General features: G+C 73.9%; 49 protein-coding genes (2 of these 49 running past the window's edge). 26 read left to right on the top strand and 23 right to left on the bottom strand.

The window, feature by feature from the left end:
* On the top strand, nt 1-261 hold the end of the coding sequence (locus tag AB0K43_RS16285; protein ID WP_363640089.1) for an alpha/beta hydrolase. It extends 495 nt beyond the left edge of the window; 261 of the gene's 756 nt are visible here — the last part of the coding sequence; its start codon lies beyond the left edge, outside the window; it ends in the stop codon at nt 259-261.
* A gap of 54 nt (nt 262-315) precedes the next feature.
* Here the strand turns inward: AB0K43_RS16285 and AB0K43_RS16290 are convergent, their stop codons facing one another.
* The 3 genes from AB0K43_RS16290 to AB0K43_RS16300 are packed head-to-tail and all read right to left on the bottom strand — an operon-like array spanning nt 316 to nt 5,094.
* Nucleotides 316-1,611: an SUKH-4 family immunity protein gene (locus tag AB0K43_RS16290; RefSeq protein WP_363640091.1), complete on the bottom strand. Its 1,296-nt coding sequence runs from the start codon at nt 1,609-1,611 to the stop codon at nt 316-318.
* Complete coding sequence (locus tag AB0K43_RS16295) at nt 1,608-4,697, bottom strand: toxin glutamine deamidase domain-containing protein (RefSeq protein WP_363640093.1); 3,090 nt, start codon at nt 4,695-4,697, stop codon at nt 1,608-1,610. The genes AB0K43_RS16290 and AB0K43_RS16295 overlap by 4 nt, the downstream gene beginning before the upstream one ends.
* Nucleotides 4,698-4,749: 52 nt before the next feature.
* On the bottom strand, nt 4,750-5,094 hold the full coding sequence (locus AB0K43_RS16300; protein ID WP_363640095.1) for a hypothetical protein: 345 nt from the start codon (nt 5,092-5,094) through the stop codon (nt 4,750-4,752).
* A gap of 232 nt (nt 5,095-5,326) precedes the next feature.
* Between AB0K43_RS16300 and AB0K43_RS16305 the strand changes: the two genes are divergently transcribed.
* Nucleotides 5,327-6,220, top strand: coding sequence for a hypothetical protein (locus tag AB0K43_RS16305; protein ID WP_363640097.1), 894 nt, complete (start codon nt 5,327-5,329; stop codon nt 6,218-6,220).
* 135 nt (nt 6,221-6,355) lie between these two features.
* Here the strand turns inward: AB0K43_RS16305 and AB0K43_RS16310 are convergent, their stop codons facing one another.
* Entirely contained in the window at nt 6,356-7,519 is a 1,164-nt protein-coding gene (locus AB0K43_RS16310; protein ID WP_363640099.1) for an NADH-quinone oxidoreductase subunit D, read from the bottom strand.
* Nucleotides 7,516-8,520 carry an SAM-dependent methyltransferase gene (locus AB0K43_RS16315; RefSeq protein ID WP_363640101.1) on the bottom strand — a complete coding sequence of 335 codons (1,005 nt, stop codon included), beginning with the start codon at nt 8,518-8,520 and terminating at the stop codon, nt 7,516-7,518. The genes AB0K43_RS16310 and AB0K43_RS16315 overlap by 4 nt, the downstream gene beginning before the upstream one ends.
* A gap of 105 nt (nt 8,521-8,625) precedes the next feature.
* On the opposite strand from AB0K43_RS16315, the gene AB0K43_RS16320 reads away from it, so the two are divergent.
* The 8 genes from AB0K43_RS16320 (at nt 8,626) to AB0K43_RS16355 (ending at nt 16,729) form a co-directional block, all read left to right on the top strand.
* Nucleotides 8,626-9,831 (top strand): sensor histidine kinase, encoded by a 1,206-nt coding sequence (locus AB0K43_RS16320; protein WP_363640103.1) that lies wholly within the window; start codon nt 8,626-8,628, stop codon nt 9,829-9,831.
* 12 nt (nt 9,832-9,843) lie between these two features.
* A complete protein-coding gene (locus AB0K43_RS16325) occupies nt 9,844-10,533 on the top strand; it encodes a response regulator transcription factor (RefSeq protein WP_363640105.1) in 690 nt (229 codons plus the stop codon).
* A gap of 126 nt (nt 10,534-10,659) precedes the next feature.
* Nucleotides 10,660-11,592 (top strand): DUF2520 domain-containing protein, encoded by a 933-nt coding sequence (locus AB0K43_RS16330; RefSeq protein ID WP_363640107.1) that lies wholly within the window; start codon nt 10,660-10,662, stop codon nt 11,590-11,592.
* Nucleotides 11,592-12,494 carry a pantoate--beta-alanine ligase gene (panC, locus tag AB0K43_RS16335; RefSeq protein ID WP_363640109.1) on the top strand — a complete coding sequence of 301 codons (903 nt, stop codon included), beginning with the start codon at nt 11,592-11,594 and terminating at the stop codon, nt 12,492-12,494. The genes AB0K43_RS16330 and panC overlap by 1 nt, the downstream gene beginning before the upstream one ends.
* Before the next feature lie 131 nt (nt 12,495-12,625).
* Nucleotides 12,626-13,102, top strand: a complete 477-nt coding sequence (panD, locus tag AB0K43_RS16340) for an aspartate 1-decarboxylase (protein WP_363640111.1) — start codon at nt 12,626-12,628, stop codon at nt 13,100-13,102.
* Between the two features lie 16 nt (nt 13,103-13,118).
* Entirely contained in the window at nt 13,119-14,777 is a 1,659-nt protein-coding gene (locus AB0K43_RS16345; RefSeq protein ID WP_363640113.1) for an L-aspartate oxidase, read from the top strand.
* 115 nt (nt 14,778-14,892) lie between these two features.
* Nucleotides 14,893-15,873 (top strand): carboxylating nicotinate-nucleotide diphosphorylase, encoded by a 981-nt coding sequence (gene nadC / locus AB0K43_RS16350; protein WP_363640115.1) that lies wholly within the window; start codon nt 14,893-14,895, stop codon nt 15,871-15,873.
* Nucleotides 15,874-15,931: 58 nt separating this feature from the next.
* Nucleotides 15,932-16,729 carry a type III pantothenate kinase gene (locus AB0K43_RS16355; RefSeq protein ID WP_363640117.1) on the top strand — a complete coding sequence of 266 codons (798 nt, stop codon included), beginning with the start codon at nt 15,932-15,934 and terminating at the stop codon, nt 16,727-16,729.
* Nucleotides 16,730-16,734: 5 nt separating this feature from the next.
* Here AB0K43_RS16355 and AB0K43_RS16360 read toward each other — a convergent pair whose 3' ends face one another.
* Nucleotides 16,735-17,616: a hypothetical protein gene (locus AB0K43_RS16360; protein ID WP_363640119.1), complete on the bottom strand. Its 882-nt coding sequence runs from the start codon at nt 17,614-17,616 to the stop codon at nt 16,735-16,737.
* A gap of 97 nt (nt 17,617-17,713) precedes the next feature.
* Nucleotides 17,714-18,253 carry a SigE family RNA polymerase sigma factor gene (locus AB0K43_RS16365; RefSeq protein ID WP_363640121.1) on the bottom strand — a complete coding sequence of 180 codons (540 nt, stop codon included), beginning with the start codon at nt 18,251-18,253 and terminating at the stop codon, nt 17,714-17,716.
* 167 nt (nt 18,254-18,420) lie between these two features.
* Between AB0K43_RS16365 and AB0K43_RS16370 the strand changes: the two genes are divergently transcribed.
* The 7 genes from AB0K43_RS16370 (at nt 18,421) to AB0K43_RS16400 (ending at nt 23,075) form a co-directional block, all read left to right on the top strand.
* Nucleotides 18,421-19,164, top strand: coding sequence for a hypothetical protein (locus tag AB0K43_RS16370; protein WP_363640123.1), 744 nt, complete (start codon nt 18,421-18,423; stop codon nt 19,162-19,164).
* Between the two features lie 351 nt (nt 19,165-19,515).
* Nucleotides 19,516-19,668, top strand: a complete 153-nt coding sequence (locus tag AB0K43_RS16375; protein WP_363640125.1) for a hypothetical protein — start codon at nt 19,516-19,518, stop codon at nt 19,666-19,668.
* 90 nt (nt 19,669-19,758) lie between these two features.
* Entirely contained in the window at nt 19,759-21,306 is a 1,548-nt protein-coding gene (lysX, locus tag AB0K43_RS16380; RefSeq protein ID WP_363640127.1) for a bifunctional lysylphosphatidylglycerol synthetase/lysine--tRNA ligase LysX, read from the top strand.
* A 4-nt stretch (nt 21,307-21,310) separates the two neighbouring features.
* Entirely contained in the window at nt 21,311-21,466 is a 156-nt protein-coding gene (locus AB0K43_RS16385) for a hypothetical protein (protein WP_363640129.1), read from the top strand.
* Between the two features lie 103 nt (nt 21,467-21,569).
* Nucleotides 21,570-22,052: a BlaI/MecI/CopY family transcriptional regulator gene (locus tag AB0K43_RS16390; RefSeq protein WP_363640131.1), complete on the top strand. Its 483-nt coding sequence runs from the start codon at nt 21,570-21,572 to the stop codon at nt 22,050-22,052.
* Between the two features lie 9 nt (nt 22,053-22,061).
* Nucleotides 22,062-22,592: an amino-acid N-acetyltransferase gene (locus AB0K43_RS16395; protein ID WP_363640133.1), complete on the top strand. Its 531-nt coding sequence runs from the start codon at nt 22,062-22,064 to the stop codon at nt 22,590-22,592.
* A 132-nt stretch (nt 22,593-22,724) separates the two neighbouring features.
* Nucleotides 22,725-23,075: an Lsr2 family protein gene (locus tag AB0K43_RS16400; protein WP_363640135.1), complete on the top strand. Its 351-nt coding sequence runs from the start codon at nt 22,725-22,727 to the stop codon at nt 23,073-23,075.
* A gap of 16 nt (nt 23,076-23,091) precedes the next feature.
* On the opposite strand, the gene AB0K43_RS16405 is transcribed toward AB0K43_RS16400, so the two are convergent.
* Nucleotides 23,092-23,553, bottom strand: a complete 462-nt coding sequence (locus tag AB0K43_RS16405) for a hypothetical protein (protein ID WP_363640137.1) — start codon at nt 23,551-23,553, stop codon at nt 23,092-23,094.
* A 570-nt stretch (nt 23,554-24,123) separates the two neighbouring features.
* Between AB0K43_RS16405 and AB0K43_RS16410 the strand changes: the two genes are divergently transcribed.
* Both AB0K43_RS16410 and AB0K43_RS16415 read left to right on the top strand, forming a co-directional pair.
* Complete coding sequence (locus AB0K43_RS16410) at nt 24,124-26,637, top strand: ATP-dependent Clp protease ATP-binding subunit (protein WP_363640139.1); 2,514 nt, start codon at nt 24,124-24,126, stop codon at nt 26,635-26,637.
* 416 nt (nt 26,638-27,053) lie between these two features.
* On the top strand, nt 27,054-29,339 hold the full coding sequence (locus tag AB0K43_RS16415) for an immune inhibitor A domain-containing protein (RefSeq protein WP_363640268.1): 2,286 nt from the start codon (nt 27,054-27,056) through the stop codon (nt 29,337-29,339).
* A gap of 157 nt (nt 29,340-29,496) precedes the next feature.
* Here AB0K43_RS16415 and AB0K43_RS16420 read toward each other — a convergent pair whose 3' ends face one another.
* The gene (locus tag AB0K43_RS16420; RefSeq protein WP_363640141.1) at nt 29,497-30,639 is read right to left on the bottom strand and encodes a beta-eliminating lyase-related protein; all 1,143 of its coding nucleotides are present in this window, start codon (nt 30,637-30,639) and stop codon (nt 29,497-29,499) included.
* Nucleotides 30,640-31,080: 441 nt separating this feature from the next.
* Between AB0K43_RS16420 and AB0K43_RS16425 the strand changes: the two genes are divergently transcribed.
* Nucleotides 31,081-32,010: a M23 family metallopeptidase gene (locus tag AB0K43_RS16425; protein ID WP_363640143.1), complete on the top strand. Its 930-nt coding sequence runs from the start codon at nt 31,081-31,083 to the stop codon at nt 32,008-32,010.
* Nucleotides 32,011-32,056: 46 nt separating this feature from the next.
* Here AB0K43_RS16425 and AB0K43_RS16430 read toward each other — a convergent pair whose 3' ends face one another.
* Nucleotides 32,057-32,674, bottom strand: coding sequence for a helix-turn-helix domain-containing protein (locus tag AB0K43_RS16430; protein ID WP_363640145.1), 618 nt, complete (start codon nt 32,672-32,674; stop codon nt 32,057-32,059).
* A gap of 218 nt (nt 32,675-32,892) precedes the next feature.
* Between AB0K43_RS16430 and AB0K43_RS16435 the strand changes: the two genes are divergently transcribed.
* Nucleotides 32,893-34,473 carry an MDR family MFS transporter gene (locus AB0K43_RS16435; protein WP_363640147.1) on the top strand — a complete coding sequence of 527 codons (1,581 nt, stop codon included), beginning with the start codon at nt 32,893-32,895 and terminating at the stop codon, nt 34,471-34,473.
* Between the two features lie 93 nt (nt 34,474-34,566).
* Here the strand turns inward: AB0K43_RS16435 and AB0K43_RS16440 are convergent, their stop codons facing one another.
* Both AB0K43_RS16440 and AB0K43_RS16445 read right to left on the bottom strand, forming a co-directional pair.
* A complete protein-coding gene (locus AB0K43_RS16440) occupies nt 34,567-35,463 on the bottom strand; it encodes an A/G-specific adenine glycosylase (RefSeq protein WP_363640148.1) in 897 nt (298 codons plus the stop codon).
* Between the two features lie 92 nt (nt 35,464-35,555).
* Nucleotides 35,556-36,269, bottom strand: coding sequence for a rhomboid family intramembrane serine protease (locus AB0K43_RS16445; RefSeq protein WP_363640150.1), 714 nt, complete (start codon nt 36,267-36,269; stop codon nt 35,556-35,558).
* A gap of 179 nt (nt 36,270-36,448) precedes the next feature.
* Here AB0K43_RS16445 and AB0K43_RS16450 point away from each other — a divergent pair, with 179 nt between their 5' ends.
* Nucleotides 36,449-37,324, top strand: a complete 876-nt coding sequence (locus AB0K43_RS16450) for a hypothetical protein (RefSeq protein ID WP_363640152.1) — start codon at nt 36,449-36,451, stop codon at nt 37,322-37,324.
* A gap of 121 nt (nt 37,325-37,445) precedes the next feature.
* On the opposite strand, the gene AB0K43_RS16455 is transcribed toward AB0K43_RS16450, so the two are convergent.
* Nucleotides 37,446-37,985 (bottom strand): NADP-dependent oxidoreductase, encoded by a 540-nt coding sequence (locus AB0K43_RS16455; RefSeq protein WP_363640154.1) that lies wholly within the window; start codon nt 37,983-37,985, stop codon nt 37,446-37,448.
* Between the two features lie 165 nt (nt 37,986-38,150).
* Entirely contained in the window at nt 38,151-39,410 is a 1,260-nt protein-coding gene (locus AB0K43_RS16460; protein ID WP_363640156.1) for an MFS transporter, read from the bottom strand.
* A gap of 118 nt (nt 39,411-39,528) precedes the next feature.
* On the opposite strand from AB0K43_RS16460, the gene AB0K43_RS16465 reads away from it, so the two are divergent.
* Nucleotides 39,529-40,146 carry a helix-turn-helix domain-containing protein gene (locus tag AB0K43_RS16465; protein WP_363640158.1) on the top strand — a complete coding sequence of 206 codons (618 nt, stop codon included), beginning with the start codon at nt 39,529-39,531 and terminating at the stop codon, nt 40,144-40,146.
* A 119-nt stretch (nt 40,147-40,265) separates the two neighbouring features.
* Here AB0K43_RS16465 and disA read toward each other — a convergent pair whose 3' ends face one another.
* Together disA and radA are read right to left on the bottom strand one after the other, a co-directional pair.
* A complete protein-coding gene (disA, locus tag AB0K43_RS16470) occupies nt 40,266-41,324 on the bottom strand; it encodes a DNA integrity scanning diadenylate cyclase DisA (RefSeq protein ID WP_363640270.1) in 1,059 nt (352 codons plus the stop codon).
* Nucleotides 41,325-41,547: 223 nt separating this feature from the next.
* A complete protein-coding gene (radA, locus tag AB0K43_RS16475) occupies nt 41,548-43,119 on the bottom strand; it encodes a DNA repair protein RadA (RefSeq protein ID WP_363640160.1) in 1,572 nt (523 codons plus the stop codon).
* Nucleotides 43,120-43,392: 273 nt separating this feature from the next.
* Here radA and AB0K43_RS16480 point away from each other — a divergent pair, with 273 nt between their 5' ends.
* The gene (locus tag AB0K43_RS16480; RefSeq protein ID WP_363640162.1) at nt 43,393-45,180 is read left to right on the top strand and encodes a sigma-70 family RNA polymerase sigma factor; all 1,788 of its coding nucleotides are present in this window, start codon (nt 43,393-43,395) and stop codon (nt 45,178-45,180) included.
* Between the two features lie 59 nt (nt 45,181-45,239).
* On the opposite strand, the gene AB0K43_RS16485 is transcribed toward AB0K43_RS16480, so the two are convergent.
* The 5 genes from AB0K43_RS16485 to AB0K43_RS16505 form a co-directional block, all read right to left on the bottom strand.
* Complete coding sequence (locus AB0K43_RS16485; RefSeq protein WP_363640164.1) at nt 45,240-46,571, bottom strand: hypothetical protein; 1,332 nt, start codon at nt 46,569-46,571, stop codon at nt 45,240-45,242.
* 87 nt (nt 46,572-46,658) lie between these two features.
* Nucleotides 46,659-47,201, bottom strand: a complete 543-nt coding sequence (locus AB0K43_RS16490; protein WP_363640166.1) for a SigE family RNA polymerase sigma factor — start codon at nt 47,199-47,201, stop codon at nt 46,659-46,661.
* 155 nt (nt 47,202-47,356) lie between these two features.
* Nucleotides 47,357-48,028 carry a GAP family protein gene (locus tag AB0K43_RS16495; RefSeq protein ID WP_363640168.1) on the bottom strand — a complete coding sequence of 224 codons (672 nt, stop codon included), beginning with the start codon at nt 48,026-48,028 and terminating at the stop codon, nt 47,357-47,359.
* Between the two features lie 160 nt (nt 48,029-48,188).
* Complete coding sequence (locus AB0K43_RS16500; RefSeq protein WP_363640170.1) at nt 48,189-49,523, bottom strand: DUF1254 domain-containing protein; 1,335 nt, start codon at nt 49,521-49,523, stop codon at nt 48,189-48,191.
* Between the two features lie 102 nt (nt 49,524-49,625).
* Nucleotides 49,626-50,972, bottom strand: coding sequence for a DUF1254 domain-containing protein (locus AB0K43_RS16505; protein WP_363640172.1), 1,347 nt, complete (start codon nt 50,970-50,972; stop codon nt 49,626-49,628).
* A gap of 214 nt (nt 50,973-51,186) precedes the next feature.
* On the opposite strand from AB0K43_RS16505, the gene AB0K43_RS16510 reads away from it, so the two are divergent.
* Nucleotides 51,187-52,191, top strand: coding sequence for an NAD-dependent epimerase/dehydratase family protein (locus AB0K43_RS16510; protein ID WP_363640174.1), 1,005 nt, complete (start codon nt 51,187-51,189; stop codon nt 52,189-52,191).
* A gap of 162 nt (nt 52,192-52,353) precedes the next feature.
* Here AB0K43_RS16510 and AB0K43_RS16515 read toward each other — a convergent pair whose 3' ends face one another.
* Both AB0K43_RS16515 and AB0K43_RS16520 read right to left on the bottom strand, forming a co-directional pair.
* Nucleotides 52,354-53,406, bottom strand: a complete 1,053-nt coding sequence (locus tag AB0K43_RS16515) for a family 2 encapsulin nanocompartment cargo protein polyprenyl transferase (protein ID WP_363640176.1) — start codon at nt 53,404-53,406, stop codon at nt 52,354-52,356.
* A gap of 294 nt (nt 53,407-53,700) precedes the next feature.
* Nucleotides 53,701-55,128: a family 2B encapsulin nanocompartment shell protein gene (locus AB0K43_RS16520; protein ID WP_363640178.1), complete on the bottom strand. Its 1,428-nt coding sequence runs from the start codon at nt 55,126-55,128 to the stop codon at nt 53,701-53,703.
* A 568-nt stretch (nt 55,129-55,696) separates the two neighbouring features.
* On the opposite strand from AB0K43_RS16520, the gene AB0K43_RS16525 reads away from it, so the two are divergent.
* A protein-coding gene (locus AB0K43_RS16525) for an ATP-grasp domain-containing protein (protein ID WP_363640180.1) crosses the window boundary here: on the top strand, nt 55,697-56,421 show its 5' portion. Its footprint extends 367 nt past the window's final position; the window shows 725 of its 1,092 coding nt (coding positions 1-725); the start codon lies at nt 55,697-55,699; the stop codon falls past the right edge of the window.

Below are 56,421 nucleotides of genomic sequence, written 5' to 3' on the forward strand. Positions count from 1 at the left end.
TCCCGCCCGGAGGCCTTCCGGAGCTACCTGAACGACTGGACCACCCAGGACTTCGCCGCCAAGATCGCCGGCAGCCGGCTGCCGGTGCGGGTCTTCATCGGCGAGCACGACCTGGCCCTCACCGAGCCGGTGATGCGGGCCACCTGGCTGACCCACTACCCCGAGGCGACCCTGGAGATCCTCGCCAACTCCGGCCACTACCCGATGCACGAGCTTCCGGTCGCCTTCACCACCGCGCTGGAGGACTTCCTGCGGGGCTGACGCCGATCCGGCCCGGGCACCGCCCCGGGGCCGACTGCCCCGGGGCCGGCCGGGTCAGAGCTGGCCGTGCCAGAGCTGCTCGACGACGACGGCCCACCAGTTCTCCGGGTCGTCGAAGACCGTGCGGTCCAGGGTGGCCAGCGCCCACTGGAACTCGGCGACGGCCGGGCCGGCGGTCTGCGGGTCGAGGCCGCGCAGCCGGGGCAGCCGGTCGGCGAGCAGGGCCAGGCAGCGGGTGAAGGCGGTCAGATCCGCGTTGCAGTAGCGGGCGCCGGCGTGGTCGGGGTCGATCGCGCGGACCCGGCCCCGGGCGGTGTCGACGGTGAGCAGCGACCAGCCGTCCGTGCCGAGCAGCACCTGGCCGAGCAGGGCCTGCCGGGCGGCCGCGGTGGCCCCCTCGCCCCGGCCGGCGGCGGCCAGGTGGGCGGTCAGCTCGGGCAGCACGGGGGCGGTCGGGGCGCCGTCCAGGACGCCGTCCGGCTCGGGGTGGTGGAGGGTGAAGAAGCCCTCGACCACCCGGGGCAGGCCGACCTCGCGCAGCGGGCGGGCCACCGCCTCCGGCAGGTCGGCGGCGAGCACCGCCTCGGGGTCGAAGCGGCGCACGCCGTCCGGGCCGAACAGGGCGGCCAGCCGGGCCGCCAGGTCCGGCGCGGACTCCGGCTGGGCGGGCGGGACGGCGACCGGGAAGGGCACCCGGTTCAGCCTGGCCTCCCCCGGCCGGGCCCGGCCCGCCGAGACCTGGCGGGCGCCCTCGGCACGGTGGTCGAACCAGGGCCCGTTGGCGTGGTCGTACCCGATCGGGGTGTCCGGCAGCACGGCCCGCAGGACGTACGCCCAGTAGCCGCCCGGGAGCATGCCGGGCCGCAGGTCGGCGTGGAGCGAGACCAGGTCGGCCGGCTGCACGCCCTGCTGCCTCAGCTGCTGCCAACCGCGCAGCAGCGGGTGCGGCAGCCCGTGGGCGGAGTCCACCACCAGGGTCCGCGGCTCGCCCTCGGCGTCGCGGTGGACCAGGGTGGCCCGCACCCCGGGGCCGGTGCACGGCGGCAGCGCGGGGTCGTAGCTGCCCGCGCCCAGCTTGTCCCGGTAGCGCCGGACCACCGCCGGCACGGGCACGGACGGCCACACGGTCAGCTCGCCGGTGACCCGGTCGACCACCGCGCAGGCGGCGCCGATCTCCTCGGGGGCGCGGCGGGCACCGGTGAGCGGATCCACCTGGACCGGCGACGGCTCCGGCCAGACCACCCAGCCGAGCTCGAACTCGTGCGAGCGCACGGCCCGGGCGGCCTCCTGCGGGAGCTCGCCGTTGATCCAGCGGTGGGCCGTGTCGACGGCCTGCTCACGGGTGATCATCGGCGGGTGCTCCTCGGGCCTGCGGCGGGGCTGTGGTGGGCGGTGAGCCGCGAGCGCGGCGGGGCGGGCTGCTCCGGCGCGGCGGACTGCGGCGGGGCGGCGGGCTGCGGGACGCCGGGCTGCGGGACGGCGGACTGCGGGGCGGCGGACTGCGGGACGGGCACGGTGGCCGCGGCCGGGGCGTCGGCCAGGTCGATCGGCCGGCAGTCCGCGTCCAGGGCGATCGCCCACAGGCCGTGCTCGACCGGGTGCAGCGGCTGCGCCGAGCGGCGGGCCTCCTGGTGGTCGAGGTAGTGCACCGCGCTGCCGTCGCTGACCGCGTTCCAGGTGTGCGAGCGGCCGAACCCGTCCAGGGTCAGCAGCACCGCCTGGGCGCCGGGGCCGGAGCGCAGCAGGCTCCCGGCCAGCCTGGCCAGGGCGTGGGGCCCGTCGCCGAGGTCGTGGAAGCGGGTGCCGAGCTCGCGCTCCGCGCGGTCCCGGCCACCGCGCTCGCCGGCCGGCCCGTCCGGCAGCCGGGGCGCGGCGCAGGAGGCGTGGCCGAGGTAGGTGTCGACCGCCGAGAGCGCCACGTCCACGCAGTTGTTGGCCCGGCCCGGCTCGCGCGGGCCGCCGCCGTTCAGCGCCTCGGTCCAGTCGTCGCGCAGGTCGAGCGAGCCGCCCTCGGGCACGGCGGTGCGCCGGAGCACCTCGGCCTGGTGCGCCGGGTCGACCGGGCCGAGCCCGCCGGAGAGTCCGTACGGACGGCTGTCCGCGATGGTCCGCACCTGGGCCGGGCGGGCCTGCGGGCCCTCCGGTGCCGGGCGCCCGGCGTACCGGGCGAGCAGGTAGACGGCGCCCACCCCCGGGGCCAGGGCGACCACCGGTGCGCCGGCCGCCGGCGCGGGCTCCGGGTTCTCGGTACGCCTGCGGAGCTCGTACCCGCCCTCGGGGCCGATCCGCACCGGCGCCGAGCCGCCGACCGGGCCGGTCACCCCGGCGCCGGAGGCCGAGCCGCTGCCGAGCGCCGCACCGGGGAGCGGGGCGCCCATGGCCGACCTCGCCCCGGCGCCGCCCGGCACCGGTCCGCCGCCGACCACGGCGGCGGCCGCACCGGGCTGGCCCGCGGCGCCCGTGGCACCGGGCTGGCCCGCCACCGGCGCACCCGCGCCGGCCGCACCCGCGCCGGCCCCGCCGGGCACCGCCCCGCCACCACCGACCACACCGCCCACACCGCCCACGGGCGCGCCGGTGGCTCCACCCACCGGACCGACGCCCACCGGACCGGCGCCCACCGGGGCCGGGGCCCCGGTGCCCAGCACCGGCGCGGACCCGGCGGATCCGCCACCGACCGGGCCGAGCTGGAACCCGCCGCCGGACGGGGCGCCGCCGCCCGCGGGCGAGCCACCGCCGCCGGCCACCGGGGGCTCGGCGGAGCGGTAGCCGCCCCCGCCGGAGACCGGGCCCGGCCCGTCGCCACCGGCCGAGGCCGTGACCACCTGCGGGTCGAGGACGACCGAGTCGGTGTGCACCGACGGCGCCGCGTGGTGCACCGGCGCCACCGGGGGCAGGTCGTAGCCGTCGGGCTGGGTGAGGGGCGCACTGTACGTCTGATGGCGCGGAGCGCCGCCGCCCGCGGCCCGCAGGGTCACCGGCTCCTCGTCGCGAGAAGGTCCGGCGCCGTCCGTCCCGAACCCGCCGGCGGCCGCGGTGACCGCCACCGGCCCGGTGCCGGACAGCGGGTCGGCGTCCACCGTCAGCAGCGGCCTGCCGCCATGCTCTGGCGTGAGGCCCTGGTCGTCCACGGTGAGCAGCGGCCGGCCGTCCTTGCCGGTCCGGCCGCCGGGGCCGGCATCCGGGTCGTCCGGGTCGCCGAGACCGTCGAGGCCCTCGTGCGCGCCGTCGTGCGGGCCGCCGGGCCGGTCCTGGCCGAGCGCCACCGGGCCGCCGTCGCGGCCGGTCAGCAGCCGGCCGTCGCGGTCGGTGGCCAGCGCGTCGACCGGCTTGCCGTCCGGGCCGGTGACCACGGGCTTGCCGTCGGCGTCCAGCACGGGCTTGCCGTCCGCGCCCACGGCCAGGCTCAGACCGCCGGCACCGAGCCGGCCGTCGGCGGCCACGGTGAGCGGGTGGCCCTCGGAGTCGGTCAGCGGCCGGCCGTCCGCCCCGGTGGCCACGCCGGTGACCGGCGTGCCCTGGGCGTCCAGCAGCACCGGATTGCCGTCCTCGCCGAGCACCGGACGGCCCTGCTCGTCCACTGCCACCGACAGGCCCTGGACGCCGGTGACCGGCTTGCCCTCGGCGTCCAGCAGCACCGGATTGCCGGCCTTGTCGGTGAGCACCCGGCCGTCGGGGCCGACCGCCGCGGAGAGCGCGCGCACCCCGGCCACCGCCGCCGCACCACCGGCCGCACCACCCACGGCGCCGCTGAACTGCCCCGAGTCACGGGCCGCGCTCTTCGCCCGGAGTTCCCCGTGCAGGCCGCGGCCGTCCGCCTGGGCGATCCGCTCCAGCGCGACGACGGCGGGCTCCCGCAGCGCGGCCCGCAGGCCGTCGCGCATCTGCCGGCCGAGGTCCTCCAGCAGCCCGGCGATCCGCAGCGCGGCACCCTCCACGGCCGCCTCCTCGCCGGCCTCGGCGATCGCGCCCCGGACAGCGCCGACCACCTTGCCGACCATCCCGCCCAGACCCGGTCCGGCCTGGGCGACCTCCTCGGCGGCCTTCGCCTCGGTGGCGTCGGCCTGCTCGATCTGCTCGGCCAGCTCGGTGAGCACGGAGATCAGTTCGGCCTTGCAGTGTTCGGCCGCGCCGGCCGCCCGGTCGAGCGCGCCGGCCAGTGCCTCGGCGGCGGCGTGCGCATCGTCCAGGTGGCCCCGGCCACCGCCGCTGAAGCCGCGCCAGTGCTCGGCGAAGGCGTCCACCGCCCGGCCCTCGTTCTCCCCGGTGACCCGGTGCGCGGAGTCGGCGCCGCGGCGCGAGAGCCGCTCGGACTCGGCGCCGAACTCCCGCCACAGGCCCGCCGCGCGGCGCAGCCCGTCCTCGTCGGTCTCGGGCCACTGGTGCCCGGTCCTCGCCAGCGCCGGGGCGAGTTCCTCCGGCAGCTTCCTGGACACGCGGGTCCCCCTCTGCGGTCGTGTCTCTACGGGTCTTCGGTGGCTGGGCTGTTCAGGCTCGGACCGCTCCCGGGCCCGCCGCGGTTCCCGGGCCGGTGAAGTCCGCACGCACGTCGGCCTCGTTGCCCTCCGCGTTCTCGGCCATGGTGTGCAGCCCGCCGCCGATCCGGCCGAGCCGGTCCGCGAGGCCCTGCAGCCCGGCCAGCACACCCTCGCGCGCCTCGCCGTACGCGGTGCCGAAGCCGCTGCCGGGCTCGTCCTGGCCCCACGGGGTGCCCAGGCCCGCCAACGCGCTCTCCAGCTCCGCCGCGGCCTGTCCGAACTCCTGCGAGATCGCCTCGAACTCGCGTCCCTCGCCGTGGACTTCCCACGGCTTGATCAGCACCCTGTCCGCCATTCGACCCTCCCCCGTCCCCGTCGGCCCGGCCCCCGCCGGCGCCCCCTGCGCCGTACCCCGGCGGCCGCCATCCTAGGCCCCGGATCAGGGACGGCCGCAGGGCCGCCGCTCCGTTTTCACAGCCGCTTCACGACCACGCGCCGGCCGGAGTGCCGGACCGGGCACCGGAAAACCGACCGGCCGCGGCCCTGGACCGGCCGGTCGGCGCTGTTCGAGGGCCTACCCTTGCGGGGTGGCAGCAGAGACCGTGAAGAGCGCGAAGACCGACAAGAAGGCGAAGAAGGCCAAGGAGAAGGACAAGGCCAAGGCCGTGGCCGGCCCCGTCCTGGTCGACCTGGCCCCGCCGACGGTCCGGCCCGAGGTTCCGCTCGACTTCGCCCGCGCCTGGGTGGAGTTCGCCGACCCCGCCGACGAGGAGCAGGTCTTCCGCTGCGACCTCACCTGGCTGACCTCGCGCTGGGGCTGCATCTTCGGCAAGGGCTGCCACGGCATCCGGCCCGGCCGCGGGGCCTCCGACGGCTGCTGCACGCTCGGCGCGCACTACTCGGACGAGGACGACGAGCAGCGGGTGATCGGCCACGCCGCCCGGCTGTCCCCCGAGACCTGGGAGAACTTCGACCGGGGCACCGACGCCAAGGGCCGGCTCAAGGTCGACGGCGGCATCACCATGTTCGACGAGGACGGTGACCGGCAGACCAGCCGGGTCAACGGCGCCTGCATCTTCCTCAACAGCCCCGGTTTCGCGGGCGGCGCCGGCTGCGCCCTGCACACGCTGGCCCTCAAGGAGGGCAAGGAGCCGCTGGAGACCAAGCCGGACGTCTGCTGGCAGCTGCCGGTCCGCCGCACCTACGACTGGATCGACCGCCCGGACGACACCCGCTACCTCCAGGTCACCATCAGCGAGTACGACCGCCGCGGCTGGGGCCCGGGCGGCCACGACCTGCACTGGTGGTGCACCGGCAGCCCCGAGGCGCACAACGCCCCCGACCCGGTGTACGTCAGCTACCGCCCCGAGCTCACCGAACTGATGGGGCCGGCCGGCTACGCCGTACTGGCCGGGCTCTGCGAGCAGCGGATCGCCTCCGGCGGCGCCCGCAGCTTCGCTCCGCACCCGGCCGACGAGTAACCCCTCCCGGGGGGCACGTCGAGGGGCTCCGGGGCCTTCCGCTCAGCCCGGCAGCGCAGCGCCGTACCTGCCGCCTCGCGCAGTTCTCCCCCAGCGCCCCTCTTCGCCGCCCACGGGCGTGCGGGTGGGGCCGGGTTACTTGTCGATGTCGCCGACGACGAAGAACATCGAGCCCAGGATGGCCACCATGTCGGCCACCAGGGTGCCCGGCAGCAGTTCGGTCAGGGCCTGGATGTTGTTGTAGGAGGCGGAGCGCAGCTTCAGCCGCCAGGGGGTCTTGTCGCCGCGGGAGACCAGGTAGTAGCCGTTGATGCCGAGCGGGTTCTCGGTCCACGCGTAGGTCTCGCCCTCGGGGGCCTTGAGGACCTTGGGCAGCCGCAGGTTGACCGGCCCCGGCGGGAGCCCGCCGAGGCGGTCCAGGCAGGCGTCCGCGAGGTCGAGCGAGTTGGCGGTCTGCTCCAGCAGGCACTCGAACCGGGCCAGGCAGTCGCCCTCCTCCCGGGTGACCACGGTGAGCACGTCCTGCAGCTGGCCGTAGGCCAGGTAGGGCTCGTCCCGGCGCAGGTCGAAGTCGACGCCGCTGCCCCGGGCGATCGGGCCGCTGACCCCGTACGCGTGCACGTGCTCGGCGGAGAGCACGCCGACGCCGGCGGTGCGGCCGCGGAAGATCTCGTTGCCCAGCACCAGGTCCTCGAAGACCGGCAGCTGCGAGCGGACGGTGGCGACGGCGGCCCGGACCCGGCCGAGCCAGCCGGCCGGGATGTCCTCCTTGAGGCCGCCGACCCGGTTGAACATGTAGTGCATCCGGCCGCCGGAGGCCTCCTCCAGCACGTGCTGGAGTTCCTCGCGGCCGTGGAAGGCGTGGAAGACCGGGGTGATCCCGCCCAGCTCCAGGGGGTACGAGCCGAGGAACATCAGGTGGTTGAGCACCCGGTTGAGCTCGGCCAGCATGGTGCGGATCCAGACCGCGCGCTCGGGCACCTCCATGCCGAGCATCCGCTCGACGGCGAGCACCACACCCAGCTCGTTGGCGAAGGCGGAGAGCCAGTCGTGCCGGTTGGCCAGCATGATGATCTGCCGGTAGTCCCGGGCCTCGAAGAGCTTCTCCGCGCCGCGGTGCATGTACCCGATCACCGGCTCGGCGGCGACGATCCGCTCGCCGTCCAGGACCAGCTTCAGCCGCAGGACACCGTGCGTGGACGGGTGCTGCGGGCCGATGTTGAGCACCATGTCGCTGGTGCCCAGCTCGCTGGTGAGCGTCTCTGCGCCTGCGCCGATGCCGACCGTGGTCTCCCTCATGGGGTCAGAGTCTGCCATCCCGGCAGCCCCGCCAGGCTCTGCGGTACCGGCATCCGGACGGCCTGGGCCAGCCAGCCGAAGCCGCCCAGACCGGCGGGGTCGGTCAGTTCGGCGGCCTCGCCCGCGCCGGACAGGGCGCGCAGGTACCCGGCCGGATCGCTGGAGGCCAGTGCGAGCGGGGGGCGCGCGCCGTGCACGCCGAGCGCGTGCAGCGCTTCCCGTTGGGTTGTCCACAGGCTGTGGACACCCGGGACGGTCGCCGAGTCCAGCGCGACGTGCGCGGTGACGTCGCAGCTGCCGTCCGGCACGGGGCGCACCTCACGGCCGGCCCGGAAACCCGCCAGGGTGCCGAACGGCGGCCGGTCCCGGCGACGGTGCGCGTAGTCGACGGCGACCGCCAGCCCGCTGTCCAGCGCACCCACCGCCCCGGCCCAGGCGGCGTCCCGCGGCCCGCCGAGTTCCACCCGGTCGCCGTCCGGCCACCAGCGGGCGGCCCACCGGGCGTCCTCCTCGTCCAGCTCCGCGCCGAGCCGCTCCTCGCCCGCCGGCGAGACCTCGACGTAGCGCAGCACCCCGGCCTCGTCCCGCTCGGCGACGTCCAGCGGCACGTTGTCCAGCCACTCGTTGGCGAACAGCAGCCCGCGCACGCCCGCGGGCACCCGGTCCGTCCACACCACCGCGTCCGGCAGCCCCGCCGGCCGGGCGGCCAGCTCCACCGCGTACGGGCGCAGCCGGGGCGCCAGCTCGGGGCCGGCCGCGGCCAGTACCGCGGCGGTCAGCTCACCGCGCCCGGCGCCGACGTCGACGAAGGCCAGCTGCTCGGGGTGGCCGAGCGCCAGGTCCACCCCCGACAGCAGCCGGAGCACCGCCAGGGCGTACCGGGGCGATGCGTGCACGGAGGTCCTGAAGTGGGCCGCCGGGCCCTCCGGCCTGCGGTAGAAGCCGCCGTCCGCCCCGTACAGGGCCTGTTCCATGGCGGGCCGCCACCGCATCCACTCCATGGCGGCGACGTTATCGAAGTCGGGGGGCGTCTCCACCCTGCGGAGTAGGGCGGATCGCCCTCCCGGCGGACCTGGAGCGGCTCGGCGACTCCCTAGGCTGGAGTCGTGCATCGACTCAACGCCTGGTTCCGCAGACACCCGATGGTGGTGGACTCCGCCTGGGCGCTGCTGCTGCTCTTCTTCGGGGTGCTGGCCGCGGTCGAGCAGGACGACCAGTGGCAGGTCCTGGGCGGGCTCACGGTCGCTGTGGCGATCCCGGTCCTGATGGTCTTCCGGCGGCGCTACCCGGACACCGTCTCGGCCTTCGCCGTGCTGCTCGGGCTGGCGCAGATCGCGCTCAATGTGAGCCCGAACCTGTCCAGCATCGGCTACCTGGTCTTCGCCTACACCGGCGCCGCGTTCGGCGCGCCCTGGACCTCCCGGCTGGTGCTGGGCGCCGGGGTGCTGGCCGGCCCGATGACGGTGTGGCGGTTCCAGTCCGGCCCGGAGCACAACGACCCGGCGCTCGGCTTCCTGCAGCTGGCCTTCCTGTCCGCGCTGATGACCAGCCCGTTCATCCTGTGCTGGGCCTGGGGCCGGCTGACCAGGGTGCGCCGGGCGTACCTGATCGAGCTGGAGGACCGGGCCGCCCGGCTGGAGCGCGAGCGCGACGCCCAGGCCAAGGTGGCGGTCGCCGCGGAGCGCGCCCGGATCGCCCGTGAGCTGCACGACGTGGTCGCGCACAACGTCTCGGTGATGATCGTTCAGGCCGACGGCGCTGCCTACGTGCTGGACAACTCCCCGCAGCAGGCCAAGGAGGCGCTGGGCGCGATCGCCGCCACCGGCCGCCAGGCGCTGGTCGAGATGCGCCGCCTGCTGGGCGTGCTGCGGACGGCCGCCACCGCCGAGGACTACGTGCCGCAGCCCGGTGTGGAGGAGCTGCCCGAGCTGCTGGAGCAGGTCCGGGTGGCCGGGCTGCCGGTGGACTTCGCCACCTCCGGCGATCCCCGGGAGCTGCCGCGCGGGCTGGAGCTGACGGTCTACCGGATCGTCCAGGAGGCGCTCACCAACGTCCGCAAGCACGGCGGGCCGGGGGCCCGGGCCAGGGTGGCGGTCGACTTCCGCGACCAGGACCTGGAGGTGCTGGTCGAGGACGACGGCCGCGGCTCCACCGCGGAGCAGCTGGTCGACGGTGGTACGGACGGCCTCGGGCATGGTCTGATCGGCATGCGCGAGCGGGTCGGCATGGTCAGCGGCAGCCTCGACATCGGCCCCCGGCCCGGCGGCGGTTTCCGGATCCGCGCGGTGCTCCCCCTCAGGACAGCGAAGTAGAAGGAGTCTCACGTGACGATCCGGGTGATGCTGGTCGACGATCAGGAGCTGCTGCGCACGGGCTTCCGGATGGTCCTCCAGTCGCAGGGTGACATCGAGATCGCCGCCGAGGCGGGCGACGGGGCGCAGGCCCTCGAAGTGCTGCGGACGGCCGAGGTCGACGTGATCCTGATGGACGTCCGGATGCCCCGGCTGGACGGCGTCCAGGCCACCCGCCGGATCTGCCTCGGCGAGGACGGCGCGCCCATTCCGGGCGCCCCGCACGTGCTCATCCTGACCACCTTCGACCTGGACGAGTACGCCTTCGCCGCGCTCAAGGCCGGGGCCAGCGGCTTCCTGCTCAAGGACGTGCCGCCGACCGAGCTGGTGGCCGCCATCCGCTCGGTGCACGCCGGCGACGCGGTGGTCGCCCCGACCACCACCCGCCGCATGATCGACCGCTTCGCCGAGGTGCTCCCGACCTCCTCCGCCACCCCCGGCCCGACCACCCTCGGCCCGCTCACCGAGCGCGAGCGCGAGGTCTTCCTGCTGGTCGCCCAGGGCCTGTCGAACGGCGAGATCGCCGCCCGTCTGGTGCTCTCCGAAGCCACCGTCAAGACCCATGTCGGCCGGATCCTCGCCAAGCTCGGCCTGCGCGACCGCGTCCAGGCCGTGGTGCTGGCCTACGAGGCCGGTCTCATCCGGGCGGGCGCGGGAGACTGAGCGCAGCCGCGCGGCCCGGGGAACCGGTCGCAGCCGCGCGGGCGGGTGCCGGGGCGGCCGTAGAATGACGCGGTACGTCCGGTACCTGCAGAGGACCGGAACGGAAGTGAGGACGAAGGCCGAGCCGTGAGCACGTCCGACCGCACAGACTTCGACTTCGGCGATCCTTCGGATCCGGGCAACCGGCCGGCCCGGCTGGCCGTGGGGGTGGTCGGGACGGGCCGGGTCGGCCCCGCGCTCGGCGCCGCCCTCCAACTGGCCGGCCACCGGGTGGTGGCCGCCTCGGGGGTGTCGGCGGTCTCCCGGCGCCGGGCCGAGGCACTGCTGCCGGGCGTCCGGCTGGTCTCCCCGCCGCAGGTGCTGGCCGCCGCCGACCTGGTGCTGCTGACGGTGCCGGACGACGCGCTGGCCGACCTGGTGGCCGGGCTGGCCTCGACCGGCGCGGTCCGGCCGGGGCAGTTGCTCGCGCACACCTCGGGCGCGCACGGCGTCGCCGTACTGGAACCCGCCGCGCGGGCCGGTGCGCTGCCGCTGGCACTGCACCCGGCGATGACCTTCACCGGCACCTCGGTGGACGTGGCCCGGCTGGCCGGCTGCCCGTTCGGGGTGACGGCGCCCGAGGAGCTGCGGCCGGTGGCCGAGGCCCTGGTGGTGGAGATGGGCGGCGAGCCGGAGTGGGTGCCGGAGGACGTCCGGGTGCTCTACCACACGGCGCTGGCGCACGGGGCGAACCACCTGGTCACCCTGGTCGCGCAGGCGATGGAACTGCTGCGAACGGCCGGGGTGGCCGAGCCGGGGCAGCTGCTGGGCCCGCTGCTCGGCGCGGCCCTGGACAACACCCTGCGCGCCGGCGACGCCGCGCTGACCGGCCCGGTCGCCCGCGGTGACGTGGGCACGGTGCGCAGGCACCTGGACCGGCTCGCTACGGTTGCCCCGGACATCGGGCAGGCCTACCGCGCGATGGCCCGGGCCACCGCGCAGCGGGCGGTCCGGGGTGGATCGCTCGGAGCAGAGCCGGCGGCGGCCCTGCTGGACGTACTGAACGAGGAGAAGCACTGATGGCGGGCAAGAACCAGCGCGGCGGCAAGCCGGCGCCCAAGGCGCACAAGGCCGAGCTCACCCACACCGTGGCCGACTTCGAGGCGGCGTTCTGGCCGGACGAGCAGCCGGTGGACAACGCGGTGGTGATGACCATGGGCGCGCTGCACGAGGGTCACGCCGCGCTGATCCGGGCCGCCCGCAAGCAGGTCGGCCGGGACGGCCGGCTGGCCGTGACGGTGTTCGTCAACCCGCTCCAGTTCGGCGCCGGCGAGGACCTGGAGCGCTACCCGCGTGCCCTGGCCGCCGACCTGCGGCTGGCCGAGGAGGCGGGGGCGGACGTGGTGTTCGCGCCGACCACCGAGGAGATGTATCCGAACGGCGAGCCGCTGGTGCGCCTGGGCGCGGGCCCGATGGGCGCGCAGTTCGAGGGCGCCGCCCGTCCGGGCCACTTCGACGGCATGCTCACCGTGGTCGCCAAGCTGCTCCACATCACCGACCCGGACTTCGCCTTCTTCGGCGAGAAGGACGCCCAGCAGCTGGCGATCGTCCAGCGGATGGTGGCCGACCTGGACTTCGACGTGGAGATCGTCGGCGTGCCGACCGTCCGCGAGGAGGGCGGGCTGGCGCTGTCCTCGCGCAACCGCTTCCTCTCCGAGCAGGAGCGCGAGCAGGCGCTGGCGCTGTCCCGCGCGCTGTTCGCCGGCCGGGACGCAGGGGCGCAGGGGCCGAAGGCCGTCCGCGAGGCCGCCGCCGCCGTCCTGGCGGACGCCGACGGCGTCCTTCCCGACTACCTCGCCCTGATCGACCCGGACACCTTCACCGAGGCGCCGGACGACTTCCAGGGCGAGGCGGTGCTGGCCGTGGCCGCGAAGGTGGGCTCCACCCGCCTGATCGACAACGTCCGCATCATCGTCCGCTAGCCCGGACCGAACCCGAGCGGCACCGACCCGAGCGGCACCCACCCGAGCGGCACCGACCCGAGCAGTACCCACCCAGCAGCACCCACCCAAGCCGAAGTTAGGCATGCACTCAGCACAGGAGGCGTGACCAGATGCTCCGCACCATGCTCAAGTCCAAGATCCACCGGGCCACCGTGACCCAGGCCGACCTGCACTACGTCGGCTCGGTCACGGTGGACGAGGACCTGCTCGACGCGGCCGACCTGCTGCCCGGCGAGCTGGTCCACATCGTCGACATAGACAACGGCGCCCGGCTGGAGACCTACACCATCGCCGGGCCCCGCGGTACCGGCGTGATCGGCATCAACGGCGCCGCCGCCCGCCTGGTCCACCCCGGTGACCTGGTGATCCTGATCGCCTACGGGCAGATGGAGACCGCCGAGGCGAAGGCGTACCTGCCGAAGGTGGTCTTCGTGGACGGCGACAACCGGATCACCTCGATCGGCCCGGACGCCGCCGACGCCCCCGAGGGCAGCGGCCTGGTCCGCGGCGACCTGGGGGCACCCGCGCCGAGGGCGGCGGGAGCGTACCGTGATGCCGACGGCGCGGCCCCGACCGCCGCGCACTGAAGGAGCAACTGAAGCCATGTCGTCGTACCGCCTGACCGCTCCCGCCCCCGGCTGGACCACGACCACCGACGTCGTCGTGGTCGGCTCCGGGGTGGCCGGCCTCACCGTCGCGCTCAACGCCCGCAAGGCCGGCCTGCGGGCCATCGTGGTCACCAAGGCGATGCTGGACGACGGCTCCACCCGCTGGGCCCAGGGCGGCATCGCCGCCGCCCTGGGGCCCGGCGACACCCCGGAGCAGCACCTGGCCGACACCCTGGTCGCGGGCGCCGGGCTGTGCGACGAGGAGGCCGTGCGCACCCTGGTCACCGAGGGCCCGGACGCGGTGCGGCACCTGATCGCGACCGGCGCCGCCTTCGACCAGGACGCCGACGGCGAGATCCTGCTGACCCGCGAGGGCGGCCACCACCGCCGCCGGATCGCGCACGCGGGCGGCGACGCCACCGGTGCGGAGATATCGCGGGCGCTGGTGGAGGCGGTGCGCTCCGACCCGGGGATCGAGCTGATCGAGCACGCGCTGGTGCTCGACCTGCTCACCGACGCCGAGGGCCACACCGCCGGCCTGACCCTGCACGTGATGGGCGAGGGCCAGCGGGACGGCGTCGGCGCGATCCGCTCCCGCGCCGTGGTGCTGGCCACCGGTGGCATGGGCCAGGTCTTCTCCGCCACCACCAACCCGGCCGTCTCCACCGGCGACGGTGTGGCACTGGCGCTGCGCGCCGGAGCCGAGGTGACGGACCTGGAGTTCGTCCAGTTCCACCCCACCGTGCTGTGGCTGGGCCCGGACGCCGAGGGCCAGCAGCCGCTGGTCTCGGAGGCCGTCCGCGGCGAGGGCGCCTACCTGGTGGACGCCGACGGCGTGCGCTTCATGGTCGGGCAGCACGAGCTGAACGAGCTGGCGCCCCGGGACATCGTCGCCAAGGCGATCACCCGGCGGATGGAGCTCACCGGCGCCGAGCACATGTACCTGGACGGCCGGCACTTCGGCGCCGAGATGTGGGCCGAGCGCTTCCCGACCATCCTGGCCTCCTGCCGCTCGCACGGCATCGACCCGGTCACCGAGCTGATCCCGGTCGCGCCCGCCGCGCACTACGCCTCCGGCGGCGTGCGCACCGACCTGACCGGCCGCACCACCGTGCCGGGCCTGTACGCCTGTGGCGAGGTGGCCTGCACCGGGGTGCACGGCGCCAACCGGCTGGCCTCCAACTCGCTGCTGGAGGGGCTGGTGTTCGCCGAGCGGATCGCCGCCGACCTGGCCGCCCGGCACCGGGCCGGCGAGCTGCCCGAGCGCACCGTGGACGTGGCCGGCGCCCGCGCCGCCCACCCGGTGCCGCTGCTCGCCCCCGAGGCCCGGGCCGACATCCAGCGGCTGATGACGCGCGGCGCCGGCGTGCTGCGCTCGGCCGACTCGATGGCCGCCACCGCCGCCGGGCTGGCGCTGCTGGCCGAGGCCGCCCACGCGCACACCGCCGAGCAGAAGCCGGCCGACCCCCGGGTGGAGACCTGGGAGGCCACCAACCTGCACCTGGTCGCCACCGCGCTGGTGGCCGCCGCCACGCTGCGCGCGGAGACCCGGGGCTGCCACTGGCGGGAGGACTTCCCGGAGCGCGACGACGAGCACTGGCAGCGCCACCTGGCCACCACGCTGGCCGCGGACGGCGCCCCGGTGGCCCGGTGAGCACCCCGGCCGGCTGACCGGTGACCCGCCCGCACCCCGTACCTCCCCCCTCCGAGCGCACTTCCCCGCGCCCCCGCCGGGGCACACCCCCGCACCGCCCCCGAAGGAGCATCCGATGACGCACGACCACGACCACGACCACGACGAACTCCCGCTGGCCGACCAGGCGGGCTGCGGCGACGGCTGCGCCTGCGGTGACGGCGAGGCGTACGAGAGCGGCCTGGACCCGGCGCTGGCCGAGCTGCTGGAGCAGGCCGGCCTGGACCCGGTCGAGGTCGAGGACATCGCCTCGCTCGCGCTGGCCGAGGACCTGGCCGGCGGCGAGGACGTCACCTCGGTCGCCACCGTCCCGGCCGACGCGGTGGCCACCGCGGACTTCACCGCCCGCCAGGCCGGTGTGGTCGCGGGCCTGCGGATCGCCGAGGCCGTGGTCTCGCTGGTCTGCGAGGAGGAGTTCGAGGTCGAGCGGCACGTCGAGGACGGCGCCCGGGTCGAGGCCGGCCAAGTGCTGCTCTCGGTGCGCAGCCGCACCCGGGACCTGCTGACCGCCGAGCGCTCGGCGCTCAACCTGCTCTGCCACCTGTCCGGCATCGCCACCGCGACCCGGGCCTGGGCCGATGCCCTGGAGGGCACCGCCGCGGTGGTCCGCGACACCCGCAAGACCACCCCGGGCCTGCGCGCCCTGGAGAAGTACGCCGTGCGCTGCGGCGGCGGTGCCAACCACCGGATGGCGCTGTCCGACGCCGCCCTGGTGAAGGACAACCACGTGGTGGCGGCGGGTGGGGTGGCCGAGGCCTTCAAGGCCGTCAAGGCGCTCTACCCCGAGCTGCCGGTCGAGGTCGAGGTCGACACCGTCGAGCAGATCCAGCCGGTGCTGGACGCCGGGGCGGACCTGATCCTGCTGGACAACTTCACCGTCGCGCAGCTGCGGGAGGCCGTCGAGCTGGTGGCCGGCAAGGCCCGGCTGGAGGCTTCCGGCGGCCTGACCCTGGCCACCGCGCGCGAGGTCGCCGACACTGGTGTCGACTACCTCGCCGTCGGTGCCCTGACCCACTCCTCGCCGATCCTGGACATCGGCCTGGACCTGCGCGCCTGATCCGTCCGCCGTGCCCGCCAGCGAGCAGGCGGGGCCCACCTCAGCCAGAAAGCACCCCATGCTCCTCACGATCGACGTCGGCAACACCCAGACCACGCTCGGCCTGTTCGACGGCGAGGAGATCGTCGAGCACTGGCGGATCTCCACCGATCCGCGCCGCACGGCGGACGAACTGGCGGTGCTGCTCCAGGGTCTGATGGGCTCCCACCCGGTGGTCTCGGCCGAGGACCGGGTGGCCGGGCTGGCGATCTGCTCCTCGGTGCCCGCCGTGCTCCACGAACTCCGCGAGGTGACCCGCCGGTACTACGGCGACGTCCCCGCGGTGATCGTGGAGCCGGGGGTGAAGACCGGGGTGCACGTGCTGATGGACAACCCCAAGGAGGTCGGCGCCGACCGGATCGTGAACGCGCTGGCCGCCAACCACCTCTACGGCGGCCCGTGCATCGTGGTCGACTTCGGCACCGCCACCACCTTCGACGCCGTCAACGAGCGCGGCGACTACGTGGGCGGGGCGATCGCCCCGGGCATCGAGATCTCGGTCGAGGCGCTCGGCATGCGCGGCGCCCAGCTGCGCAAGATCGAGCTGGCCCGCCCGCGGAACGTGATCGGGAAGAACACCGTCGAGGGGATGCAGTCGGGCATCCTCTACGGCTTCGCCGGACAGGTCGACGGCCTGGTCAACCGGATGGCCAAGGAGCTCGCCAAGGATCCGGACGACGTCCAGGTGATCGCCACCGGCGGGCTGGCCCCGCTGGTCCTCGGCGAGGCCGAGACCATCGACGTGCACGAGCCCTGGCTCACCCTGATCGGGCTGCGGCTGATCTTCGAGCGCAACCGGCCGGCCACCGCCGCCTGAGCGGCTCACGGCCGGGCGGGGGGTGTGCCCGGGCCCCCGGCGGCGGTGCCCGCGTCGGGGACCCGCTCGATCTCGATCGGGTCGCCGCCCGACCCACCGCGCGGGTCGCCCAGGTCGCCGTCCCCGCCGGCGGCGAACGGGTCCACCGGTCCGACGGCTGCCGCCACCTTGTCCCAACTCGGGTCCGTGACCAGGGCGGTGAGCTGGGCCTCGGTCAGCGGCGGGTCGAGGCGGGTGACCGCCTCACCGCGCTCCAGCGGCCTGCGGTTCCACTCCTGCAGCATCATCACCCGGCCGTCCGGGCGGTACAGCTTCGCCGACCAGGTCTTCGCGCCGGCCGGCTCGTCGCTCCTGGTGGCGGCCTGGTAGATCACCACCGTCGAGCCGTCCGCCCGGGTCGCGGCGGTGCACCGGTCCCCCGCCGGCTGCACCGGATCGGGGCAGCCGGGCCGCTCGGCGACCAGCCCGGTGGTGATCCAGAACAGCACCTGGGCGGGCCCGTGGCCGTCGTCCAGGACCAACCGGACCTGCGGGGTGCCGCTCGCGGTCCCGCGCGCCTCGGCCACCTGCGTGCCGCCCGGCGGCAGCAGCGCGACGAGCGTCGCCAGCACCTCCTTCCCGGTCAGCGGGCGGGCGGCGGCGGGGTGCGCCGCGGTGGCGCCGCCGTGGCCCGCCGCCTGGCCCAGCACGGCGCCGGTCAGCAGCCCCAGGGCCGCGCCCGCGGTCACCAGGCCCGCCCGGCGGCGCCGGCGCAGGGTGCGGCCCCTGGCCCGGGCGCCCTCGATCAGCGGGTGGTGGTCCGTGCCGAAGCGGCCACCGGCGGCGGACATCGCGGTGGCGAAGTCCCGCTCGAAGCGCGCGGTGTCCTGGTCCGGGTCGACCGACATGCGTGATCACCGTCTCTCGTTGGGTCGATGGTGCGGAATTCCGAAGGGTGGGCAGGAAGCACTCAGGTCTGAGGTCTCAGGCCTCAGGCCTCAGGCCTCAGGCCTCGGCGAGCAGGGCGAGGTCGTCCCCGATCAGCTCGCGGATCCGGCCGAGCGCCCGGAGGCTGCGGACCCGGACCGCTCCCGGGCTGACCCGCAGCACCTCCGCGGTCTCCTGGACGCTGCGGTCCTCCCAGTACCGCAGCACCAGCACCGCCCGGTCGCCCGGCGACAGCCGGCCGAGCGCCTCGACCAGCGCGATCCGCAGCAGCGGGTCCGCCGGCCTGGCCTCGTGGTCGGGCAGCACCTCGGTCGGCTGCTCCGCGCTGCTGCGCCGGCGCCGGTGCGACAGGAAGGTCCTGACCAGGACGGTCTGCGCGTACCCGGCCGGATTGTCGATCCGGCCCCGCGGGGCGAGCCAGGAGGTGCGCTGCCACTGGGCGTAGACCCGGCCGAGCGCCTCCTGCACCAGGTCCTCGGCGAGGTGGACGTCGCCGCCGGCGAGCAGGCAGGCGGTCCGGTAGAGCTGTCCGGTGCGGGCCGCAGCGAACTCCAGGAAGCCTTCCTCGGTGGCGCGCCCCACGCCGTCTCGTGCCATCTGCTGAGCTCCCCCGAGTCGAATTCCCCTGACATCTGGTTGACGCCCGCCCCGGTGGGCGCGTTACACCGGGTACGGAGCAGGGCGGTGACCGGGCGTCGGGCCAAACGTGGGGTCTTCACGCGATGTTCCCGACAAATCGGATATTCCTCACGTAGTGTCAGCGCATGCCTACGCCACACGGATCGCGCGGCGGCATGGCCTTCAGCGCCGACGAAGTCCGCGTGCTGCGCCGCGCCCTCGCCCAAGCCCTCCACCCGGCCGTGTCCGACCGGCTCCTACCGCCCGGGCCGGAGCCCGAACTCTGGGCCGAGGACGTCCAGGAGGCCCTGCGCCTCACCGAGGCGATCGAGGAGGCCGTCGCGGAGGGCGGCCGGCTGCGGGTCTTCCTGCTGGCCGACCTGGCCCGCTACCGGGCCGCCCTGCCCGGCAGTGCGGCGGGCTACCTGGAACGCCTGGAGGAGGCCGTGGCGGACGGCTACCTGCCGACCGCCGAGGACCTCGCGGCGCTGCGCTCCCTCACCCGGCGGCCCTGCGGCCCCGTCGAGCGCTCCCGCCGCTCCCGGCTGGCCGGGCGCTGCCACGCGCTGGCCGAGGCCGAGGTCCGCGCGCGCCTCTCGCTCAACTCCGCGCCGCGGCACCTGGCCGCGGTGCCCGACCCGGCCGCCGAGCCCACCTTCACCGCGGCAACGAACGCCGCGGACCACCCAGTTGGAGGACGGATCCCGATGAGCAGCAACTCCGCCGGCACGCCCAAGCCCGCCGCCGCCCCGGCCCCCCGCCCCCAGCCCCGCCGGATGCCCACCCCCGCCGAACTCTTCGGCCGCCGCCCCCGGTCCGCCCCGGCCCCCCAGCTGGCCCCCCAGCCGGCCGCCGAGAAGGAGACCGAACTGGCCACCGGCACCGGCTGACCGCGCACGCAGCGAAGGGGAGGCCACCCCCGGCCTCCCCTTCGGCCTGTGCGGGTACGCCACCCTGCGTAGTCGCACAGGGAGTTGAGTTCCATTCTGACAACGGCCGGGGCGGTGTTCGGGTCGCCTCGGGTGCTTTGCCGGGAAATGACCGCACCAGTCCCCGGGCGTGACCGGCCGGCGGCCCGTTGACGTCTGCGCCTGCATCACCGCGTACACACATCGACGGGGGAACGCATGCGAATCAGGCACACCCGAGCACTTCTGGCCCCACTCGCCGCGGCGGTCCCGGCGACCGCGGCCGGGGCACGCTCACCGTCGGTCTGCACAGCCGCCGGACTCCGGGCCCGGGTGGCCGCCCACCACGAGGCCGGCGAGCAGGACGGCCACCCGGTCACCTCGATGCCCTGGGACCACGACCCGGCGAACGACTCGGTGACCCTGCGCCTCGACGCCAGGGCGCACGGCTGGGTGCCGGCCGCCACGGCCGCCGACCCGGCCTGACGGCGCGCCCCGCCGGAGTGTCGCGCCCTCCGGCGGGGCGCCCGGTCATCCCGTGGCGGCCCGGCCCGTTCGGCTGGCTACCCTTGTGGGGTGAGCGATCAGAGCACTGTCACCGCGACCGACGACCTCCCCGAGCAGATGCGCGTCCGGCGCGAGAAGCTGGACCGGCTCCGGGCGGCCGGCGTCGACCCGTACCCGGTCGGCTTCCCCCGCACCACCACCATCGCCGACCTGCGCGCCAAGCACCCCGACCTGGAGCCGGACACCGCGACCGGCGAGCGGGCCGGCGTCACCGGCCGGGTGATCCTGGCCCGTACCGGCGGCAAGCTCTGCTTCGCCACCCTGCGCGACGGCTCCGGCGACCTCCAGGTGATGTTCTCCCTGGACAAGCTCGGCCCGGAGCGGCTGGCGGCCTGGAAGTCCGACATCGACCTGGGCGACCAGGTGGGCGTCGAGGGCGAGGTGATCACCTCCAAGCGCGGCGAGCTGTCCGTGATGGTCGACCGCTGGGAGCTCACCGCCAAGTGCCTGCGGCCGCTGCCGGACAAGCACAAGGGCCTGACCGACCCGGAGGCCCGGGTCCGCCAGCGGTACGTGGACCTGATCGTCAACCCCGAGGCGCGCGAGATCCTCCACCTGCGCAGCAAGGTGGTCCGCTCGATCCGCCGCACCTACGAGGACCGCGGCTACATCGAGGTGGAGACCCCGATGCTGCAGCCGGTGCACGGCGGCGCCAACGCCCGCCCGTTCACCACCCACATCAACGCCTACGACATCGACCTCTACCTGCGGATCGCCCCCGAGCTCTACCTCAAGCGGCTGGTGGTCGGCGGCGCGGAGAAGGTCTTCGAGATCAACCGCAACTTCCGCAACGAGGGCGCCGACTCCACCCACAACCCGGAGTTCACCTCGCTGGAGTCGTACGAGGCCTACGGCGACTACGACACCCAGGCCGAGCTGATCCGGGCCACCATCGTGAACGCGGCCCGGGACGCGCTGGGCACCACCGTGGTCCGCGGCATCGGCCCGGACGGCGCGGAGCACGAGATCGACCTGGCCGAGCCCTGGGCCGAGGTCAGCGTCTACCCCGGCATCTCGGCCCACCTGGGCACCGAGATCACCCCCGCGACCTCGGTCGAGGAGCTGCGCAAGCTCGCCGACGAGGCCGGTGTGCCCTACGAGAAGGAGTGGGGCCACGGCCAGATCGTGCTGGAGATGATCGAGCGGCTGCTGGAGCACAACGCGATCAAGCCGACCTTCATCCGGGACTACCCGACCGAGGTCTCCCCGCTGACCCGCCAGCACCGCTCGGTGGCGGGCGTGGCCGAGAAGTGGGACCTGGTGATCTTCGGCACCGAGATCGGCACCGCCTACTCGGAGCTGGTCGACCCGGTCGAGCAGCGCGCCCGGCTGACCGCCCAGTCGCTGCTGGCGGCCGGCGGCGACGTCGAGGCGATGCAGGTGGACGAGGACTTCCTGCGGGCCCTGGAGTACGCGATGCCGCCCACCGGCGGGCTCGGTCTCGGCGTGGACCGCCTGATCATGCTGCTCACCGGGAAGAACATCCGCGAGACGGTGCTCTTCCCGATCGTCAAGCCGGAAGCCAAGCAGGCGGCCGCGGCCGCCGAGGAGGAGTGACCTGATGGACTACGTCAGCGCGATCGTGCCGCCGCTCGTCATGGCGATCGGCTTCGGCTTCCTGGTGCGGGCGATCATCCGCAGCCAGGGCGGGGCCCAGCGCTCCAAGGAGGACGCGGCCGCCGACGCACTGGCGGCCCGGTCCACCACCGGCGAATAGCAAGGCAGAGGCCGGCGCGCCGTCACCCCACCGGGTGGCGGCGCGCCGGTGCGTTTCCGGTCTGGCCGATTCTGTCCGGAATCGGCCCTATCCTGGCCGGACTATGGTGCGGCAACTCGGAGAACTAGAGAACGACATCATGACCAGGGTGTGGCAGTGGAACCGCCCGGTCACGGTTCGCGAGGTTCTGCTGGATCTGCAGGCGGAACGCGAAATCGCGTACACGACGGTGATGACGGTGCTCGACAAGCTGTACCGAAAGGGCTGGCTGCGCCGGGAGCAGGCGGGCCGGGCCTATCGATATGAGCCGGTCTCCTCGCGCGAGGCATACACCGCCGCGCTGATGAACGACGCTTGGGCGACCAGCGACAATCCGGCCGCCGCGCTGGTGCACTTCTTCGGCCTGATGTCGCCGGAGCAGCGGGACGCGCTTCGCGACGCGCTCCGGGTGGCCGGCCCGTTCACGGCCGAGTCCGAACCGTCCCCGCCGGATACGCCGGAGGCCGAAACCCGGCTCACCGATACCGGCCGTACCGATACCCCGGCCTCCGGTGCGGGGGAGACCGGGGAGCCGTCCGCACGATAACGTCCGGCCATGGAGGTCACCATCCGCCGGGCGCGGACCACCGATGTGCGGGCCGTGCGAGGGCTCATCGACGCGTACTCGCGCAACGGGATTCTGCTGGACAAGCCCACTGTCACATTGTTCGAATCGGTGCAGGAGTTCTGGGTCGCCGAACGGGACGACACCGGTGCGGTGGTCGCCTGCGGCGCCCTGCACGTGATGTGGGAGGACCTGGCCGAGGTCCGTACCCTCGCGGTGGACCCGGCCTGCAAGGGCCACGGCCTGGGCCACCTGGTGCTGGACAAGCTGCTGCAGACCGCGCGCTGGCTGGGGGTCCGTCGGATTTTCTGCTTGACGTTCGAGGTCGACTTCTTCGCGAAACACGGTTTCGTCGAGATCGGCGAAACCGACGATCGTACGTCAGACCCGACCGCCGTCGCCACGGAAGTCTATGAAGAACTCCTGCGCTCGTACGATGAAGGTGTCGCGGAGTTCCTGGACCTGGAGCGGGTGAAGCCGAACACCCTGGGCAACTCCCGGATGCTGCTGCGACTCTACTGAGTCCGGGCGCGCACCGCGGCGCCTTCCCGGCGCATGTCGCACACCCCCGGAGCGGCCGGGGGTTTGTGTTTTCCGGGAAAAGGCGGTTTCCTTTCCCCAGGCAATGAGTCGTTAACACGGAAAGGGAAGCCCGTGGCACAGAGGGTTCAGGTCATTCTGGAAGACGATCTCGACGGCGGCTCGGCGGACGAGACGGTCACGTTCGCGCTGGACGGTGTTGCCTACGAGATCGACCTCAAGAGCGACAACGCCGAGAAGCTGCGCGGCCTGCTCGCGCCGTACGTCGAGAAGGGTCGCAAGCAGAGCGGCCGGCTCAGCGCTCCGCGCCGCAGCAGCGGCCGGGCGGCGGGCCGCGCCTCGGCCGGCCAGCCGGACACCGCGAAGATCCGGAACTGGGCGAAGGAGAACGGCTACCAGGTCAACGACCGCGGCCGGGTGCCCAGCAACGTCCGCGAGGACTACGAGAAGGCCCACGCCTCCTGACCCGAGCGGGTCGGATTCAGGGCGCCGGCGCCAGGCCCATCAGGTCGCGCGCGCAGGCGTCCGCCAGGCAGTCGAGCAGGCGCAGCAGATCGGGCGAGCCCAGGTTCAGGGCCGGGCCGCCCGCCCCGGGGCGCAGCCAGACCGCCGGGCGGCGCGGCCGCCGCTCGGGGTGCGGGGTGTTCCACTCCGTGCCCCGCGGCAGCGGTACCCGCACCGCCCCCACCGGGCGCAGGCCGAGCCCGAGCTCCTCGCCCCAGCCGAGCCAGCGGAGCAGCGCGGGGACGAGTTCGGCGGTGCCGGGCGCCAGCAGGAAGGCGGCCGAGCCGCCGTGGCGTACCACGGCCCCGTAGCGCAGCCCGAGGCGGTCCAGCCGGCCGAGGGCGGCCCGGGCGGGCGGCAGCGGGAGTTCCACCCGGTCCGAGTCCAGCAGGGCGGCGGCCGGTGCCGCCGGGGTGTCCACGAGCGGCGGGACGGTCATGGGCTGTGCAACGCTGGAGGGACGAAGCGGTCACGCGGCGGGCACCTGATCGGGTGTCGCCGTACGGGCGCCCCGGCCCCCGCTGCGGGTCGGGAGCGGCTCGGGGCCCGGTCGAGCCGCCGTCAACCGGGCGGCGGGACCGGGCGGATCGGCCACCGGGCACCCCCCGGGCATCCACCGGACTTCTCGCCAGGCGAACACCGCCACCCGGGAAACTGCGCGAAACTCGTCGGAATACCGGGTATGAATGCAGGCGGGAGGGGTCGAACGACCCCGACCGAGGCAGGACGCGAGACCGGCCGCCCCGCCCTCGGCAGAGCGTGTTCGCCGATGGCGTAGCGGTATCGGGTGCATCAGGCCCACCTGTGGGAACACCGTCTCCCAGCATCAGGTTGGGACTGGTGTCGGCTGGTCGCGCTGCATGATTCCCCACGCGAGTGGGGTTGACTCTTCTCGTCCGGCGACGGGCGGGAGAGGCCCATGGCCGCGCCGCTGAGCGGGACTAGCATGCGGAAGGACAGGGCGGGGACGGACCCCGAACTGACCGACCGCTCTGAGGAGCGATTAACGATGTTCGAGAGGTTCACCGACCGCGCGCGGCGGGTTGTCGTCCTGGCTCAGGAAGAAGCCCGGATGCTCAACCACAACTACATCGGCACCGAGCACATTCTCCTGGGCCTGATCCACGAGGGCGAGGGTGTCGCCGCCAAGGCGCTGGAGAGCCTCGGGATCTCGCTCGAGGCGGTCCGCCAGCAGGTCGAGGAGATCATCGGTCAGGGCCAGCAGGCCCCGTCCGGTCACATTCCCTTCACTCCCCGGGCGAAGAAGGTGCTGGAGCTGTCGCTCCGCGAGGCCCTTCAGCTCGGCCACAACTACATCGGCACCGAGCACATCCTGCTCGGCCTGATCCGCGAGGGCGAGGGCGTCGCCGCCCAGGTCCTGGTGAAGCTGGGCGCCGATCTCAACCGGGTGCGCCAGCAGGTCATCCAGCTGCTCTCGGGCTACCAGGGCAGCAAGGAGTCGGCCCCGGCCGGCGGGCCCACCGAGGGCACCCCCTCCACCTCGCTGGTCCTGGACCAGTTCGGGCGCAACCTCACCCAGGCCGCCCGCGAGGCCAAGCTCGACCCGGTGATCGGGCGCGAGAAGGAGATCGAGCGGGTCATGCAGGTGCTGTCCCGCCGCACCAAGAACAACCCGGTGCTGATCGGCGAGCCCGGCGTCGGCAAGACCGCCGTGGTCGAGGGCCTGGCCCAGGCGATCGTCAAGGGCGAGGTGCCCGAGACGCTCAAGGACAAGCAGCTGTACACGCTGGACCTGGGCGCGCTGGTGGCCGGTTCGCGGTACCGCGGTGACTTCGAGGAGCGCCTGAAGAAGGTGCTCAAGGAGATCCGCACCCGCGGCGACATCATCCTGTTCATCGACGAGCTGCACACCCTGGTCGGCGCGGGCGCCGCCGAGGGTGCGATCGACGCGGCCTCGATCCTCAAGCCGATGCTGGCCCGCGGTGAGCTCCAGACCATCGGTGCCACCACGCTCGACGAGTACCGCAAGCACCTGGAGAAGGACGCCGCGCTGGAGCGCCGCTTCCAGCCGATCCAGGTCGCGGAGCCGTCGCTGCCGCACACCATCGAGATCCTCAAGGGCCTGCGGGACCGCTACGAGGCGCACCACCGGGTGTCCATCACGGACGCCGCGCTGGTCGCCGCCGCGACCCTGGCCGACCGGTACATCTCGGACCGCTTCCTGCCGGACAAGGCGATCGACCTGATCGACGAGGCCGGCTCCCGGATGCGCATCCGCCGGATGACCGCGCCGCCGGACCTCCGCGAGTTCGACGAGAAGATCGCCGACGTGCGCCGCGAGAAGGAGAGCGCGATCGACGCGCAGGACTTCGAGAAGGCCGCCTCGCTGCGTGACAACGAGAAGCAGCTCCTGCAGGCCAAGGCCAAGCGGGAGAAGGAGTGGAAGGCCGGCGACATGGATGTCGTCGCCGAGGTGGACGAGGAGCTGATCGCCGAGGTGCTGGCGACGGCCACCGGCATCCCGGTCTTCAAGCTCACCGAGGAGGAGTCCTCCCGGCTGCTGCGCATGGAGGACGAGCTGCACAAGCGCGTCATCGGCCAGAAGGACGCCATCAAGGCGCTCTCGCAGGCCATCCGGCGCACCCGGGCGGGCCTCAAGGACCCGAAGCGCCCCGGTGGCTCGTTCATCTTCGCCGGCCCGTCCGGTGTCGGTAAGACCGAGCTGTCCAAGACGCTGGCCGAGTTCCTGTTCGGCGACGAGGACGCGCTGATCGCGCTCGACATGTCCGAGTTCTCCGAGAAGCACACGGTGTCCCGGCTGTTCGGCTCCCCGCCCGGCTACGTGGGCTACGAGGAGGGCGGCCAGCTGACCGAGAAGGTCCGCCGCAAGCCGTTCTCCGTGGTCCTCTTCGACGAGGTCGAGAAGGCCCACCCGGACATCTTCAACTCGCTGCTGCAGATCCTGGAGGACGGTCGGCTGACCGACTCCCAGGGCCGGGTGGTCGACTTCAAGAACACGGTCATCATCATGACCACCAACCTCGGCACCCGGGACATCTCCAAGGGCTTCAACCTGGGCTTCGCGGCCACGGGTGACGCCGCCAGCGGGTACGAGCGGATGAAGGCCAAGGTCGGCGAGGAGCTCAAGCAGCACTTCCGCCCCGAGTTCCTGAACCGTGTCGACGACATCGTGGTCTTCCACCAGCTGTCCGAGGAAGACATCATCCAGATCGTCGACCTCATGATCGACAAGGTGGACGGCCGGCTGAAGGACCGCGACATGGGCCTGGAGCTCAGCGTCGAGGCCAAGAAGCTGCTGGCCAAGCGGGGCTACGACCCGCTGCTGGGCGCCCGGCCGCTGCGCCGGACGATCCAGCGCGAGATCGAGGACCACCTCTCCGAGAAGATCCTCTTCGGCGAGCTGCGGGCCGGCCAGATCGTGGTCGTCGGCGTGGAGGGTGAGGGCAAGGAAGCCAAGTTCACCTTCCGCGGCGAGGAGAAGTCCGCGGTGGCCGACACCCCGGCCGCGGTGAGCACCGCCGGGCCGGATCTCACGAAGTAGCCACACAGCACCGAAAAAGGCCGCGGCCCCGACGTGATGTCGGGGCCGCGGCCTTTTCAGTTGCAAAACTGTTTACGCTTCCAATTGCTGTGAAAATTCAGACTTTTCGGCCTTTTGGTGCCGATACCCAGACCGTGCGGACACGGACGGGCCCTCAAGCCGGGGGTTTGGGGCCGATTTGACTGACTATCAGCTGATCCTGGAAGCCGGGGAGGATAGCGGCGCGGGCATGTCAGGGTCAAGGTCTTTCTTTTTTACTAGCTCTTGGATCAAATGACGTCCACCTGTCTTTCATTGGTTCACCGGCTGGCCAAGAGCTGCGCCGGTAAGGGGAGGACGTCACCACGTTGAAGATATCCAGGAAGGCCGCTTCGGCCGCCGCTGCCGTCGCGGCCGTCGCCGCGCTCGGCGCGGGGATGCTCCCGGGCACGGCCGTCGCCGCGCCGAGCGCGATCCCGCGTGACCCGGCCGACGCAGCGCTGACCACCAAGCTCGACGACTCGCTGCCCGGCCCGCTCTCGGGCAAGGTCGAGGCCGAGCAGAAGGCCGCGGTCGACCAGCTGGTCAACGGCACCGCCACCATCGAGTCGCACGGCGGTGGCACCAGCATCAAGCTGGGCCGCGACAAGTACGTGGAGCTCAGCCGCGAGCGCACGGACAAGATTTTCACCATCCTCGTCGACTTCAGCGACCAGGTGGACAACACCACCAAGCTGCCCGACGGCACCGTCAAGTACGGCGGCACCCCCGGGCCGCAGCACAACCAGATCGCCGCGCCGGACGCGAAGACCAACAACTCCACCGCCTGGCGCGCTGATTACAACCAGCAGCACTACCAGGACCTGTACTTCTCGAAGACCGGCGACTCGCTGAAGACGTACTACGAGCGTCAGTCCTCGGGCCGGTACTCGGTCGACGGCCAGGTCACCGACTGGGTCAAGGTGCCGTGGAACGAGGCCCGTTACGGCTCGGACTACTGCGGCCAGCACGTCTGCAACAACGCGCAGGACCTGATCCGCGACGGCGTCAACGCCTGGGTCGCCGACCAGAAGGCCAAGGGCCAGACGGACGCGCAGATCAAGGCCACGATCGCCGGCTACGACCAGTGGGACCGGTACGACTACGACCACGACGGCAACTTCAACGAGCCCGACGGTTACATCGACCACTTCCAGATCGTGCACTCCGGTGAGGACCAGTCGGCCGGCGGCGGCGTCCAGGGCACCAACGCCCTGTGGGCCCACCGCTCGTACGTCTACGGTGCGCTGGCCGGCTCGGCCGGTCCGGACGCCAACAAGCTCGGCGGCACCCCGGTCGGCACCTCCGGCATCTGGGTCGGCGACTACACCATGCAGCCCGAGAACGGCGGCCTCGGTGTCTTCGCGCACGAGTACGGCCACGACCTCGGTCTGCCGGACCTCTACGACACCTCGGGCTCCGGCAACGACAACTCGGTCGGCTTCTGGTCGCTGATGTCGTCCGGCTCCTGGCTGGGTGACGGCAAGAAGGAGATCGGCGACAAGCCGAACGACCTGGACGTCTGGAGCAAGCTGCAGCTCGGCTGGCTCAAGTTCGACAAGGCGCAGGCCGGCAAGGACTCGCTGCACTGGCTCGGCCCGGTGGAGTACAACACGAAGCGGCCGCAGGCCATCGTGGTGGACCTGCCGAAGAAGACGGTCACCACCGAGATCAACACCCCGTTCGCGGGTGCCAACGAGTGGTGGAGCGGTAGCGCGGACGACCTGAACGTCTCGCTGACCCGCACCATCGACCTCACCGGCAAGACCTCGGCCAGCCTGTCGGCCAAGGCCTGGTACGAGCTCGAGACCGACTACGACTACGCCTACGGCGAGGTCTCCACCGACGGCGGCAAGAACTGGACCGCCGTCGCGGGTACCTTCAACGGCGCGGCGCTGCCGGTCGACGGTGCGAACCACCCGGCGATCAACGGCACCACCAACAACACCTGGGGCGACCTGGTCTTCCCGCTCGACGCCTACGCGGGCAAGAGCATCCAGTTCCGCTTCCACAACGTGACCGACGGTGGCGTGCACCTCAAGGGCCTGGCCGTCGACGACGTCAAGGTCACCGCCGACAACGCGGCCGTCTTCACCGACGGTGCCGAGAGCGGCGACAACGGCTGGACCGCCACGGGCTTCTCCCGCATCACGGGCAAGTTCTCCAAGGACTACGCCCAGCACTACCTGGTGGAGAACCGTCAGTACGTGTCCTACGACACCACGCTGAAGACCGGTCCGTACGTCTTCGGTTCCGCCGCCAAGCCGAACTGGGTCGAGCACTACGCCAACCAGAACGGTGTTCTGATCTGGCTGTGGGACGAGTCGCAGTCCGACAACAACGTCACCAACCACCCGGGCCAGGGTCTGATCCTCCCGATCGACTCGCACCCGGCCCCGCTGAAGTGGGCCGACGGCACCTACATGCGTCCGCGCATCCAGGGCTACGACTCCACCTTCGGCTTCGAGCGCACCGACGGCCTGAAGCTGGACAAGGCCGACGTGCTCACGAAGATCCCGTCGTCGAAGGCCGTCAGCTCCTTCAACGACCACACCACCAAGTACTACGACGCCGCGACTCCCTACAGCAGCGTCCAGGTTCCGGACACCCACACCCGCATCGACGTGCTGTGGCAGAGCTGGAACGACCTGGAGACCATCATCCGGGTTCACCCGGTGAAGTGACCTCAGGTCAGCAGTACCACTGAACAGCTGCGGCCCCGGCGGGTTCTCCCGTCGGGGCCGCGGTGCGTCCGGGTGCTGGGCCGGTCCTGGGCCGGTGCTGGGCCGGTGCTGGGCCGGTGCTGGGCCGGTCGGGCCGGCCCGGGCGGCCCGGCGGCCGCTAGACCTGGGCGATCTCCAGGAAGAGCGCGACCGCCTCGGTGATCTCCTTGGGCGTCCAGTCCAGGGCGGCGGCGGAGGCGGTGATCTCGGTCATCGAGAAGCCCGGCAGCGGCCCCGGCTCGTCCCAGCCGCCGAACAGGCCGACGCCCTGCAGCTCGGCGAGGCGGACGTTGGCCCGGTTGAGGGCCTCGGCCGGGTACGGCAGCCAGAACTGGAACTGGTGGGTGTGCGGCGGGTCCGGATTGACCCGGCTGCCGGGTGTCTCGGCGAGCGCGGCGGCCACCGCCTTGGCGTTGGCCACGTACGAGCCCAGGCGGGGCAGCTCGGCCTCCAGCCCGGCCAGCGCGCTGAGCACGGCCGGCCACTGCTGGAACAGCTGGCCGCCGTAGCGGTGGCGCCAGACCCGGACGCCCCGGGCGAACTCCTCGTCCCCGGCGACCAGCGCCCCGCTGATCCCGCCCAGCGTCTTGTAGCAGGACACGTAGACCGAGTCGGCCAGGGCCGCGATCTCGGGCAGCGTCCGCCCGAAGTGCGGCCCCGACTCCCAGAGCCGGGCGCCGTCCAGGTGGACGTACGCGGCGTGCTGCCGGGCCTCCTCGACCAGCGCGGTCAGCTCGGCCCAGGTGGGCAGGACGAAGCCGGCGTCCCGTAGCGGCAGTTCGAGCATCAGCGTGGTGAAGGGCTCACCGACGGTCCGCAGCTCGGCGGGCGTCGGCAGGCGCGGTGCGGTGGTGGGCCAGACCGTCCGCAGGCCGCTCAGCACCGAGTAGGCGCGGTGCTCGTGCACCTCGGGATGGGACAGCGGGTGCATCGCGACCGTCCGGCCGTCCCCGTCCGCCCAGTACTGCAGGGCGGCCTGCTGGGCCATGGTGCCGGTCGGGAAGTAGACCGCCTCCGGCATGCCGAGCAGGCCGGCCACCCGCCGTTCCAGGGCCCGCACGATCCCGTTGCCGTAGAAGTCGGTGGCCTCGTCGAGGTCGTACAGCTGCTCCGCCCCCTCGGCCAGCGCGGCCAGCCGCTCCCGGATGGAGCGCGGCCGGGCCCCGGAGAGGATCCGCTCGCAGCCGCGCAGCGCCGCGAACCGGCGGGCGGGGTCCGTGGGCGGGGGCAGGTCGTCCTGGCGGTCTGCGGCAGCGGTCATCCCCCGATCATCGCCGATCCGGGGGTTCGGGCCCAGTGCTGACGCAGCAATCCGGGACAGCGGGCCGGGGGTAACCCCGAAGAAGGTGGATTTGGTCGGAGATCCGGTGGTTTGCGGGGGCCTGTCCGGTGGTACTGGTCACAGGCCGTGACGCCGGTACGAGGGCGGGTAGTAGGACGGGCGGCGCTGTGAGCACCCGGTGACGCTCCCGGCGGCCGCCCCTGCGGGCGGGCCGATCCCGCTCCACTCCCCCGGGGCGGGCGCCGTGATCGCCTGCCCTGCGGCCGGGCCGCGCGGCGGTGGCGGGCACTAGCCGCCGTAGTACGTCACACGCTTTCGGGTTGCCCTGGGTGACGGTTACACCTGAGTGGTCCCCCCGGGGCGCCAGGCCGGTACGGCTCTGCGGCGCACCGAATCCCCGACCGCGAGGTTTTGTCACCGATGCTTTCTCTCCCCCGCACCGGCCGCAGGCTGCTCACCGCCGTCGGGTCCTCCTCGGCCCTGCGCGGCATCCCCGCCCTGTCCCACCTGCAGGGCGCGAACGGCAGCGCCGTACTCGACCGGCTGCAGGACCGTCGCGCCACGGTGGCCTGGGGCGGCGCGGCCGTGCTGGCCGTCGGCGCCATGCTGATCCCGGCCTCGGCCGCCCACGCGCAGACCGTGCATCCCACCACCCCGGGCAGCTCCGCGTTCACCGCGGCCGCGCTGCACGAGGACCCGGCCGCCCTGGTCCAGGTCGCGGCCCCGGCCGCCTACAAGCTGCCGAAGTCGGTGTCCTCGCAGGACGCCGTCGCCGTGGCCAGCAACCTCGACGCCTCGCCGGCCCCGGCGCCCGCCCCGGCCGCGGAGCCCGCCGCCGAGCCCGCCCCGGCGCCCGCTCCCGAGGCCGCCCCCGCGCCCGCCGCCCCGGCCCCCGAGGCCGCTCCGGCCCCGGCCCCGGCCCCGGCCCCGGCGCCCGCCCCCGAGTGGTCCGCGCCGGTCGCCAGCGGGGTGCACAGCAACCCGTTCGGCAAGATCAACCACTCGTACGCGGCCGGTTACCACACGGGCGAGGACTACGCCGTCAAGGTCGGCACCCCGCTGCTGGCCGTCGGCAACGCCACCGTCGTCTCGGCCAAGCTCGACGGCGCGTACGGCAACGAGATCGTGCTGAAGCTCGCGGACGGCAAGTTCGCCCAGTACGCCCACATGTCCAAGCTCGCCGTGCACGCCGGGCAGAAGGTGTCCGCGGGCCAGCAGATCGGCCTGTCCGGCAACACCGGCAACTCCACCGGCCCGCACCTGCACTTCGAGATCCGCACCGCGAACAAGTACGGCGCCGTGATCGACCCGGTCAGCTACCTGCGCTCGCACGGGGCCACCGGGGTCTGATCCCGCCGACCGCCGGGTGGGGCCTGCTGCGGTCAGGCCTCGGCGGTCAGGCCTCGGCGGTCGCCGGCTCGATCCGGGCGGCGATCTCCAGGGCCACCTCGAGGGCGGCCCCCATGGCCTCCTCCAGCGTCCCGGCCTTGGGCCCGGTGCCCGACGAGCAGGCGTCGGCGTCGTCGTGCTTGAGCAGGAACAGCGTCGAATTGATCGAGAACAGCGCCATCGTCGCGCGCAGCCGGTCATGGAAGGTCGCGTCCGGACCGTGCACCAGCCGGATCATCGCCACCATCCGGTCCTTGAACTCCAGCCCGGCCTCCGATTCCCGGAGGGCGGGCTGGTTCTCGTGGAAGAAACGCAGCAGCGGCGCCCGCTCGACCATCCCGGCGGCGAACCGGCGGACCAGCTCGTCCCGCAGCTCGGGCGACCAGGGCTTGCCCTCGCCGAAGGCGATCGCCTCGTCGATCGGCGCGGCCATGCTCCGGACGATGCCGCGGACGATCTCGTCCTTGGTCTTGAAGTGGTAGTACAGCGCGGCCTTGGTGACGCCGAGGCGGTCGGCGATCTCGCGCAGCGAGGTCTTCTCGTACCCCTGGGCCGCGAAGAGCTCCAGCGCCACGTCGAGGATCCGCGCGCGGGTGTCGCTGCGGGGGCTCTGGGTCGTGCTCATGACTGGCGGCCTGCCTCGTGACGGCGATGGGGAACGGCGTGCTGCCGTGTTCGACGCACTCCTCGGGTGCATTCTCCCTGCCCGCGGGGCTCACGCCGAAACTGGCTTGACGACCGGCTAGGGAACAACTTACCGTGCGAGCCGACGATTAACTAGCCGGTCGTCAAGTAAGTGAGCCGCGGGAGACGCGGCCCAGCCTCGTTCCCGGGAGCCACACGATGTCACAACAGCAGGTCGAGGCCGCGGCGGACCAACCGCCGGCCGCGGGGCCGACCGAGCCCGAGCCGAAGTCCCCGCGCGAGATCCGCCTGGTGATGATCGGCCTGGTCATCGCCATGCTGCTGGCCATGCTCGACAACCTGATCATCGGCACCGCGATGCCCACCATCGTGGGCGAGCTCGGCGGGTCGGACCACCTGGCCTGGGTGGTCACCGCCTACACGCTGGCCACCGCCGTCTCCACCCCGATCTGGGGCAAGCTCGGCGACCTGTACGGCCGCAAGGGCGTCTTCCTGATCTCCATCGTGATCTTCCTGGTCGGCTCGGCCCTGTGCGGCCTCTCCGACTCGATGGTGCAGCTGATCTCCTTCCGGGCGCTCCAGGGCCTGGGTGCCGGTGGTCTGATGGTCGGCGTCATGTCGATCATGGGCGCGCTGGTCCCGCCGCGGGACCGCGCCAAGTACCAGGGCATGTTCGCCGCCGTGATGGCGCTGGCGACCGTCGGCGGGCCGCTGATCGGCGGCTTCCTCACCGACCACCTCAGCTGGCGCTGGACCTTCTACGTCAACCTGCCGCTCGGCGCGGTGGCCCTGGCGTTCATCATCGTCACCCTGCACCTGCCGAAGATGCGCTCCACCGCGAAGATCGACTACCTGGGCGCGCTGCTGCTCACCGCCGGCATCACCTCGATGGTCCTGATCACCACCTGGGGCGGCCAGGAGTACGCCTGGGGCTCGAAGCAGATCCTCGGCCTGGGCGCGCTCGGCGTCGCCTCGCTGATCGGCTTCTGCTACGTCGAGCAGCGCGCCGAGGAGCCGGTGATCCCGCTCGGGCTGTTCAAGAAGCTCAACTTCACGATGGTGTCGATCATCGGCTTCATCGTCGGTTTCACCATGTTCGGCGCGGTCGCCTACCTGCCGCTCTACCAGCAGATCGTCCAGGGCGCCTCGGCCACCAACTCCGGCCTGCTGCTGATGCCGATGATGTTCGGCATGCTGGCGGTCTCGCTGGTGGTCGGCCAGGCGGTCTCCAAGACCGGCAAGTACCGGATCTTCCCGATCATCGGCACCGCCGTGATGGCGGGCGGCTCGCTGCTGCTCTCCACCCTCGGCACCGACACCGGCCGCTTCACCTCCTCCTGTTACATGGTGGTGCTCGGCGCCGGCATGGGCTTCCTGATGCAGATCACCATGCTGGTCGCCCAGAACAGCGTGGAGCTCAAGGACATGGGCGTGGCCAGCTCCTCCGCCACCCTGTTCCGCACCATCGGCGGCTCCTTCGGTGTGGCCCTGTTCGGCGCGCTCTTCAACAATCGCGTCAAGGACACCCTGGCCGCCGCGGGCGGTGCCGGTGGTGGCGGCAGCGCCGGCGGCCAGCAGGCGCTCGACCCGACCGGCCTGAAGAAGGCGCCCGCCGCGGTCCAGGACCTGGCGCACCATGCCGTCTCCAACGGCATGCACACGGTCTTCCTCTGGGGCGCCGTGATCAGCCTGATCGCGGTCGCCGCCGCGGTCTTCCTGCGCGAGATCCCGCTGCGCGGGGCCGGGCAGCAGGCCGAGCCGCAGCTCGAAGCGGTCTGACCGATCCGAGCCCGCTCGGCTCGAGAACGCCCGAAGGGCCCACCCGGGAGATCCGGGTGGGCCCTTCGGCCGTTCGCCGCCGCGGCAACCGTGCTACTGCGGCAACCGGTAGACGCCCGGGGCCACCGGCTCGACCAGCCCGTCGGCGACCAGCCCGTCCAGCGCCCGGGCGCGCTGCACCGGCTCCGGCCAGACCTCGTCCAGCCGGGCCTGCGGCACCTCGCCGTGCGCCTCGCGCAGCACCGCCAGCAGCTTGCCCCGCACCTGGCGGTCGGTGCCCTCGTACGTCTGCCCGCGCCGGGCCGGCCCCTGGTACGGCGGGCGACCGGCCCGCTGCCAGGCGCAGTGCCGCAGCAGCGGGCAGCTCGCGCACTCGGGGCTGCGCGCCGTGCACACCAGCGCACCCAGCTCCATCACGGCGACGCCCCAGGTGGCGGCGGTCCCGGCGCTCGCGGGCAGCAGCTCGGCGGCGGTCCGGCGCTCGGCGGCGGTGGTCGCCTGGGCCGGGTACTCGACACCGGTCACGGCGCGGGCGAAGACCCGACGGACGTTGGTGTCGAGCACCGCGTGGCGCTGGCGGAAGGCGAAGGAGGCGACCGCGGCGGCGGTGTACTCGCCCACGCCGGGCAGCGCGAGCAGGGCGGAGTGGTCCTCGGGCACCCGGCCGCCGTGCTGCTCGGTGATCGCCACCGCGGCGGCGTGCAGGCGCAGCGCCCGGCGCGGGTAGCCGAGCCGGCCCCACATCCGGACCGCCTCGCCGGGCGCGTCGGCGGCCAGCGCAGCCGGGGTGGGCCAGCGCTCCAGCCAGGCGGCGTACGCGGGGAGCACCCGCTTGACCGGGGTCTGCTGGAGCATGAACTCGCTGACCATGACCGCCCACGGGGAGGCGTCCGGGGTCCGCCAGGGGAGGTCGCGGGCGTTGGCCTCGTACCAGCCGATGACGGTGGTGTGGAGCAGCGGGGCGGGGGTGGCGGAGGTGATGGCAACCATGGCCCCCCGATCCTCCCACGGCGGGGCGGGGTGGGAGGTGGGGGTTCGGCGATCGGAGCGGCCGGCGGTCGGGGCGATCGGGGCGGCCGGCGTCAGAGGCCGAGGTCGTCGAGTTCCTTGAGCAGGTCGGCGCGGGGGCTGGGGGCGCCCTGGGCGGGGACGCCCGGGGCGGGGGCCACGGCGGTGGGGGCGCTTCCGGTGCTGCTGCGGGCGGTGCTGCGGTCGCGGAAGATCCAGGCGCCGGCGAGGCCGCCGACCAACCCGCCGAGGTGGCCCAGCCAGCTGATCCCTGGGGTGCCCGGCACCGCGTTGGTGAGCAGGTAGGCGAAGGAGCCCCCCATCACGACGCCGATCAGGCTGTCGATCAGGTGCCGGTCGAAGATGCCGCGCAGCACCACGTAGCCGAAGTAGCCGTAGACCAGCCCGCTGGCGCCGACCGTGTAGGTGTTCGCGTGCTCGAAGAACCAGACCGATGCGCCGCTGGTGAGGACGATCAGCACGGTCAGGCCGAGGAACTTCTTGACCCCCCGGTAGGCCGCGAGGAAGCCGAAGATGAACAGCGGCCCCGAGTTGGCCTCGATGTGCTGCCAATTCACGTGCAGGAACTGCGCGGTGAAGATGTCGGGCAGCCGACCGGTGTCCCGCGGGACGATCGCGAACTCGCGGGCGAGCTGTTCGTCACCGGCCCAGTTGGCCACCTGCAGCGCCCACACGACGGCCAGGAAGGCGAACATCACGAAGAACGCGCGCCTCGCCTCGGCGATCATCCGAGCGGGGTCGAGCGCGGGGTGGGGATCCGTGGCCATGGGCCGACTATAGGACGCGCACCGGGCCCCCGTCCGGCCTGTCGAGGGTCCTCTTCCGCCCTCGGCGGCGTACCGTGATCGTTAGCCCGACCGGAGCAAATGGCGGATCATGTGAAGGAAGTGACCCCGCTGCAGTGTTGATGCGTCAACAGGTGCACACAGTCTCGTAGAGTTTGCCCGTGCCCTCTCTGCGTCAACCCGTGGGACCGCTGCCGGCCTCGATCTACTGGCGGCGGCGGCTCGTCGTGTTCGCCGCGCTGATCGGCGTCGGCGCACTGATCGTCTGGCTGACGTCCGGCTCCGGCGACGGTACGAAGCCCCCGCACGGCGCTCAGCCCGCGCCCGCCCAGTCGATCACCCCGGGCGCCTCCCCGAGCGGCTCCGCGATCACCACCCGCCCCGGTGGGACCGGCGGTACGGGCAGCGGAGGCTCGGGCTCGGGCAGCGTCTCGGGCGGCAGCGGCGGCGACGTGAGCCTGACCGGCGGCCCCGCCGCCGGCGGCTCGGGAGGTACCGGCGGCAGCGGCGCCTCGGGCGCGCCCTCGGGCGGTACGGGCGGCGGGAGCACCGGCGGCGGGGCCGGGAGCGGCACCGGCGGTGGCACCACCGGCGGACCGCAGGTGAACACCGCCGAGGTGCTCGCCCTGCCGGTCTGCGCCGCCTCGCAGATCACCCTGGAGCTGGCCAGCGCCCAGCCGGCGTACCAGCCGAAGGACAAGCCCCGGGTCACCCTGACCGTCCGCAACACCTCCGGTCCGAACTGCCGGGTGGACCTCGGCCGGGCCGCCTCCAGCATCACCGTGACGGCCAGCAACGGCGAGCGGATCTGGTCCTCCGGCGACTGCCCGACCGACCGTCAGGCCACCTGGGTGCAGGTGTCGGCGGGCAGCGGCCTGACCGAGACCTTCAGCTGGGACCGCAGCCGCAGCAAGCCGCAGTGCGCCTCCGCCGACGGGGCGGCCGCCGCGCCGGACACCTACCGGGTGCAGGCCGACCTGGCCGGCCCGACGGGCGGGCCGCTGGTGGCCCGGACCTCCATCCGGCTGGACGCCTGACGCCCGACCGGCGCCGCTGTGCGGTCCGTACGCTGGTGTGCCGTCCGCGCGCCGGTGTTCGGGGTCGGCGGATCGCCGGGTCGTCGGGTCGGCGGATCGTCGGGTCGCCGGGTCGTCGGGGTCAGAGACTGAGCACCAGCTTGCCGCGGACCCGGCCCGCCGTGCTGGCCCGGTGTGCCTGCGCCGCCCGTTCGAGCGGCAGCACCTGCTGGAGCTCGACCCGGAGCCGGCCGGCCGCAATCAGCTCGGCGACCTGGGCCAGGGTCGGGCCGTCCGGTACCACCACCACCCGGCGGGCCTCGATGCCCGGGCGGCGGTAGGCCTCGTCGAGCGGCTCGGGCAGGGTGATCAGCGTCCCGCCGGGCCGCAGCAACGACCAGGAGTCGCGCTGGACCTGCCCGCCCACCGCGTCGAGCACCACGTCGACCGGGGCGGCGGCGCGCAGGTCGTCGGTGCCCCGGTCGAGCGGCTCGTCCACCCCGAGCTCGCGCAGGAAGCCGAGGTTGCGCGCCGAGGCCGTGGCCAGCACATGGGCGCCGCGGGCCTTGGCCAGCTGGACGGCGAGATGGCCGACCCCGCCGGCACCGCCCTGCACCAGCACCCGCTCACCGCCCTTCACCCCGGCGGCGTCCAAGGCCTGCCAGGCCGTCAGCGCGGCCATCGGAACGGCCGCCGCCCGCTCGAAGCCCAGTCCGGCGGGCAGCGGCGCGAGCGCGGCCGCCGGGACGACGGTGTACTCCTGGTACGCGGCGCCGTGCGGGAGCGGTTCGAAGACCTGGCCCGCGGGCCTCCAGGGGCTGTTCCGTGGGCCGGTTGCGGTGTCCGGTCAGGCCGGCCAGGTGGCGCGGCGCAGCGCCCGGCTGAAGGTCGGCGGCAGCAGCGCGACGGCCAGCAGGGCCGCGAACAGCCGCAGCGTGGTGCCGGCCGCGAGGTGTTCCAGCAGCAGGCCCGCGCCGAAGGTGCCCGCCGGGACACCGAGCATGAAGACCGTCATGGTGGCCGCGATCACCCGGCCCCGGAGCTCCTCGGGCACCTGCTGGAAGATCAGCACGTCCACCATCACCCGCAGCGCGGGCACCCCCAGCATCATCACCGCCAGCGTCCCGAAGACGACCACCGGTCCGCCGGCGAGCGTCGGCACGAGGAAGAGCGGGACGCTCACCCAGGCGACCGAGACCAGCAGGCGCCCGGGGGCCATCAACCGGTGCAGTCGGCGCACCAGCAGTGCGCCGAGCAGCCCGCCCACCGCCTCACCGGCCAGCGCGAGGCCGATGCCCGCGCTGGAGGTGCCGCCCTCGCGCAGCAGCACCATCACCGGCAGCAGCATCGCGGAGCCGGCCAGGTTGAGCAGGAACGGCACCAGCAGGGTGACCCGCAGCCGGGCGTCGGCCATGAGGTGGCGCAGCCCGGCCAGCGCGCCGCCGGACCGGCCGCCACCGGTGGCCTCGTTCGGGCGGCTGTCGAAGCGCACCGCCCAGGCGGCGCCGAGCGCCAGCAGCGAGGCCAGCACGGTGCCGAGGAACGGGACCGACCGGCCGAGTCCGAGCAGGAACCCGGCCAGCGGCGGGCCGGCCAGCGCGGCGCCGTTGACCCGCAGTTCGTCCTGGGCGAGCGCCTGGCGCAGTTGCGCGGGCGGGACGACCGAGCGGAGCACCAGCATCCGGACCGGGCCGGAGTAGGCCATGGTGGCGCCGAGCACCGCGCCGACCAGCAGGGTGTGGGTGACCGTCAGGTGGTGCAGGTGGAGTGCCACGGGGATGCTGAGCGCGGCCAGCAGGCGGGCGGAGTCGGCGAGCAGCAGGATCCGGCGGCGGTCGTGCCGGTCGGCGACCGAGCCGCCGTGGATGCCGAGCAGCAGCGAGACGGTGAACTGGACCGCCCCGAACGCGCCGGCCAGGGACGGTGAGCCGGTCATCGCCAGCAGCAGGAGGGGGTAGGCGGTGTCCGCGATGCAGGTGCCGAGCATCGCGGAGGCGGCGCCGCCCCAGAGCAGTTGGAAGCGCCAGTTGCGGTGCAGCGGTACGAGCGCGGGCGGTGCGTCCGCGCTCGTGTCGGGCCCGGTGTCGGTGCTGGTCGTGCTGGTCATGCCCCCGCCTTTCACCCAAACGCAGACGTTCACCCATCTGCAACCATTCACGCTTGTGTGAATGGTTGCAGATGGGTGATTGATTGCACAAGCGTTGACGTTCTGCGAAAGTGAGAACGTGTCTGATCAGGTGAAAGAGCGCGAGGTCAACGACATCCCGACCCTCAAGGCGCTCGCGGACCCAGTCCGGCTGGCGATCCTCAACGCGCTCTTCAAGCGCGAACCGGAGCCGCTCTCCGTCAAGGAGATCGCGGCCGAGCTCGACGACACCCCCACCAAGCTGTACCGGCACATCAAGCAGCTGGAGCAGGTCGGCTTGATCATGGTCGCCGAGACCCGCCTGGTGTCCGGGATCGTGGAGAGCCGCTACCGCAACGCGCAGAAGTCACTGCGCCTGTCCCCGGACTTCTTCACCGGGAGCACCTCGGACCATCCGGAGGTGCTCGCCGCCCTCCTGGCCGCGATGGACCTGGTCCGCTCCGACTTCGAGGACAAGCACCTCACCGACCGGCTGGAAGCCCCCGCGGTCGGACCGGACGGCCAGCCTCGCTCGCCCGCCCAGTTCAGCCACTTCTCCATGCGGCTGCGCCCCGAGCGGCTGGTCCGGCTGCGCAACCAGCTCGGCGGCATCCTGGACGAGCTGGCGGAGGAGGGCGACTGCCACGACGAGGACGCCGTCGACGTCACCCTGTTCACGCTGCTCTACGCGGCGAAGCCCACCGGCGAACGGCCGTGAGCGACCGTCGGCCCGACCGACTGCCCGGCTGAGCCCACCGGGCCGGCCACCGACCCGCCCGCCGGCCGGACTATCCGCCCGCCGGCAGCTGCCGGACCTCACCCGCCCGACGGCACCCGTCAGACGTAGCGCTCCAGGATGGACGATTCTGCGAGCCGCGAGAGCCCCTCGCGCACCGAGCGGGCCCGGGTCTCGCCCACGCCCTCCACCGTCTGCAGGTCGTCGATGCTCGCCGCGAGCAGCTTCTGCAGCCCGCCGAAGTGCTCGACCAGCCGCTCGATGACGGTGTTGGGCAGCCGCGGCACCTTGGCCAGCAGCCGGTACCCGCGCGGCGAGACGGCCGAGTCCAGCGACTCCGGCGTGCCGGTGTACCCGAGCGCCTTGGCCACCGTCTGCAGGTCCAGCAGCTCCGCGTGGGTCAGCGCCTCCAGGTCGGCCAGCACCTCGATGACCGTGCGGCCCTTCTTCGCCGCCCGCTCCGGGAAGTAGTCCCGGGCGACCAGCTCGCGCTCCGGCTCGACGCCGGCGATCAGCTCGTCCAGCTGGAGCGAGAGCAGCCGGCCGTCGGTGCCGAGCTCCAGCACGTACCCGGCGATCTCGGCCGCGATCAGCCGGACCATCTCCAGGCGCTGGACCACGGCCGAGACGTCCCGGACGGTGACCAGGTCCTCGATCTCCAGCGCGGAGAGGGTGCCCGCCACCTCGTCCAGCCGCAGCTTGTACCGCTCCAGGGTGGCCAGCGCCTGGTTGGCGCGGGACAGCACGGTGGTGGAGTCCTCCAGCACCCGGCGGCTGCCGTTGACGTACATCGCGATCAGCCGCATCGAGTGCGAGACGGCGACCACCGGGTACCCGGTCTGCCGGTTGACCCGCTCGGCGGTGCGGTGGCGGGTGCCGGTCTCGTCGGTGGGGATGGTCGCGTCCGGCATCAGGTGCACGCCGGCTCTGACGATCTTGGTGCTGTCCTTGTCGAGGATCACCGCGCCGTCGAGCTTGCACAGCTCGCGCAGCCGGGTGGCGGTGAACTCGACGTCGAGCACGAAGCCGCCGGTGCTGAGGGACTCGACGCTCTTGTCGAAGCCGAGCACGACCAGGCCGCCGGTGTTGGCCCGCAGCACCCGCTCCAGGCCGTCCCGCAGCGCCGTGCCCGGCGCGATCGCGCTCAGGGAGGCCCGCAGCAGGGCCTCCTCGCGGGAGGACTTGTCCGCCCCCCGGTCGCTGCCTGCCACGTGACTCCTCCGGTCGCCCCGGACCGTGTGGCACGGCGCCCGACGGTCTGTCGCTTGGTCTTCGCTGGTCTGTCTGTGCTCTTGGTCGATTCTGGAAATAGGCGCAGTACTGCACTTATTGCCAATTAGACAGGGCAAAGTCTAACTGCGTGCGGCATTAACGGGGCATGAGTCAGCGCAGTTCGTCGGAGTCGACCGGCTCCCAGCCCTCCATCAGCTCCTCCGGGTAGGCCGGAACGACCGCCGGGACACCCGCCGCAGCACCCGCCCGGGCACCCGCCGGCCGGCCTGCCGGGACGCCGGCCGAGCGCCCCGCCCGAGCGCCCGCGGCCGGGGCGCCGTCCGCCTCGCCGCGCGGTTTGGCGGGCCCGCGCCGCCGCCCGGGGATGGCGCGCAGGGCCTCGCCGATGTCCGCGACCTCGACCACCGTCATGCCCGCCGGCACCTTGCCCGGATCCGGCGGGACGAGGGCATGGGTGAAGCCGAGCCGGTGGGCCTCCGCCAGCCGCCGCTGCACGCCGGTGACCCGGCGGACCTCGCCCGCCAGGCCGACCTCGCCGATCGCGACCAGGTTGCTCGGCAGCGGGGTGTCGGAGGAGGAGCTGGCCACCGCGAGCGCGATGGCCAGGTCGGCGGACGGCTCGGTGAGCTTCACCCCGCCGACCGTCGCCGTGTAGATGTCCTGCTTGCCGAGCTTGACCCCGCCGTGGCGCTCCACCACGGCCAGGATCATCGCGATCCGGGGCGACTCCAGGCCCGAGGTGGTCCGCCGCGGCGAGGGGATCTGCGAGTCCACCATCAGCGCCTGCACCTCGGCCACCAGCGGACGGCGGCCCTCCAGGGTGACCGTCAGGCAGGTGCCGGGCACCGGCTTGTCACGCCTGGTGAGGAAGAGTCCGGACGGGTCGGCCAGACCCGCGATGCCCTCGTCGTGCAGCTCGAAGCAGCCGACCTCGTCGGTCGCGCCGTAGCGGTTCTTGACGCCGCGGATGATCCGCAGCCGGGCGTGCCGGTCGCCCTCGAAGCTGAGCACCACGTCGACCAGGTGCTCCAGCAGCCGCGGGCCGGCGATCTGCCCGTCCTTGGTGACGTGGCCGACCAGCAGGGTGGCCATGCCGCGCTCCTTGGAGGCGCGGATCAGCGCGCCCGCCACCTCACGGACCTGGGCCGGGCCGCCGGGCGCGCCGTCCAGCTCGGCGGAGGCGATGGTCTGCACCGAGTCGAGGATCAGCAGCCCGGGGTTGACCGCCTCGATGTGCCCCAGCACCGCGCCCAGATCGGACTCGGCGGCCAGGTAGAGGTGGTCCGACAGCGCGTTGATCCGGTCCGCCCGCAGCCGGACCTGCCCGGCCGACTCCTCGCCGGTGACGTACAGCGTGCGGTGCTGGGCGCTGGCCGCCTTGGCCGCCACGTCCAGCAGCAGGGTCGACTTGCCGACACCGGGCTCGCCCGCCAGCAGCACCACCGCGCCGGGGACGATGCCGCCGCCGAGCACCCGGTCGAGCTCGGGCACGCCGGTGGTACGGGCGGTGGCGACCTGGCCGTCCACCTGCCCGATCGGCTTGGCCGGCGAGCTGACCGGACCGGCCGCCGTGGTCCGGATCGGCACCGCGCCGTACTCCTCGACGGTGCCCCAGGCGTTGCACTCGGGGCAGCGGCCGACCCACTTCGGGAGCTGGTTGCCGCACTCGGTGCAGCGGTACGCCGGGCGGGGCTTGGCGGTGGTCTTGGTACGGGCAGCCATGCGGCCCACCGTAGCGGGTCGGTCCGACAGTCCCGGCCGGCCGGCCACCGGCGCGGTCCGAGCACGCAGGTCCGAGCACGCAGGTCCGAGCACACCGGTCCGCCGCCGGCCCGCCACCCGGCCGCCATCCGCCGCGTCCGACCGCGGCGTGTGCACGACAGCCGCCAGGACCGGTGCCGCCGCTGTCCGGCACACCACGGTCCTGTTACCCGAAAGAAGGACAAGCGCGGGGAACGACGGGGCCGCGGCGGCCGCTCTCTCTACCGTCGGAGGGTGACCACCAGGCTTGCCTCCCCCCTCCCCGCCGGCTCCCCCCTCCCCGCCGGCTCCCCCACCCTGCGGGCCTACGACCGTTGCGTCGACGGGCTGTTCACCTACTGCCTCTCCGTCCTGTGCGAGCACGACGCCGCCGCGGCCGCCGTCGCCGAGGTGCGCGACCTCGCCCTGCGGCACGGCGGGCGGCTCGGTGACCCGGCGCTCGGCCGGGCCTGGCTCTACGCGCTGGCCCGGCACTGCTGCCTGTCCCGGCTGGAGCGCGGCACCGGCGCGCCCGCCGAGCCGCCCGGCCCCGAGCAGGCCGCCCGCCGGCGCCGGCAGCTGGCCTCGCTGGCCTGGCCCGAGGCGGCCGGCACCGACCCGGAGCAGCGGGAGGCGCTGGAGCTGGCGGTGCGCCACCGGCTCTCCCCCGCCGAGGTGGCGGCGGTGCTCGGGCGGTCCGACCAGGCCGTGGCCGAGCTGCTCGCGGCGGCCGGCGCCGAGGTGGGCCGGACCAGGACGGCGCTGCTGGTGCTCGGGGTGGGCAGTTGCCCGGTGCTGGCCCAGCTGGGCGGGGTCGGCGCGGAGAGCTGGCGCGGCTGGGTGCTCGGTCCGGCGCTGCGCCGCGAGCTGGTCCAGCACGTGGTCGACTGCCCGACCTGCCGGGGCACCGCCGAACGGGTGGCCGGGGAGCTCGGCAGCGGGCTGGCCGGACTGCCGGGCCTGCCACTGCTCCCGGCGCCGGTGCCGGTCCGGCTGGGCGGCACCGCCGCGCAGCTGCCGGACGGGGCGGCCGGGGCGGCGTTCCTGGCGGGTGCGGCGGCCGGGCGGCGGGTGACGGCTCCGTCCGGGGCCGTGGGTGAGGAACGCTTCGAGCCCCGGTTCGACCAGCGCGGCTTCCCGCGGCACCGGGCGCCCGCCGCGGGCCGGTCGCTGGCGGTCCGTCACCGGGTGATGACCACCGGCGTGCTGGCGGCGGTGCTGACCGCCCCGGTGGTGGCGCTGTGGGGCGCGCACCAGGGCGGCGGCGGTTCGGCCGCCGGCTCCGGGGTCTCCTCGGTACGGGTGGACTCCGCCCCGCCCGACGGCAGGTCGTTGCCCGCCGCCGCTCCGGTGCAGCCGGTGCTCCCGGTGTTCCCGGCCGGGTCGGGTGAACTGCAGCTGGCGGGCGCCGTGACTGCAGAAACGTCCCTCCCGGCGGTTCGAGGGGTGGCGGTCCCCATCCCGCCGCGGGCGTCCCGGCCCGGCGATCCGCTGCCCGCACCCGCCGCCCCGGCGACGGGCGGCCGGCTGACCGTCGAGGCCCAGGAGTTCGGCAGCCGCACCGTGATCACCCTGACCAACTCGGGCGGCACCACGATCGCCTGGCACGCCGTGCTGGACGCCGACTGGCTCCGGCTCAGCCGGGACTCCGGGACGCTCACGCCCGGGCAGCGGCTCACCCTCACCGTGACGGTCGACGAGGATCTGGCCCCCCGGGGGCACTGGACGGCCCGGATCGCGCTGCCCCCGTCCCAGGCGGTGATCACGCTGGAGGGCGGCCCGCGGAACCGCGGCGGCGAGCAGCCGACCGACCCGCCCACACCCGTGGACCCGTCGTCGCCCGCTCCCACCGACGGCCCCTCGCCCGCCCCCACCTCGACGCCGCCGACCACCCCCGACCCCGGCCCGGCGACCCCCTCGCCGTCGGCCCCGGAAGGCACCGGCGGGCCGTCCCGGCCCTCCTCGCCGACGCCCGACCCCGGCCCGGCGACCCCCGGGTCGGCCGACCCGGCCACCCCGTCGGCGGCGGGATCGGGCCGGTAGCGGCGGCGGCCGTCAGCCCTTCCGGTCGGTGTGCCGGGCCGCGGCGGTGGTGAGCGCCATCAGCTGGCCCGGTCGGTGTGCCAGCTCGCGGCGGTGGCGAGCGCCATCAGCTGGTCCGGCGTCAGCACCGGCCGGGCGGCCAGGGCCGGCGAGGGCCCGTTGTACGCCCGGACGGTCACCCACAGCCGGTCCGTGCCAAGGACCTCCGCCACGTCGCGGATGACGCCCTTGCCCCCGGTCGGCGCGTCCTCCCGGTAGGAGCGGACCCGGGTGCCGTCGGGCAGTTGCTCGACGTCCGCGAAGCCGTCGGCGACCTCCTTGCCGGTGGGGGGCAGGCTCCCGTCCCGCAGGGTGATCTCGACCAGGCCCGGTCCGCGGCCGGCGTTCAGCAGGAAGCTCGCCCGCCCGGGCGCGCCCGCGGGCTCGGTCACGGTCGCTCCTACCGGCAGCAGCGGGACGGCGATCGCCAGCATCTGCTCGACGGTGAGCCGGTCGGGCCCCGACCCGCTCGGCCCGGGCTCCGGCAGCGCGGCCGCCACCTTGTCCCAGACCGCCGAGGTGGCGATCGACCGCAGCCGATCGACGGTCAGCGGCGGGTCCTTCCGGGTCACCCGGCCGTCGGTCCGGCTCCCGGCGTTCCACTCGACCACCGTGACCTGCGTGCCCGCCGGGGTGACCAGCGTGGCCGAGCACCGCTTGCGGCTGTCGCTCGTACCGGCCCGCGGGCGGTTCTGCTCGATCGTCAGGAAGGATCCGCCGGGAGCGGGCTCCCGACTGCAGTCGGTGTCCGGCTCGTCCGCCTTGTTCGGGCACCTCAGCCGCTCCTGGTCGAGGTCGACCGGCGTCGCCAGCCGGCCGACCGCCACCATCACCGTGCCCACGCCGGCCCCGTCGTCGACGGCGAGGGTGACGCTCGGGCCGCCCGGCGGCTTCGGGTCGGCCGGGGTGGTGCCGGTGGCGTCCGAGGAGACCACCTTCCAGCCGGCCGGCAGCAGCTTGGTGAGCAGCGCGACCATCTCCTGCGCACCGACCGGCTTCGGGACGGTCGTGACGAACGGCGACCCGACCGGGGTGGCCGGCGGTACGCCCGCCGACGCCGGGCGGCTCGGCGCCGGGCCGCTCGGGGCCGCGCCGGCGGGCACCTCCACCGTCCGGGCGCCCCGGCCACCGGGCAGCCCCAGTGCGAAGGTCCCGGTCACGATCAGCGCCAGCGCCGCCGCAGCACCGGCCACCGCGGCCGCCCGCCGGCGCCGCAGCCTGCGTCCGTACACCGCGCCGCCGCCGGCCAGGCGCTCGTGCTCGGCAGGGCCGGTGCGGAACTCGTCGCCCACCCGGCGGAGCGCCTGGACGAGCTCCTCCTCGAAGAGGGCGGACTCTGGCTGGTCGGACATCCGGGATCACCTTCTCTGCGGTCTAGGGGTCTGGTCGAGCGGTCTGGTCGGCCCTGGTCGTCGCCGGCCGGCCTCGCGGCGTCCGGCTCAGTGCGCCGCGAGGTCGGCCAGCGAGTCGCCGAGCTGGGTACGGAGCCGGCCGAGCGCGCGCGAGCTCCTGGTTCGTACCGCGCCGGTGCTGATGCGCAGGATGTCCGCCGTCTCCTCGACGCTGACGTCCTCCCAGTAGCGCAGCACCAGCACCGCCCGGTCCTGCGGGGCCATCCCGGCGAGGGCGTCGAGCAGCGCGATCCGCAGGCTGCTGTCGTCGGCCTGGACGGCCAGCTCGGGGAGTTCACCGCTCGGGCGTTCGGTGCTGCTGCGCCGCCGGTGGTGGTCGATGAAGGCGCGGTGCAGCACCCGCTGGGCGTAGCCCGCGGGGTTGTCGATCCGGCGGCCGCCGAACAGCCCGCCCGAGCGCCGCCACACCGCGTACATCCGGCCCAGGGTCTCCTGCACCAGGTCCTCGGCGAGGTGGGTGTCGCCGCCGGTCAGCAGGCAGGCGGAGCGGTACAGGTGGCCGCCGCGGGCAAGGGCGAACTCGCGGTACTCCGCGTCCCTGCCGCCGCCCGCCGTGCCGGTTGCGCCCATCGTCCTGGCCCCCGTCCGCTCCGCCCGTCCTCCCCTCTGACGGGACGTCGCGGGCAGGCGTTACAGGTGACCAGGGGACCGGGGCTTCCGGTTCCCCCGGGATGACGGCCGGCGGTCAGCGGTCGGCAGGTGTCGGCCGTCAGGCGGTCAGGTGGTCAGGCGGTCAGGCCGGAGATCGCGTCACCGAGGTACTTGGCTCCCAGCACCACCAGCAGGACCGTCATGATCGCGCTGTTGTGGGTGGACATCCAGGCCTTCCACTCGCCGAGCAGCTTGGCGGACCGGGCGCCGCCGACCAGGTCGACGCCGAGGGGCAGCAGCGTGCACAGGGATCCCACCAGCACCATCAGCACCGTGGCGACCGCCTTGCCGCCCGTCGAGGCCGAGCTGGTCGCGATGGACACGCCGCCGCCGATCGCCAGCACCAGGTTCTTCGGGTTGGCCACGACCAGCGCCACCGCCAGCCCGGCCGACTTCGCGGGGGTGAACCGGTCGACGGCCCGCATCCACCGGGGCGGCGCCGTGACGTGCCCCTCGCGCGGGCGGGTGCGCCACTGCCGGGCGCCGATCACCAGGAACAGCACGCCGATGGCCAGCTTCACCCACCAGGACCAGACCGGCTCCGGCCCGCCGACGTCCAGCCCCGAACCGACCAGCACCACCGCGGTGGTGAGCGCCCCCAGCGCGACCACCCAGCCGGCCGTGAAGGCGGTGCCGTTGGTCCGCCCCCGCGGGGTGGCCAGCATCAGGATCACGGCGACCAGCGGCACCGGGCTGATCGCGATGCCGACCGCGGAGGCCAGCATCTGGCCGATCGCGTCGCCCATGGGGTCGTCCTCCGTAGGTCGGCGAGCCGACCGCCCGGCGGGTCGGCGGTCGGTGGGACGGCGGCCGGCGGGTGCCCGGCTCGTCCGGCGGAGCAAGCTGCCTCGGCAACCTCGGCAACCTCGGTGGCCAGGGTGGCCTGGGTGGCCTGGGTGACCTGGGCTACCTGGGTTCGATCGGCGGCAGCCGATAGGAGCCGTCCAGCACCGCCGGGCCGGGCTGGTACATCCGGATCATCGGCCGGAACGCACCCTCCGGGGTGGGCAGCCAGTTCGCCGCCTCGTCCGGGTCGGTGGGCCGCTCGTGCTGGAGCACCAGGGTGAGCGAGCCGTCCGCGCCGCGCACCAGGCCGGGGGTGCGGTCCCCGATCGAGTACCGGTCGATCGGGTTGGCCACCAGGAAGTAGTTCGGGACGTCGTACATGGTGACCGACCAGAACGCCTCCACCGGCGGCGGCGTGTCGAAGCGCAGGGTGTACGCGTGGGCGCCGCTCAGCGGCACTCCGTCGGCGTCGTGGTAGACGCCCGCGTACGCCGCCTCGTAGGCGTGGTTGCCCCACAGCCCGACCCGGGCCGCCACCGCCCGGGTCAGGTAGGCCGCCCGGCGGTCGGGGATCCGCCACTGCGGGTCGTCCAGGGTGCCGGGGCCGAAGAAGTCCAGGTTGTAGTCGAAGAGGTGCAGGTTGGCGGTCCACTCGCCGGTGGCCACCCCGTCCGGCGGGCGGCTGGCCGCCTCGATCCTGGCCTTGCCCGCCTCGATCCCCTTGACCAGGGTGGCCGTCCACTCGGGCGCGGCGGCCAGGTACGGCGAGCGCCCCTCGTCCAGCAGTCCGAGCGGGGCGAACCGCCGCTGGTACTCGGCGTCCGGCGCGGCGGGCGGGAAGGCGGCCATCCACCGGCGCAGCCGTTCGAAGAAGCGCAGCTCCTCGGGGACGCCCGGGTCCGGCTGCGGCAGGCCCGCGTACACCCCGCCGGGCTCAAGCGGGGTGAGGGTGAGCCCGCTCTGCAGCTCCCGCACCCGGGGCAGGTCCTCCACGCCGCTGCAGGCGTTGCGGCCGACGACGGAGGCGACCGTGGTCGGGGCCACCACCACCCGCACGCCCTCGGGCGGGGTGCCGTGCCAGCCGGGCGGGGCGATCAGCCAGGTCTGCTCGGCGGTGCCGGTGGCCCGGCGGCCCAGGTAGGCGAAGTTGTTGGTCCAGGCGTCGACGAACTGCAGCACGTGGTAGGCGCCACCGGTGTCCGGGACGTGCAGCAGCAGCGGCCCGCCCGACAGGTCCAGCTGGGCGACCGAGTACACGGTGTCGTTGTTGACCGAGACGAAGTCGGTGTCGGCGTGCGCCAGTTCGCGGGCGTGCCCGAAGGTGTTGAACTCGGCCGCCGCCATCGGACCCATGCCCCGGGTCCGGATGGTGTCGACCATGCTGAGGTCGTGGACCATCGGGTAGCCGTAGATGTACGCATCGGCTGCCAGGGTCTCCAGGGCCGGCTGGGACATGCTGATCCCTCTCCATCGGTACGGGCGCGGGGTGGGTCGGGTACGGCTGCTCGGGTGCGGGCTCAGCCGCGGGCGGTCAGGTGCGGGCTCAGCTGCGGGTGGTCAGGTGCAGGCGGTCAGCTGCGGGCGCCGCCAGCGGCCGTCCAGGACGGCCGGCTCGGGGCCGTAGAGCCGGATCGCCATCGTGAACGGCCCGTCCGGTGCGGGGAGCCAGTTGGCGGCGGCGGCCGGTTCGCCCGGGCGCTCGCGCCGGACGTGCAGGGTCAGACCGCCGTCCGGGTCCGGCAGCAGACCGGGGGTGCGGTCGCCGATCGCGTAACGGTCGATCGGGTTGTCCACCAGGAGGCGTTCCGGCAGCCGGTACATGGTCACCGACCAGAAGAACCGGGCCGGCGGCAGCTCACCAGGGGCGAACCGGAGGGTGAAGTCCCGCCCGGCGGCGTCCGGCGGCCGGTTGCCGCGGTCGTCGGCGAGCCAGCCCGCGCACCAGACCTCCTCGACCGGCAGGCCGTACCGGCCCTCGATCGCCCCGACCGCTCTGGTCAGGTGGTCGCCGCCGTGCTGCGTCCTGGTGCCGAACCAGCCGGTGGTGTGCTGCCCGCCGGCGGCCAGGTCCGGCGCGGCCCGGTCCAGCGCGGCCCGGTCCAGCGCCGCGCGGCCGTCCGCGATGCCCTGCCGCATCGCCTCCCGCACCTGGGCCGGCAGTGCGGCGGGCTCGAAGTCGCCCGGGCCGACGCCGAGTTCGGCGAGTCGGCCGCGCAGCTCGGCCTCGGCCGGCCGGACCGGGCAGAACCCGAGCAGGAAGTCGAGGTAGGAGAAGAACTCCAGGCTCTCCAGGGCCTCCTCGCGCCAGACCGGCCAGAGCGGCTCGGGGGCCACCGGCGGGGGCGGGGTCCCCAGGTGCGCGCTCAGCGGCAACAGCCGGTACCGGGACTGGAGTTCGCGCAGCGCCGGGGCGTCGCCCGGCCCGGCCAGGTAGGTCCGGCCGAGGATGCCGACCAGCTCGGTGGCCGCCCGCAACACCCCGTCGAAGCCGGGCGGCACGGCGCCGGTGTACCCGGGGCCGGCGACCAGGTGACGGCCCGCGCCCCGGCCGGTGGCGCGCGAGCCGATCAGGCCGAGGCAGCTGGTGTCCAGGTCGTGCAGCGACAGGACGTAGTAGCGGTCCGTCGCCGGCACCTCGACCACCCAGGGCTCGGCCCGCAGGTCCAGCCAGGCCCAGGAGCGGGAGGTGTCGTTGTCGGGGGCGACGACGTCGGTGTCGGCCGGGGTGGACGGCCGCGGGTGGTGCCGGAAGGTCCCGAACCCTCCGACGTGGCGCGGGTCCGCGTCGTCGATCGCCTGCGGGTACATCGTCCGGTAGTTCTCGATCAGCGCGAAGCCCCGGGCCCAGGCCTCGGCGGCCGTCCGCCGGACGGTCTCCGGGTCCACGATCGCCGGGTTGCCCATGCTGGAGACTCCTCTGGGGCTGGCGGGCCGAACAGACAAACAAGACATATCAGTACAGCTGGAGCCTCGGCGCCGGCGCCACCCCGTACGGCGTGTCGGGCCTCGTACGGCGCGTCGGCGACCCGGCCGGCCCGCCGCGCAGGACCCTGCGCACACGCTCAGCCAGGAGTGAACGCGCGCATGACTCCGCCACGGGCCTGGGAGGCTGACCGGTATGAAGATCCTCATTCTCGGCGGTTCGAAGTTCCTCGGGCGGGCCTACGTCCTGGAGGCGCTCGCCCGCGGTCACGAGGTGACCACCTTCAACCGCGGGGTCAGCGGCGCCGACCAGCCCGGCGTGGAGGCCGTCCACGGCGACCGGACCAGCCCGGCCGACCTGGAGCGACTGGTCTCCGGGCGCCGCTGGGACGCGGTCGTCGACACCTCCGGGCAGCAGCCGCACGACGTCGCCACCGCGGCCCGGCTGCTGCGCTCCCGCGCCGATCACTACACCTTCGTCTCCTCCATCCACGCCTTCACCGCCTGGCCGGCCGCACCGGTCGACGAGTCCTCGCCCACCCATCCCTGCCCGGCCGACACCCCGCCGGACCAGCCGCCCGGCAACCCGCTCAAGGCCGGCTGCGAGCGGGCGGTGCTGGAGCAGTTCGGCGACCGGTCGCTGATCCTCAACTGCGGTCTGCTGATCGGCCCGCACGAGCCGGTCGGCCGGCTGCCCTGGTGGCTGGAGCGGATCGCGCTCGGCGGGCGGGTGCTGGCACCCGGCGATCCGGACCGCGCGCTCCAGCTGATCGACGCCCGGGACTTCGCCGCCTTCGGGCTCGACCTGCTGGAGCGGCGGGCGAGCGGCCGGTACATCACCACCGGACCGGTCGGCCGGGCCGGCTTCCGCGAGCTGCTGGAGCACTGCATCGCGACCACTGGCTCCGACGCCGAGCTGGTCTGGACGGACGACACCACCCTGCTCACCGCCGAGGTGGGGCCGTGGGTCGAGCTGCCGCTCTGGACCCCCGACCTGCCCGACTGGCAGGGCACCTGGCAGGCGGACAGCTCCCGCGCCGTCGCGGCGGGGCTGCGCAGCCGCCCGCTCGCCGAGACCGTCCGGGACACCTGGGCCTGGCTGCAGGAGCGCGGGCCGTCCCAGGAGCCGTGGCTCCAGGGCGACCTGCCGGTCGGTCTCGCCGCCGACAAGGAGCGGCGGGTGCTCGACCGGTCGACCTGACCGGCGTGCGGGCGGCGCCCCGCGGACGAACGGGCCGGGTGGCCATCAACCCGCAGACGGCCGGGCGGGACGGACGCCGACGCGAGGGCGCCGACGCGAGGGCGGCCGGGGCCGGGCGGGAGACCGGCCTGCCCCGACCGCTCGGGTGCCTGCCCGCCGCCCTCAGTGCGACCGGCGGGTGACCAGCTCCGCGAGCGCGAGGAGCTCGTCGGCGGCGGACGGCGCCGACACCGCCGCCGCCAGGTGGCTGATCGCGGCGGCCATCCGCTCGCACGACTCGCCCTGCGCCCAACTGCGCCCACCGGCCCGCTCCACCGCCTGGGCGGCCCGCTCCAGCTCCCGCGCGCTCAGCGGCCGCTCCAGGGCGTAGAGCTCGGCCAGCTCGGCGCCGGCCTCCGTGCCGGAGCCCAGGGCGAACACCACCGGCAGGGACTTCTTCCGGGCCGCGAGGTCCGCGCCGACCGGCTTGCCGGTGACCGCCGGATCGCCCCAGATCCCGATCAGGTCGTCGATCAGCTGGAAGGCCAGCCCGATCTCCCGGCCGAAGGCGTCCATCGCGTCGACCGCGGGCTGCTCGGCGCCCGCGTAGAGCGCGCCGAGCGCGCAGGCGCAGCCCAGCAGCGCGCCGGTCTTCGCCTCGGCCATGGTCAGGCACTCGGCCAGCGAAACGTCACTGCGCTGCTCGAAGGCGCAGTCGGCCTGCTGGCCGGCGCACAGCTCCACCACGCAGTCGGCCAGCCGGCGGACCGCACCCGGCGCGGCCGGGTGTCCGTCCTCGGCGAGGATCCGCAGCGCCAGCGAGTGCATGGCGTCGCCGGCCAGGATCGCCTCGGTGGTGCCGAAGACCCGCCAGGCCGTCGGCCGGTGCCGCCGGGTCTGGTCGCGGTCGATCACGTCGTCGTGCAGCAGGGTGAAGTTGTGCACCAGCTCCACCGCGGCCGCGGCCCGGACCGCCCGGGCGGGCGGTCCGCCGACGGCCTGGGTGGCGGCCAGCACCAGGGCCGGCCGGATGGCCTTGCCGGAGCCGGCCGCGCCGGCCGGGGTGCCGTCCGGCTCCCACCAGCCGAAGTGGTAGCCCGCGACCCGGCGCATCGAGGCCGGCAGCGTGTCGACGGCGGCCCGTAGCGCCGGGTCGACGACGGTCTTGGTGCGCGCCAGCACCTCCGTGGCCTCGTTGCCCTCCCGATGGTCACGCTCCAGCGCGAAGATACTCATCTGGTCCCTCCCCACTCTCGGTCGGCCGCACGGCGCCCGGGCACAGCGCCGGGAGCCCACCGCGCAGCCGTCGGGCCGACCCGGATGCGGGCCGGCACAGCTCCGGACGGGACCCTCTCCCGCCGGCAAATCCCCTTGCCGCTCCCGTTTGCCGCGCTTCGCCTGCGCCGCTCGGCCGGCCCTGCGGTGGGCCGGCCCGGCCCGGCAGCCGCCCTGCTGGTCGGCCCGGTGGCCGCGCAGCTGACCGCCGGGAGCCGGTGCGCTGGACGGAGCGCACCGACCCCCGGCTCCGGGTCAGCGACCCGGGCGGGTGATGTCGACGTTCTCCAGCACCCCGACGGCGTCGGGCACCAGGACGGCCACCGAGTGGTAGGCGCTGATCAGGTAGGAGATGACCGCCTTGTCGTCGATGCCGGTGAAGCGGACCGAGAGACCGGGCTCGTACTCGTCGGCGATGCCGGCCGGTCGCAGGCCGATCACGCCCTGCTTGTCCTCGCCGGTGCGCAGCGCCAGGATCGAGCTGGTGCCCTCCCGGCTGATCGGGATCTTGTTGCAGGAGAAGATCGGCACACCTCGCCAGGCCGGCACCGGCCGCCCCTCGACCTCCACCGAGCCCGGGTAGAGGCCGCGCCGGTTGGACTCCCGCCCGATCGCGGCGATGGCGGTGGGGTGGGCCAGGAAGAACCTGGTGCCGCGGCGGCGGCTCAGCAGCTCGTCCATGTCGTCCGGGGTGGGCGGGCCGGAGTGGGGTTGGATCCGCTGGTCGTAGTCCGCGTTGTGCAGCAGGCCGAACTCGCGGTGGTTGATCAGCTCGTGCTCCTGGCGCTCGCGCAGCGCCTCGATGGTGAGCTTCAGCTGCTGCTCGGTCTGGTTCATCGGCTGGTTGTAGAGGTCGGCGACCCGGGTGTGCACCCGGAGCACGGTCTGCGCGATGCTCAGCTCGTACTCGCGCGGCTCGAGCTCGTAGTCCACGAAGGCGCCGAGCAGCTCGAACTCGCCGGTGTGGCCGGCCGACATGGCGATCTCGGCCTCGCCGCGCTTGTTCTGCGGGCGGTGCGCGTCGGCCAGCCGGGCGAGGATCTGGTCGCGCAGCGCCTCGGAGCGGTCCGCCAGCTCCTGGAACGCGGGCCAGGGGAGCGCCAGCAGCGTGCCGGCCGTGGAGCTGCGGGCGGTGTACTCCCAGAGCGCGTCGGACCGGACCAGGGCCTCCAGGCCCAGGTGGTCGCCGTCGGCCAGCACGCCCAGGACGGTGGGCTCGCCGTAGCTGCCGACACCGAGCCTGCTCACCCTGCCGTGCGCGATCAGCAGCACCTCGTCGACCGGCTGCCCGCGCTCGACCAGGACCTCGCCGGCGGCGAACTCCCGCTGGACGAACCGGCCGGCCAGCTCGGCCAGCACCTCCTCGTCCGGGAAGCCGCCGAACACCGGGAGCTCCCGCAGGGTCGGCGGCACCACCCGCACCTCGGCGCCGGTCTGCACGAAGCTCACCCGGCCGCCGCCCACCTTGTAGCTGAGCCGCCGGTTGACCCGGTAGGTGCCACCGGTGACCTGCGTCCACGGCAGCATCCGGAGCAGCCAGCGCGGGCTGATGCCCTGCATCTGCGGCTGGGACTTGGTGGTGGTGGACAGATTCCGCGCGCCGGCGGTGCCGAGGCTGGACTGCTGCCGACCGGGCGACTGACCGCCTTGCGCGGGAATGCCGAAATCGGTCTCGGTCGACATCGAAGGAGCCCCTCCCCATGAACCCTTTTGAAGCACCCGACGCAAAGGGGTATCCCGTTGCACCACTCATGCTGAGGCCATTTGAGTGAGGTCCGCAATCACTCATACGAGTGATCAATAGGTGCGGATAAATAGGACGACAAGCACATTCGGCCGATTGTCATTCGATCATTCGCTCGAATCCATCCATGGCCCGCCCGCCCCGGCCTCGCCATGGCCCCGTCAGCCCGCCCGGGCGACCGTCCCGCCCCCCGGGCGCGACCGGTCCGGCGGGCTCCCGAAGTTCACGCTCCCGCAACCTTCGACCGACCAGGGAACATTCCCGTAACAAATCCCCAATCAGCGCCACTACCAGGGAAGTTGACGACTCGTGCGGTCGCCTCCCGGGCGCCCGACCGGCGGCCCTCCCGGGATGCCCGCCGGTGGCCCGGAACAACCCCCGACCCCCCGTTCACCAGGGGCCCCGCGACCGCTAAGGTGCGACCTCAAGGGCGCGGCAGAGGCGATGACCGGCCGGCGGCCCGACTGCGCCCTCCCCACTGCTGTGCCCTTGTCCAGGGAGACCCCCGTGAGCGCCCCCGTACGCGTCTGGCTGAACCGCACCTACTCCGAGAACGTCTTCTTCATCGATCAGTTGCGCGCCGCCCCGCGCCCGATCGAGATCCATGCCACGCATACGGACCCGGACTCCCCGGTGCTCGCCGCGGCCGACTTCGGCTCGCTCGAACCGGACCGCCTCAGCCCCGAGGCCTATGTGGAATTCGCACTGGAATTCTGCGCCCGCCGGAGGATCGACGTCTTCGTCCCCAGGCTCGGCCAGCTCGCCCTCGCGGTCCGCCGCCATGAGTTCGAGGCCATCGGCACCGCCCTGGTCTGCCCGTCGGCCGCCGCCATCGCGGTGTTCGAGAGCAAGACCGACGGCTACGCGGCGATGGACACCCTCGGCCTGCCGACCCCGCTCTGGCGCCACGTCCGCACCGCCGACGAACTGCTGGCCGCCGTCGAGGACATCGAGGCGGACGGCGGGCGCCCGTGCCTCAAGCCCGCCACCGGCGCGGGCGGTGAGGGCTTCCGGATACTCACCCGTGAGCCCTTCGGCCTGCGCAAGCTGACCGGCTTCCCCGACGCCACCGTCCAACTCGACCAGGTGGTGGCCGCGCTGGCCGCCGTGGGGTCGGCCGACCTGCTGGTGATGCCCTACCTGGACGGCCCCGAGGTCTCGGTGGACTGCCTCGCCGCGCCGGACGGCCGGCTGCTGACCGCCGTCGGCCGGGCCAAGCAGGGCCGCCGCCG

The sequence above is a fragment of the Kitasatospora sp. NPDC049258 genome (genome assembly GCF_040678895.1).
Lineage (GTDB): Bacteria > Actinomycetota > Actinomycetes > Streptomycetales > Streptomycetaceae > Kitasatospora.

Excerpts from the sequence above, each read along its gene's own strand:
- AB0K43_RS16290 (WP_363640091.1), bottom strand. The coding sequence starts at position 1,611 with ATGATCACCCGTGAGCAGGCCGTCGACACGGCCCACCGCTGGATCAAC.
- AB0K43_RS16300 (WP_363640095.1), bottom strand. The coding sequence starts at position 5,094 with ATGGCGGACAGGGTGCTGATCAAGCCGTGGGAAGTCCACGGCGAGGGA.
- AB0K43_RS16310 (WP_363640099.1), bottom strand. The coding sequence starts at position 7,519 with ATGAGGGAGACCACGGTCGGCATCGGCGCAGGCGCAGAGACGCTCACC.
- AB0K43_RS16315 (WP_363640101.1), bottom strand. The coding sequence starts at position 8,520 with ATGGAGTGGATGCGGTGGCGGCCCGCCATGGAACAGGCCCTGTACGGG.
- panC (WP_363640109.1), top strand. The coding sequence starts at position 11,592 with ATGGCGGGCAAGAACCAGCGCGGCGGCAAGCCGGCGCCCAAGGCGCAC.
- panD (WP_363640111.1), top strand. The coding sequence starts at position 12,626 with ATGCTCCGCACCATGCTCAAGTCCAAGATCCACCGGGCCACCGTGACC.
- AB0K43_RS16345 (WP_363640113.1), top strand. The coding sequence starts at position 13,119 with ATGTCGTCGTACCGCCTGACCGCTCCCGCCCCCGGCTGGACCACGACC.
- nadC (WP_363640115.1), top strand. The coding sequence starts at position 14,893 with ATGACGCACGACCACGACCACGACCACGACGAACTCCCGCTGGCCGAC.
- AB0K43_RS16355 (WP_363640117.1), top strand. The coding sequence starts at position 15,932 with ATGCTCCTCACGATCGACGTCGGCAACACCCAGACCACGCTCGGCCTG.
- AB0K43_RS16360 (WP_363640119.1), bottom strand. The coding sequence starts at position 17,616 with ATGTCGGTCGACCCGGACCAGGACACCGCGCGCTTCGAGCGGGACTTC.
- AB0K43_RS16365 (WP_363640121.1), bottom strand. The coding sequence starts at position 18,253 with ATGGCACGAGACGGCGTGGGGCGCGCCACCGAGGAAGGCTTCCTGGAG.
- AB0K43_RS16370 (WP_363640123.1), top strand. The coding sequence starts at position 18,421 with ATGCCTACGCCACACGGATCGCGCGGCGGCATGGCCTTCAGCGCCGAC.
- AB0K43_RS16385 (WP_363640129.1), top strand. The coding sequence starts at position 21,311 with ATGGACTACGTCAGCGCGATCGTGCCGCCGCTCGTCATGGCGATCGGC.
- AB0K43_RS16390 (WP_363640131.1), top strand. The coding sequence starts at position 21,570 with ATGGTGCGGCAACTCGGAGAACTAGAGAACGACATCATGACCAGGGTG.
- AB0K43_RS16395 (WP_363640133.1), top strand. The coding sequence starts at position 22,062 with ATGGAGGTCACCATCCGCCGGGCGCGGACCACCGATGTGCGGGCCGTG.
- AB0K43_RS16405 (WP_363640137.1), bottom strand. The coding sequence starts at position 23,553 with ATGACCGTCCCGCCGCTCGTGGACACCCCGGCGGCACCGGCCGCCGCC.
- AB0K43_RS16410 (WP_363640139.1), top strand. The coding sequence starts at position 24,124 with ATGTTCGAGAGGTTCACCGACCGCGCGCGGCGGGTTGTCGTCCTGGCT.
- AB0K43_RS16415 (WP_363640268.1), top strand. The coding sequence starts at position 27,054 with ATGCTCCCGGGCACGGCCGTCGCCGCGCCGAGCGCGATCCCGCGTGAC.
- AB0K43_RS16420 (WP_363640141.1), bottom strand. The coding sequence starts at position 30,639 with ATGACCGCTGCCGCAGACCGCCAGGACGACCTGCCCCCGCCCACGGAC.
- AB0K43_RS16425 (WP_363640143.1), top strand. The coding sequence starts at position 31,081 with ATGCTTTCTCTCCCCCGCACCGGCCGCAGGCTGCTCACCGCCGTCGGG.
- AB0K43_RS16430 (WP_363640145.1), bottom strand. The coding sequence starts at position 32,674 with ATGAGCACGACCCAGAGCCCCCGCAGCGACACCCGCGCGCGGATCCTC.
- AB0K43_RS16435 (WP_363640147.1), top strand. The coding sequence starts at position 32,893 with ATGTCACAACAGCAGGTCGAGGCCGCGGCGGACCAACCGCCGGCCGCG.
- AB0K43_RS16440 (WP_363640148.1), bottom strand. The coding sequence starts at position 35,463 with ATGGTTGCCATCACCTCCGCCACCCCCGCCCCGCTGCTCCACACCACC.
- AB0K43_RS16445 (WP_363640150.1), bottom strand. The coding sequence starts at position 36,269 with ATGGCCACGGATCCCCACCCCGCGCTCGACCCCGCTCGGATGATCGCC.
- AB0K43_RS16455 (WP_363640154.1), bottom strand. The coding sequence starts at position 37,985 with ATGGCCGCGCTGACGGCCTGGCAGGCCTTGGACGCCGCCGGGGTGAAG.
- AB0K43_RS16460 (WP_363640156.1), bottom strand. The coding sequence starts at position 39,410 with ATGACCAGCACGACCAGCACCGACACCGGGCCCGACACGAGCGCGGAC.
- radA (WP_363640160.1), bottom strand. The coding sequence starts at position 43,119 with ATGGCTGCCCGTACCAAGACCACCGCCAAGCCCCGCCCGGCGTACCGC.
- AB0K43_RS16485 (WP_363640164.1), bottom strand. The coding sequence starts at position 46,571 with ATGTCCGACCAGCCAGAGTCCGCCCTCTTCGAGGAGGAGCTCGTCCAG.
- AB0K43_RS16490 (WP_363640166.1), bottom strand. The coding sequence starts at position 47,201 with ATGGGCGCAACCGGCACGGCGGGCGGCGGCAGGGACGCGGAGTACCGC.
- AB0K43_RS16495 (WP_363640168.1), bottom strand. The coding sequence starts at position 48,028 with ATGGGCGACGCGATCGGCCAGATGCTGGCCTCCGCGGTCGGCATCGCG.
- AB0K43_RS16500 (WP_363640170.1), bottom strand. The coding sequence starts at position 49,523 with ATGTCCCAGCCGGCCCTGGAGACCCTGGCAGCCGATGCGTACATCTAC.
- AB0K43_RS16505 (WP_363640172.1), bottom strand. The coding sequence starts at position 50,972 with ATGGGCAACCCGGCGATCGTGGACCCGGAGACCGTCCGGCGGACGGCC.
- AB0K43_RS16510 (WP_363640174.1), top strand. The coding sequence starts at position 51,187 with ATGAAGATCCTCATTCTCGGCGGTTCGAAGTTCCTCGGGCGGGCCTAC.
- AB0K43_RS16515 (WP_363640176.1), bottom strand. The coding sequence starts at position 53,406 with ATGAGTATCTTCGCGCTGGAGCGTGACCATCGGGAGGGCAACGAGGCC.
- AB0K43_RS16520 (WP_363640178.1), bottom strand. The coding sequence starts at position 55,128 with ATGTCGACCGAGACCGATTTCGGCATTCCCGCGCAAGGCGGTCAGTCG.